The organism is Dethiosulfatibacter aminovorans DSM 17477, assembly GCF_900142005.1.
In the GTDB taxonomy this organism is placed as follows: Bacteria; Bacillota; Clostridia; order Tissierellales; family Dethiosulfatibacteraceae; genus Dethiosulfatibacter; species Dethiosulfatibacter aminovorans.
Genome location: NZ_FQZL01000013.1, coordinates 57,672 through 105,699 on the forward strand (window position 1 = coordinate 57,672; position 48,028 = coordinate 105,699).

Annotated in this window: 47 protein-coding genes and 2 riboswitches (1 of these 49 running past the window's edge); of the genes, 30 read left to right on the forward strand and 17 right to left on the reverse strand. The window is 41.3% G+C overall.

The annotated features are described in order from the left end of the window. The 9 genes from BUB05_RS09830 to BUB05_RS09870 form a co-directional block, all read left to right on the forward strand. Positions 1-154 carry the end of an electron transfer flavoprotein subunit alpha/FixB family protein gene (locus tag BUB05_RS09830; RefSeq protein ID WP_073049437.1) on the forward strand. It extends 857 nt beyond the left edge of the window, so the window shows 154 of its 1,011 coding nt (coding positions 858-1,011); its start codon lies off the left edge, out of view; the stop codon is at positions 152-154. A 220-nt stretch (positions 155-374) separates the two neighbouring features. Then, positions 375-1,424 (forward strand): DUF697 domain-containing protein, encoded by a 1,050-nt coding sequence (locus BUB05_RS09835; RefSeq protein ID WP_073049438.1) that lies wholly within the window; start codon positions 375-377, stop codon positions 1,422-1,424. 118 nt (positions 1,425-1,542) lie between these two features. Then, entirely contained in the window at positions 1,543-2,553 is a 1,011-nt protein-coding gene (gene galE, locus BUB05_RS09840) for a UDP-glucose 4-epimerase GalE (protein WP_073049439.1), read from the forward strand. Continuing rightward, the gene (locus tag BUB05_RS09845) at positions 2,550-3,392 is read left to right on the forward strand and encodes a putative ABC transporter permease (RefSeq protein WP_073049440.1); all 843 of its coding nucleotides are present in this window, start codon (positions 2,550-2,552) and stop codon (positions 3,390-3,392) included. The genes galE and BUB05_RS09845 overlap by 4 nt, the downstream gene beginning before the upstream one ends. A gap of 41 nt (positions 3,393-3,433) precedes the next feature. Further along, the gene (locus tag BUB05_RS09850) at positions 3,434-3,883 is read left to right on the forward strand and encodes an HD domain-containing protein (RefSeq protein ID WP_073049441.1); all 450 of its coding nucleotides are present in this window, start codon (positions 3,434-3,436) and stop codon (positions 3,881-3,883) included. Positions 3,884-3,896: 13 nt separating this feature from the next. Beyond that, positions 3,897-5,660: a sigma 54-interacting transcriptional regulator gene (locus BUB05_RS09855; RefSeq protein ID WP_073049442.1), complete on the forward strand. Its 1,764-nt coding sequence runs from the start codon at positions 3,897-3,899 to the stop codon at positions 5,658-5,660. 401 nt (positions 5,661-6,061) lie between these two features. Continuing rightward, on the forward strand, positions 6,062-7,390 hold the full coding sequence (locus BUB05_RS09860) for a hypothetical protein (protein ID WP_245819845.1): 1,329 nt from the start codon (positions 6,062-6,064) through the stop codon (positions 7,388-7,390). 24 nt (positions 7,391-7,414) lie between these two features. Next, positions 7,415-7,921, forward strand: a complete 507-nt coding sequence (locus BUB05_RS09865; RefSeq protein WP_073049443.1) for an L-2-amino-thiazoline-4-carboxylic acid hydrolase — start codon at positions 7,415-7,417, stop codon at positions 7,919-7,921. A gap of 157 nt (positions 7,922-8,078) precedes the next feature. After that, on the forward strand, positions 8,079-9,344 hold the full coding sequence (locus BUB05_RS09870; RefSeq protein WP_073049444.1) for an L-cysteine desulfidase family protein: 1,266 nt from the start codon (positions 8,079-8,081) through the stop codon (positions 9,342-9,344). A gap of 49 nt (positions 9,345-9,393) precedes the next feature. Here BUB05_RS09870 and BUB05_RS09875 read toward each other — a convergent pair whose 3' ends face one another. Together BUB05_RS09875 and BUB05_RS09880 are read right to left on the reverse strand one after the other, a co-directional pair. Further along, the gene (locus BUB05_RS09875) at positions 9,394-10,584 is read right to left on the reverse strand and encodes an MFS transporter (RefSeq protein WP_073049445.1); all 1,191 of its coding nucleotides are present in this window, start codon (positions 10,582-10,584) and stop codon (positions 9,394-9,396) included. A 406-nt stretch (positions 10,585-10,990) separates the two neighbouring features. Then, positions 10,991-12,352: a sigma-54 interaction domain-containing protein gene (locus BUB05_RS09880; RefSeq protein ID WP_073049446.1), complete on the reverse strand. Its 1,362-nt coding sequence runs from the start codon at positions 12,350-12,352 to the stop codon at positions 10,991-10,993. A gap of 491 nt (positions 12,353-12,843) precedes the next feature. On the opposite strand from BUB05_RS09880, the gene BUB05_RS09885 reads away from it, so the two are divergent. From BUB05_RS09885 to BUB05_RS09910, 6 genes are all read left to right on the forward strand, one after another. Next, the gene (locus BUB05_RS09885; RefSeq protein ID WP_342747097.1) at positions 12,844-13,767 is read left to right on the forward strand and encodes a beta-keto acid cleavage family enzyme; all 924 of its coding nucleotides are present in this window, start codon (positions 12,844-12,846) and stop codon (positions 13,765-13,767) included. A 12-nt stretch (positions 13,768-13,779) separates the two neighbouring features. Beyond that, complete coding sequence (locus BUB05_RS09890; RefSeq protein ID WP_073049447.1) at positions 13,780-14,802, forward strand: ketopantoate reductase family protein; 1,023 nt, start codon at positions 13,780-13,782, stop codon at positions 14,800-14,802. Between the two features lie 13 nt (positions 14,803-14,815). After that, the gene (locus BUB05_RS09895) at positions 14,816-16,024 is read left to right on the forward strand and encodes a CaiB/BaiF CoA transferase family protein (protein ID WP_073049448.1); all 1,209 of its coding nucleotides are present in this window, start codon (positions 14,816-14,818) and stop codon (positions 16,022-16,024) included. After that, positions 16,021-17,208: a CaiB/BaiF CoA transferase family protein gene (locus tag BUB05_RS09900; RefSeq protein ID WP_073049449.1), complete on the forward strand. Its 1,188-nt coding sequence runs from the start codon at positions 16,021-16,023 to the stop codon at positions 17,206-17,208. Before BUB05_RS09895 ends, BUB05_RS09900 begins: the two co-directional genes overlap by 4 nt. Positions 17,209-17,434: 226 nt before the next feature. Further along, positions 17,435-19,018, forward strand: coding sequence for a BCCT family transporter (locus BUB05_RS09905; protein ID WP_073049450.1), 1,584 nt, complete (start codon positions 17,435-17,437; stop codon positions 19,016-19,018). A gap of 99 nt (positions 19,019-19,117) precedes the next feature. Continuing rightward, on the forward strand, positions 19,118-19,378 hold the full coding sequence (locus BUB05_RS09910) for a hypothetical protein (protein WP_073049451.1): 261 nt from the start codon (positions 19,118-19,120) through the stop codon (positions 19,376-19,378). 174 nt (positions 19,379-19,552) lie between these two features. Here BUB05_RS09910 and BUB05_RS09915 read toward each other — a convergent pair whose 3' ends face one another. Continuing rightward, on the reverse strand, positions 19,553-19,909 hold the full coding sequence (locus BUB05_RS09915; RefSeq protein WP_073049452.1) for a PilZ domain-containing protein: 357 nt from the start codon (positions 19,907-19,909) through the stop codon (positions 19,553-19,555). An 85-nt stretch (positions 19,910-19,994) separates the two neighbouring features. Between BUB05_RS09915 and BUB05_RS09920 the strand changes: the two genes are divergently transcribed. The 5 genes from BUB05_RS09920 (at position 19,995) to BUB05_RS09940 (ending at position 25,178) form a co-directional block, all read left to right on the forward strand. Beyond that, entirely contained in the window at positions 19,995-20,948 is a 954-nt protein-coding gene (locus tag BUB05_RS09920) for an AEC family transporter (RefSeq protein WP_073049453.1), read from the forward strand. Positions 20,949-21,116: 168 nt separating this feature from the next. Next, positions 21,117-22,223, forward strand: a complete 1,107-nt coding sequence (locus tag BUB05_RS09925; protein ID WP_073049454.1) for an AI-2E family transporter — start codon at positions 21,117-21,119, stop codon at positions 22,221-22,223. 177 nt (positions 22,224-22,400) lie between these two features. Then, the gene (gene mnmL, locus BUB05_RS09930) at positions 22,401-23,318 is read left to right on the forward strand and encodes a tRNA modification radical SAM protein MnmL/YtqA (RefSeq protein WP_073049455.1); all 918 of its coding nucleotides are present in this window, start codon (positions 22,401-22,403) and stop codon (positions 23,316-23,318) included. A gap of 41 nt (positions 23,319-23,359) precedes the next feature. Continuing rightward, complete coding sequence (sigI, locus tag BUB05_RS09935) at positions 23,360-24,061, forward strand: RNA polymerase sigma-I factor (protein ID WP_073049456.1); 702 nt, start codon at positions 23,360-23,362, stop codon at positions 24,059-24,061. Positions 24,062-24,152: 91 nt separating this feature from the next. After that, positions 24,153-25,178 carry an anti-sigma-I factor RsgI family protein gene (locus BUB05_RS09940; RefSeq protein ID WP_139257983.1) on the forward strand — a complete coding sequence of 342 codons (1,026 nt, stop codon included), beginning with the start codon at positions 24,153-24,155 and terminating at the stop codon, positions 25,176-25,178. 130 nt (positions 25,179-25,308) lie between these two features. Here the strand turns inward: BUB05_RS09940 and BUB05_RS09945 are convergent, their stop codons facing one another. From BUB05_RS09945 to BUB05_RS18555, 11 genes are all read right to left on the reverse strand, one after another. Continuing rightward, positions 25,309-25,731, reverse strand: a complete 423-nt coding sequence (locus BUB05_RS09945; protein WP_073049458.1) for a PPC domain-containing DNA-binding protein — start codon at positions 25,729-25,731, stop codon at positions 25,309-25,311. Positions 25,732-25,835: 104 nt separating this feature from the next. Further along, positions 25,836-26,474 carry a protein kinase family protein gene (locus BUB05_RS09950; protein ID WP_073049459.1) on the reverse strand — a complete coding sequence of 213 codons (639 nt, stop codon included), beginning with the start codon at positions 26,472-26,474 and terminating at the stop codon, positions 25,836-25,838. 9 nt (positions 26,475-26,483) lie between these two features. Further along, positions 26,484-27,221 carry an energy-coupling factor transporter transmembrane component T family protein gene (locus BUB05_RS09955; RefSeq protein WP_073049460.1) on the reverse strand — a complete coding sequence of 246 codons (738 nt, stop codon included), beginning with the start codon at positions 27,219-27,221 and terminating at the stop codon, positions 26,484-26,486. Next, entirely contained in the window at positions 27,205-27,867 is a 663-nt protein-coding gene (locus BUB05_RS09960; protein ID WP_073049461.1) for an energy-coupling factor ABC transporter ATP-binding protein, read from the reverse strand. The genes BUB05_RS09955 and BUB05_RS09960 overlap by 17 nt, the downstream gene beginning before the upstream one ends. Continuing rightward, positions 27,864-28,556, reverse strand: coding sequence for an ABC transporter ATP-binding protein (locus BUB05_RS09965; RefSeq protein WP_073049462.1), 693 nt, complete (start codon positions 28,554-28,556; stop codon positions 27,864-27,866). Before BUB05_RS09965 ends, BUB05_RS09960 begins: the two co-directional genes overlap by 4 nt. A gap of 5 nt (positions 28,557-28,561) precedes the next feature. After that, entirely contained in the window at positions 28,562-29,083 is a 522-nt protein-coding gene (locus BUB05_RS09970; protein WP_073049463.1) for a molybdopterin-dependent oxidoreductase, read from the reverse strand. 14 nt (positions 29,084-29,097) lie between these two features. Then, complete coding sequence (locus tag BUB05_RS09975; protein WP_073049464.1) at positions 29,098-29,646, reverse strand: ECF transporter S component; 549 nt, start codon at positions 29,644-29,646, stop codon at positions 29,098-29,100. Between the two features lie 10 nt (positions 29,647-29,656). Continuing rightward, positions 29,657-30,403, reverse strand: coding sequence for a molybdopterin-guanine dinucleotide biosynthesis protein MobB (locus BUB05_RS09980; RefSeq protein ID WP_073049465.1), 747 nt, complete (start codon positions 30,401-30,403; stop codon positions 29,657-29,659). Beyond that, positions 30,404-31,855 (reverse strand): alkaline phosphatase family protein, encoded by a 1,452-nt coding sequence (locus BUB05_RS09985; RefSeq protein ID WP_073049466.1) that lies wholly within the window; start codon positions 31,853-31,855, stop codon positions 30,404-30,406. 49 nt (positions 31,856-31,904) lie between these two features. After that, entirely contained in the window at positions 31,905-33,104 is a 1,200-nt protein-coding gene (locus BUB05_RS09990) for a molybdopterin-dependent oxidoreductase (RefSeq protein ID WP_073049467.1), read from the reverse strand. 10 nt (positions 33,105-33,114) lie between these two features. Then, a complete protein-coding gene (locus BUB05_RS18555; protein WP_139257985.1) occupies positions 33,115-33,606 on the reverse strand; it encodes an FMN-binding protein in 492 nt (163 codons plus the stop codon). 43 nt (positions 33,607-33,649) lie between these two features. Next, positions 33,650-33,764: riboswitch (molybdenum cofactor riboswitch) on the reverse strand. Between the two features lie 132 nt (positions 33,765-33,896). On the opposite strand from BUB05_RS18555, the gene BUB05_RS10000 reads away from it, so the two are divergent. Beyond that, positions 33,897-36,416 (forward strand): Lon protease family protein, encoded by a 2,520-nt coding sequence (locus BUB05_RS10000; protein ID WP_073049468.1) that lies wholly within the window; start codon positions 33,897-33,899, stop codon positions 36,414-36,416. Continuing rightward, complete coding sequence (locus BUB05_RS10005) at positions 36,413-36,610, forward strand: hypothetical protein (RefSeq protein ID WP_073049469.1); 198 nt, start codon at positions 36,413-36,415, stop codon at positions 36,608-36,610. The genes BUB05_RS10000 and BUB05_RS10005 overlap by 4 nt, the downstream gene beginning before the upstream one ends. Before the next feature lie 139 nt (positions 36,611-36,749). On the opposite strand, the gene BUB05_RS10010 is transcribed toward BUB05_RS10005, so the two are convergent. Together BUB05_RS10010 and BUB05_RS10015 are read right to left on the reverse strand one after the other, a co-directional pair. Continuing rightward, complete coding sequence (locus tag BUB05_RS10010; protein ID WP_073049470.1) at positions 36,750-37,412, reverse strand: HAD family hydrolase; 663 nt, start codon at positions 37,410-37,412, stop codon at positions 36,750-36,752. Positions 37,413-37,453: 41 nt separating this feature from the next. Next, positions 37,454-38,008 (reverse strand): uracil-DNA glycosylase, encoded by a 555-nt coding sequence (locus tag BUB05_RS10015; protein WP_073049471.1) that lies wholly within the window; start codon positions 38,006-38,008, stop codon positions 37,454-37,456. A 130-nt stretch (positions 38,009-38,138) separates the two neighbouring features. After that, positions 38,139-38,247: riboswitch (TPP riboswitch) on the forward strand. 130 nt (positions 38,248-38,377) lie between these two features. Between BUB05_RS10015 and thiW the strand changes: the two genes are divergently transcribed. The 3 genes from thiW to BUB05_RS10030 all read left to right on the forward strand — a co-directional run bounded on the left by thiW (position 38,378) and on the right by BUB05_RS10030 (position 41,693). Continuing rightward, complete coding sequence (thiW, locus tag BUB05_RS10020) at positions 38,378-38,869, forward strand: energy coupling factor transporter S component ThiW (RefSeq protein ID WP_073049472.1); 492 nt, start codon at positions 38,378-38,380, stop codon at positions 38,867-38,869. A gap of 140 nt (positions 38,870-39,009) precedes the next feature. Continuing rightward, entirely contained in the window at positions 39,010-40,314 is a 1,305-nt protein-coding gene (gene thiC, locus BUB05_RS10025; RefSeq protein WP_073049473.1) for a phosphomethylpyrimidine synthase ThiC, read from the forward strand. A gap of 98 nt (positions 40,315-40,412) precedes the next feature. Beyond that, the gene (locus tag BUB05_RS10030) at positions 40,413-41,693 is read left to right on the forward strand and encodes a nucleoside-triphosphatase (protein WP_073049474.1); all 1,281 of its coding nucleotides are present in this window, start codon (positions 40,413-40,415) and stop codon (positions 41,691-41,693) included. 78 nt (positions 41,694-41,771) lie between these two features. On the opposite strand, the gene BUB05_RS10035 is transcribed toward BUB05_RS10030, so the two are convergent. Continuing rightward, positions 41,772-42,560 (reverse strand): mechanosensitive ion channel family protein, encoded by a 789-nt coding sequence (locus tag BUB05_RS10035; protein WP_073049475.1) that lies wholly within the window; start codon positions 42,558-42,560, stop codon positions 41,772-41,774. Positions 42,561-42,752: 192 nt separating this feature from the next. On the opposite strand from BUB05_RS10035, the gene BUB05_RS10040 reads away from it, so the two are divergent. The 5 genes from BUB05_RS10040 (at position 42,753) to BUB05_RS10060 (ending at position 47,806) form a co-directional block, all read left to right on the forward strand. Further along, positions 42,753-43,352, forward strand: a complete 600-nt coding sequence (locus BUB05_RS10040; RefSeq protein WP_073049476.1) for a thymidine kinase — start codon at positions 42,753-42,755, stop codon at positions 43,350-43,352. 146 nt (positions 43,353-43,498) lie between these two features. Further along, entirely contained in the window at positions 43,499-44,371 is an 873-nt protein-coding gene (locus BUB05_RS10045; protein ID WP_073049485.1) for a DUF1385 domain-containing protein, read from the forward strand. Further along, positions 44,365-45,240, forward strand: a complete 876-nt coding sequence (gene prmC, locus BUB05_RS10050; protein ID WP_094762835.1) for a peptide chain release factor N(5)-glutamine methyltransferase — start codon at positions 44,365-44,367, stop codon at positions 45,238-45,240. The genes BUB05_RS10045 and prmC overlap by 7 nt, the downstream gene beginning before the upstream one ends. A 53-nt stretch (positions 45,241-45,293) precedes the next feature. Then, complete coding sequence (gene prfA / locus BUB05_RS10055) at positions 45,294-46,367, forward strand: peptide chain release factor 1 (protein ID WP_073049477.1); 1,074 nt, start codon at positions 45,294-45,296, stop codon at positions 46,365-46,367. 287 nt (positions 46,368-46,654) lie between these two features. Then, positions 46,655-47,806 carry a cation:proton antiporter gene (locus BUB05_RS10060; RefSeq protein WP_073049478.1) on the forward strand — a complete coding sequence of 384 codons (1,152 nt, stop codon included), beginning with the start codon at positions 46,655-46,657 and terminating at the stop codon, positions 47,804-47,806. Positions 47,807-48,028 lie beyond the last annotated feature (222 nt).

The following is a 48,028-nucleotide window of genomic DNA, read 5'->3' on the forward strand; positions in this document are numbered from 1 at the left end:
GCATTTGGCAGGAATGCAGGACAGCGAGTACGTAATCGCAATAAACAAGGATGCAGATGCACCAATACACGGAGTAGCTGACCTCAGTCTTATCGGAGACTTGAACAAGCTTGTTCCAGAGTTCACGGCACAGCTTAAGGCAATGAACCAGTAGCAACAAACGGGGAACGATTTATTGTTGTGTGGAATTAGACAGTCGCATAATTACTAAATGATCGGACGCTATATACAAAATCAAACATTAGACTTGTAAATTTTAATAGACCCTGGTTTCAGGGTCTATTTTTTTATCTCTCTTTATTTTAGCCAATAATGGATATATAATAAACATATACAAAGAAAGTAATAAGTTTATCATATAAAGGACGGATATTATGGAAAAAACAATAAAAAGGACGGCTGCGTGGGTGGGAACGGGTTTCATTGTTCTCCTGGCGGTAATAATCATTAACCAGCTTCACAGCGTTTTCGTAGTAACTTCAGCAGTGAACATAAATCTGGGGAGGATAGTCACAGGAATTCTGGCTATATTTTTCTTTGGTATATTTGCAATGCCCCTCATTGGATTCATGAAGCTTAGGAAACCTCTGGAAATACCCGACAGGGAAGATGAGGCAGCCTATGGAAAGTATCTGGCAGCAATCAAGAAAAGGCTCGTGAAAAATCCATTGCTTAAGGCTGTCTCTCATGAATTTGACGGTGAAAGGGAAATAAGTGAGCAGATTTTGTCTGCATATTCCGTACTTGACCGGGAAGCGGAAAAAATCATAAAGGAAACGGCATCGACGGTTTTTCTGACAACGGCGGTATCGCAAAATGGAGTACTGGACGGTCTGTTCGTCATGACCAGCCTGTCAAGAATGGTGTGGAAGGTAAGCCATATCTACAACCAGAGGCCTAATATAAAGGATATATTCCAGCTGTATATAAACGTAGCGGTTACGGTGCTCATGGCCAGGGAGATAGAAGACCTTGCAATACTTGACGAACAGCTGCAGCCCGTAGTGAACTCCCTCATAGGAGGAACCATAGGCACCCTTGTACCTGGGGCGGCAGCGGTTTCAAACCTCATAGTAAGTTCAGTAATTGAAGGGTCTGCAAATGCACTTCTTGCACTGAGGGTAGGAGTAATAGCAAAGAAATACATGACAAGGCTTGAGGAAGGGGACAAGAGGCTCATAAGAAGGTCTGCAACCATTGAGGCATGCAAGCTTCTTGGAACTGTAGTTCAGGTGAATTCAGTAAACATAGTGAAGTCCTTTGTCAAGGCGTCAAAGAGGGCGACAATAGACAGGACCATTGACGGTATAAAGACAGGGGCGGACAAGACAATAGACGGCATAAAGACCGGAGCCGGCAGGACAGGCAGCTTCGTAAAGGATATATTCAAGAAAGAAAGCAAGAAGGAACACGAGGAAGAATAAAACCGGTTGGCCTTGCGGCGGATATATCTTTGATGTAAAATATTTTAGGTACATCAACATTTGCAGCACAATTAGAATCAAGGAAGCGAGATAAAATAACAGATGACAGGAGAACATAATGGGAATACTGATAACAGGTGGAGCAGGATATATAGGCAGCCATACGGTGGTTGAGCTTCTTAACGGAGGATACGAGGTAGTGGTTGTTGACAATTTCAGCAACAGCAAGCCGGAGGTACTTAACAGGATCAGGGAAATAACGGGAAAGGACTTCAAGTTTTACGAGGTGGACATACTGGATGAAAAGTCAATGGATTCCATATTTGAAGAAAACCGTATTGAAGCTGTCATTCATTTTGCAGGATACAAGGCGGTAGGTGAATCTGTGGAACTGCCTCTTAAATATTACTACAACAATCTGACGGGAACACTTACACTTTGCGAGGTCATGAAGAAGCATGGAGTCAAGAAAATAGTATTCAGTTCATCGGCTACGGTCTACGGTTTGAACGAGTCTCCCTTGGTCGAAGGAATGACTCTTGGAACCACTAATCCATACGGAACCACAAAGATGATGATAGAGATGATACTGAGGGACCTCTACATTTCGGACAATTCGTGGAGCATATCACTTCTCAGGTATTTCAATCCCATAGGAGCTCATGAAAGCGGAAGGATAGGAGAGGATCCCAACGGCATTCCCAACAACCTGATGCCATACATAACCCAGGTTGCCGTAGGGAAAAGGAAGCAGCTCAGCGTATTCGGAAACGACTACAACACAAAGGATGGTACGGGAGTCAGGGACTATATACACGTTGTGGATCTTGCCATGGGTCATATAAAGGCTCTTGAGAGGGTCCTTGAAACAGAGGAGATAAATGAGTTTAACCTGGGAACGGGAACGGGATACACCGTACTGGAGGTTGTTGAAAATTTTGAAAAAGCTACGGGAATAAAGATCCCCTTCGAGATAACCGAGAGAAGACCTGGAGACATAGACATATGCTATGCAGATGTTACAAAGGCCAAAGAAATACTGGGATGGAAGGCTGTCAAATCCATGGAGGACATGTGCAGGGATTCGTGGAAGTGGCAGAGTGAAAACCCGAAAGGATATGAACAATGACAGGAATTTTTTATCTCTTCCTTGTATTTTCAGTGCTTGGATGGTGCATAGAAGTAATATATTCATTTGTTAAGAAGGGCCATTTTGTTAACAGAGGATTCCTTCACAGTCCTCTTTGTCCCATATACGGCATCAGTGTGGTCCTGATTTATCTGATAATCAGACCCTTTGTTACAGTATCGTTAAGCTCTTTTGAAGCAAGGGACGCATTCATAGTGTTTATGCTTATTTTTATTGTGACTTCTGTGATGGAATATCTGACAGGATACTTGCTGGAGAAACTTTTCCATACAAGATGGTGGGACTATTCCGACAGGAAGTTCAATATAAAGGGATATGTTTGCATGAGTTTCAGTCTCATATGGGGTCTTGGTGGGACTGCAGTTGTATTCATGTTGAAGCATTTCCTTGGCACCATAGATGTCGACACTGTGGTCAATGAGACTACGATCAATGTAGCCTATGGACTCATTGCTCTGCTGATTACGGATATATCATTTACAGTAAGGTCCATGGTGGATTTCAGGACCATTATACTGGAGATAGAAAAGACATCTCCTGTAGTTGGTGAAATAAAGACTATAATCGATACCCTGAAACCGAAATTCGGAAACTATATGAGAGTCCATGAATTCAAGAACAGACTGGAAGAGAAAATGCAGCTCAATCCTGTTTATGGATTGAAGAACACCCTTGCTACAAAGGTCAGGAGATACCAGAACAGCCTTAACAGTCTTACCAGAAGCAGGCTTTACAAGGCATTTCCGGACATGAAAATAAATATCAGGAATTTTGAGGAAAGATTCAAAAACTATATGCAAAACAAGAAAGAGTCGTAGACTCGCTAAATATGTAAAAGAAAGTTGCCTAAAGGAGATGTGTGCAATTGCTTCATGACAGGGTGTATGAGAAAATTGTTGAAGACATTGTGAGGGACAGACATTTCAGGATGATGAAAAAGGTATACCACCACAGGGACAGTGTGTATGAACACAGCCTCAGGGTTTCATATCTTTCATATAAGCTTGCAAAAAAACTGAACCTTGACTATATCTCCGCCGCCAGGGGAGGACTCCTTCACGACTTTTTCCTCTACGACTGGAGAAAGGAAGGAAAGCTCAGGAGGAAGAAGTTTTTCGAGAAGCACGGTTTCACCCATGCTGCAATATCCCTTAGAAATGCAGAAAAGCATTTCAAGCTGAATGACAAGGAAAGGGATATAATCTTGAAGCATATGTTTCCCTTGAACATAGCTCCACCCAGGACGGCAGAAAGCTGGCTCGTGATGCTTGTTGACAAGTATGTGGCTGCCAGGGATTATCTTGTTTAGAAAGGAGATTTGATTGGTTAAGTTATTGGATATAAAAGACTTGGTGCAAAAAATTGCTGAAGCCATATCCAGTGTGTTGGATATGGATGTTATAATTTCAGATTGTGAATACAATAAAATTGCAGATACAAAAAAGCACTATGATCTGGAGGTTACAACCATAAAAGACACCTATGTCCTGGGCAAGGTTATAAGGACGGGGAAAGCTGTTGTTGTTGAAGGCAAGGAATATGAAGAACAATGTATCAAGTGTGAAGGTAAGGATAAATGCAATCTTCAGGCTATGATTTGCATACCCATTCAATTCAGGAAAAAGACTTTGGGAGCCATAGCCCTTATCGCCATTACCGAAGAAACAAGAGATGACCTATTGAAAAACAGGAAGAATCTAATTGAATACATGAATAGAATGGCTGAATTGATAATCGGAAAGGTTATGGAACAGGAGGCATCCAATAACTTGGAAATAGTAAAGAACCAGATGGTCCATATTATGAATTCCATAGATGAAGGAATCATAACTCTGGATGAAACTGGGGAAATATTATATGTCAATTCTGTAATCTATAACTTCTTTTCATATGACGAGGATTATTTCAAGGGTAAAATGATAAGAGAAATCCTTCTTGAACCATATATTGAAAAACTGGTGGATGAAAACACATCATTCAGCAACATTGAAACTTCCATAAAACTCGGCAGAAGAGAGTTTCATGCTCTCTTGTCGGGCAAGCCCATGAAGATAGGCGGAAAAAGCTCAGGAGCCATACTAACATTTAGAAACATGAGTGACGTATACAATGTCGTCAACAAGGTTTCCCTCAATGACCTTTCCATATCATTTGACAGCATAATCGGCAATAGCAGCGAGGTTGAACGTGTAAAGGAGACTGCAAAACGAGTAGCCAACAGCAACTCAACAGTACTGATTTTAGGCGAAAGCGGTACTGGAAAGGAATTGTTTGCAAGGGCTATTCACTACAACAGCAACAGGAAGGACAATCCCTTCATTACACTGAATTGTGCAGCAATACCTGAATCACTCCTTGAAAGTGAACTTTTCGGCTATGAAGAAGGATCATTTACAGGTGCTGTAAAAGGAGGAAAGATGGGTAAGTTTCAGCTTGCCCAGGGAGGAACGGTATTTCTTGATGAGATAGGGGATATGCCTCTACACCTTCAAACAAAGCTCCTTAGAGTGCTTCAGGAGAAAACAGTCGAGAAAATCGGAAGCAGTAAAAGTATTCCTCTTGATGTAAGGGTAATAGCGGCTACCAATAAGAAATTGGACAATATGGTTGAAGACAGGGAATTCAGAGGAGATTTGTACTACAGGCTTAGCGTAATTCCAATCAATATTCCTCCATTGAGGAACAGACTTGGGGACGTAAAAATTCTATTGGATTATTTCCTTGCCCAGTATAACAAGAGACTTGGCAAGAACATCAAGGGATTCGAGAGAGATGTTGAAGACCAGCTCCTAATGTATGAATGGCCTGGGAATGTCAGAGAACTTGAAAATATTGTAGAGTATGCTGTTAATATGGAAAAATCAAAATATATCAAGATGGAAAACATACCACAGAGAATCAAAAAGAACATGAATGAAAAAGAAGCTATAATAATCACCACCATCGATAGTCTGGAGAAAAAAGCAATATATGACGCCTTGAGAGTGTATGGAAACAACTATGAGGGTAAAATAAATGCAGCGGAAGCTTTGGGAATAGGAACTGCAACGCTGTACAGGAAAATGAAAAAGTACGAAATCAAATAGACAACACGGTTCAATAAATGTAATTGGAGATAAATGCCGAAAATATCTTTCTGATTACATTTTTTTTACAATTATTAATAAATATCATTTTGATATTCTTATGGATGGCTAAAAATACTTGAATTTTGAAGTGCTATTGCAAATTTATCAAAATGATAGGTGAACACAGCGACATTTCTATCAAAATGATAGGGATATGGATATTGAAAAAATTCCAATTTTCTCTAAGTGATTGATATTTGTTGAAATTTCAAGGGTTTCATGGGAACTACAAAATATAAATCAAACTTGGCACGCGATTTGCAATTATATTATTGCAGATGGAAAAGAATCTCGCTTGAAGGAGGTGAAGAAATAGGCGAGATCAGAGTGTTGGGTGGAATTTATAGGAGGTAGTTTAATTGGAACAGAATTTAGAGAAGAAAACAAAAGGAGCAATAATGACAAAGAAAGATTCATCGTTATATTTAGTCATTATAGTTGTAATAGCTTCATTATTGGGTTATTTTACAATCTATAAGAATATAATGGGAGAATACAGTCTCAATGCTTCGGAAGCATTCATGCTGATGCTTGCAGCCCTTGCCATTGGAGAAGTTGTTTCCATAAGGACTAAAGCGGCAATTCCTTCGATTTTCATTACTGCGGGAATCTTCATAATAGGATTTTGGACAATTTTTCCGAAGGACATACTGGAGATAAGCGGTATAGGCAAATCCATGCCGGGACTGTTTGTTATGATTATGGTCACCCATCTTGGAACAATGTTGGACAAGGATGAATTAGTAGCTCAATGGAAAACCGTTGTGGTTACCTTGGCTGGCATGGCTGGTGTCTGCCTTATGGTAATGACAGTGGGAAGATTGCTTGTTGGAACAGAAGTGGCTGCTACGGCGACTCCTCCGCTGACAGGAGGCCTGGTGTCTGCAATTATCATGCAGGGAGCAGTGGAAGGAAATGAATACCTTGTCGTAATAGCAATGGCAATGTATGTTTTGCAGGGATTTGTTGGATTCCCCCTTATTAATCTATGCCTTAAGATTGAGGGCAAGAATGTACTGACAAGATACAGAACCGGAGAGATTTCCCTGGAAGATATAAACGGCGGGAAAAAGGACAAGAAAGAGACTAAATCGAGTCTCAGGATATTTCCTGAAACATCAGGTCAATACAAGACGGATTATATAATACTGTTGAAAACACTTGTACTTGTAGTTATATCAGGATATCTGCAGAATCTGACAAATGGGGTTGTTTCCAAATATGTATTTGCACTATTGGTAGGTGTTCTTGCTGCCGAAACAGGATTCATAGAAAGAAAACCTTTGGAAACATCCAGAAGCTTTGGTTTGTTTATAACTATAATCATGATGTTCGTATTTGCAGGATTAAGCAGTGTAACAATCGAAGTTTTAAAATCAATAATCATCAACTTCATCATATTAATCGTACTGGCTACAATAGGTATAGCCCTGCTTTCAATACCTATTGGTAAAAAAATCGGATTGAGCAAATCAATGGCCTTTGCCATAGGTTTGGGTTCCATTGCAGGAGGATTTCCGGCAAGTTATGTTTTAAGCAATGAAGCTGCAAAACTTTTGTCGGATAATGATAATGAATATGAGTTGCTGCTAGAGCATTTCCTTCCAAAGACCTTGGTATCGGGATTTGTAAGCGCAACTTCAGGATCGGTAATAATAGCTGGACTTTTTGTAAGTCTGTTTTTCTAAAAAATAAAATCAGGAGGACACATTATGTGTAAAGTAAATCAACCAAAAAATACTGACAATGCGGAAGTAAACAAAATTAGGAATGCAATAATTCACAGAGGCATGTGGATGGGACTCATACTCAAGGAAGCAAAGGACAAAGGACTGGACTGGGAGACTTTGGGAAGAGAAGCTGTAAGAAAGACGGGATTCATCCACGGAGATGGAATCAAGGATAGAATGGATGTACAGGGCAGTTTGGTATCTTTTGGAAATACATTCTTTACAGAAGACATAAGAAATATTTTTGAAATAGAGGTTAAGGAAATTACTGAAAATGTCTTAAAACTTGAATACGGACATTGTCCGCTGGTAACGGCATGGCAGTCTTTGGGGTTTGAAGGAGAATTCCTTGAAACTTTATGCGACATAGCGATGTGCGGAGACAGAGGAATTGAAAGCAGATTCGATGAATTTGAATTCGAGTTGGGAAAAACCATAGCAGAAGGTCATGATGTATGTGAAGTGAGTTTCTATAGAAAGAAAGACTAAAAATAGAAGTAATCACCAGCAAACAGTCGATTGTAAAAGCCCAATATTTATCCCCACCCCTAAAAAATATTGGTTTTTTTGGCAGCATAGGAAAGTTGAAAATGCAAAATTCCTTTAAGCTTTGGAATTATGCGGGTAAGGAAGGAAAGAGGCTTTAATGGAAAGAGAAATATATAATAAATATATAAACCTGTTGAGGAAGGAATTGATACCGGCCCTTGGTTGCACAGAACCTATAGCAATTGCCTATTGCAGCGCCGTTGCAGTCAAGAAACTGGGATGTTTTCCTGATAGGATAATTGTTGGATGTAGCGGAAATGTAATAAAAAATGCAAAAAGTGTTACTGTACCGAATTCCAATGGTCAAAAAGGCATTGCTGTAGCAGCTATTCTCGGTGCAGTGGCTGGTGAAGCGGACAGAAAACTGGAAGTGTTGGCTAGTGTTGATAAAAAGCATATTGATGAACTGAACAGGTTGAAGAGCAGTGATTTCTGCAAAATTGAAATATTAAATTGCAAAGCTGATTTAAAGATTTCTGTAAAAGCATGTCATGGCGATGAATATTCTCTGATAGAGATTCAAGACGGACATACAAACATTGTTCATATTGAAAAGAATGAATGCATTGAATATAGCTGCAGAAACAGCTGTGAGACAATAGCGGTTGCTATGGATGAATTCCTCAGTGTCAGGGGAATACTTGAATTTGCAGAAAGTGTTGAAATAAGTGATGTGTCGGAAATGATAGACAGGCAAATAAAATGCAATATGGATATTTCAAATGAAGGACTTAGAAACAAATATGGTACCAGTGTTGGAAAAACCTTGATTGAAACTTGTGGAGAAGGTGTAGCTATTAGAGCAAAGGCAAGAGCGGCTGCAGCAGCTGATGCGCGGATGAGTGGATGTAACATGCCTGTTGTAGTGAACTCTGGAAGTGGGAACCAGGGATTGACAGTCTCATTGCCGGTCATCGAATATGCAAATGAATTGAATGTTTCCAAGGAAAAGCTTTATAGGGCTCTTGTTGTAAGCAATCTTGTTTCAATTCATATAAAATCAAAAATCGGAAAGCTTTCTGCATATTGTGGAGCGGTAAGTGCTGCATGTGGAAGTGGTGCTGCCATTACATATTTGCATGGAGGAAGTTTTACAAACATATGTAACACAATAATAAATACGCTGGGAAATACTTCAGGCATTGTTTGCGACGGAGCCAAAGCTTCTTGTGCAGCTAAAGTTTCATCTTCTGTAGATGCTGCATTGATTGGTCATTCAATGTCCATGAAAGGCAGAGTTTTCGATTCCGGTGATGGAATCATCAAGAATGATATTGAAGAAACCATAAGAAGTGTCGGCAAATTGGCCCAGGACGGAATGAAGGAAACGGATGTTGAAATTCTAAAGATAATGCTTAGTTAAACGATATGTAAAGAAGAAAAGATGGCGCGAGCCATCTTTTCTTTTGATGCTATTTATTATTTGTTTTTTTGAACATCAGCATTACAAATACTCCGAGTATGACGGTAGCTATACTTGCGGTAATCCTGAATGATATGGCAAGTCCAAAGCTGTCCCCTATCCTTCCGAATATGGGGAAAAACGAAATCATGAAGAAGCTGAATGCCATCGAATCGAAGGACAGTATGGTGGCCCTCTGCTGTGACGGTATGAGGCTGTTTAGATAGTTGTTGACCATTATGTATATGATGCTTTCTGTAGCGCTCAAGAATATGAACATGAGCCACATGATGTCCTCTATTGTCATTCCCCAGAAGCAGATTGCAGACAGTATGGACAGAAATACAAGGATGTTCTTCAATGAATATCTTTTTTCTATTTTGTATGCCTTTGATGCCGTAATTGCAGATGCAAGGGAACCTGCCGCCAAAATCAATCCTATCTGAAACTCGGTGTTACCTATAGCCTTCTGATAGTTCTGAAGATAGAAAAACTCAGTGGTGAACATGGTGCTGAAAAGATTCATGAAAATGATCACAAAGGCTATGACGGGATTTTCCCTTACTATGCGAAGACTGTTTTTTAGCTGTTTCAGGAATGTAAGGTATGCCGTCTTTTCCCTGTCGGCAAGTCCTATCCTCGGTTCGGAAAAGGAAAAACTCTGAATAAGAGTTATGACGCCAATGAACAGTGATATCTTGTACACCAGGCTGTAGTCCAATGTGGCAATGTATCCTCCTGCCAGGAGGGATCCCATGGATGCAAGCTGAAAGAATATTTCAAATCTCCCCTTATATTTGGTGTATTCGCCTTCCTTGTCAAGCTCCTTCAGGCTGTCGTATATAAGAGCATCTCCCGCTCCTGATTCAAGGTTATAGCTGAGGGCTGAGAATATGAAGCTCAAGGCGAAGAGATAGACGCTGTTTGCCATCAGCATTATGAAGGTGCTCACTACTGCCAGCAGCCTTCCCATGTATCTTGACACCCTTCTCCCGAAAACATCGGCAACCATTCCTGTAGGTATTTCCATGAGGAATGATGTTATGTGGAAAATAGATTCCATGATTCCTATTTGAAAAAGGTTCAGCCCCTTGTACGCAAGGTAAAGCATCCACACCCCATGGGTGAGATGGAAATTCGATAGCAGTATATATAAAAAGTTTTTGTTCAGATTTTTTTCAAGTTTTTTGTAGTAATTCATGATTTCCTCCGTTGTGAAATGAATTTTTGACAGTAGTAGTTTCCTATAAATATAATTCTCAGTACATCGAGTTCTTCGAATTATCATTAATGTCATATACAAATAAGAAAAGCTCGGAAAGCAGAGCCTTCCGAGCTTGATATCAATTATTGAATCAGAAAACTATACTTGTTTTAACATATTAAAAATAGACGCACCTATCCTGTTTACAGAATCTGAGCCATGTACGATTCCGGCCGCAGCTACGGGTTGTCTATTCAAATATTGTGAAACAACAAGTGTTTTACTCATAGCATTCCTCTCATGAATTTATAGGTTTATGATAACAGATAATGTTTGGCAAGTCAAAAAATAATGAAAAAAGGTTTAGAGTCGAATTCGACTCTAAACCTTTTTGAATGTCCGGTTAATTCTTCACATACTTGCGTATAAGCTTGCTTGCCCTGGTTTGACTCAATTGAAGGTGTTCTGCCACCTTTCTTGATGTCTTGTACTTTTCATATGCCTTCCTTATGAGATAGCCTTCGTAGGCACTTGTCTTTTCATCGAATGAGAAGTCTTCATCATCTTCGTCATGCTGTTCAGCCTGCCCTTCAATGCTGAACATTGATATGGGAAGCTGGTTAAGACCTATGACTACAGTATCTGAAGTAAGTACAAGCCTTTCGATGACATGTCGCAGCTCCCTTATGTTGCCTCTCCACTCGTGTCGCAAAAGCACTTCAAGTGCCCTGTCGGATATCTGTCTGTTGGTATTGTACTTGTCTGAAAATTCAGACAGGAAATGTGATACAAGATGTGGAATGTCTTCCGTACGCTTTCTAAGGGGAGGTATGTACAGCTCCACTACATTTAGCCTGTAATACAGGTCCTCGCGGAAATGCCCCAGTTCAACAAGACTCTTCAATGACTTGTTTGTAGCGGCTATAATCCTCACATCAACTTTTACGGGAGTGGTTTCTCCTACGGGAATGAACTCTTTTTCCTGAACCATGTGAAGGATCTTTGCCTGTGCCGAAAGGGGGAGTTCCGATATTTCATCAAGTAGGAGGGTGCCGCCATCGGCCATTGACACCAGACCTTTCTTGCCGGAGTGGCTTGCTCCTGTGAAGGCCCCCTTGGCGTAACCGAAGAGTTCCGACTCTATGAGCTCGCTTGGAAGGCTGGCACAGTTTACCGGGATGAATGGCTTGTCCTTTCTCGGACTTGAAAGATGCATATGATTGGCAAGGTGGGTTTTTCCAACTCCTGTTTCTCCTGTTATTATACAGGTGGCATCAACCTTGCTTATTTTCGTAGCCAGTGAATATATCTTTTTCATTGCCTTGCTCTTGAAGATATACTTGTTGGATTGCGTGGATCCTATGGAGAATTCGGAATCGATTTGGTCATTGTACAGATCTATTTCCTTAACATCGTCCCTTACGTTCATTATCACATATTCTATGTTGTTGTCCTTGTCGAATATTGGAATTGCAATGGTCAGGACTTCCATGCCGTTTGCGAGGGTCTGTCTTGCCCCATAGGCCTTCTTGTCCTCGTACATGGGGGTGAGGAAGCTTGGACCCCACCATTCCTCCCTGGAAAAATCAAGAGAGGTTTTGCCGATCATCTCGTCCTGAGTTGCTCCATAGTGGCGTGCACAGGCTTTGTTGACATAGAGCAGCTTGTAGTTGTTGTCCGTAATGTATATTTCATCATACATATTGTCTATAAGATTGAAGAATGTCGGAAAATCGAAACCGTATATTTTCTTGTCCTCGCCCATCGAATCACCTCTAATGAATTATTATTCCAATACTATTGCCAAGTTTAATAACACAATATTACCTTAAATATATGATGAATGCAAATTGAATTTCCGGGTGAAGATATTAGTGAATAATGACGCTTGTGTATTTAATTATTTTTTGTCATTTTCTTGACAAGCGAGTTGAAAACGATTTTTGTATTTGCAGTTTTGAGTTGGAATCACCTCAAAATTATGGAGTTCAAGATAATGTTTTTTAGGTAATGATGATAGTGTGGAATTTGACTATCAGGGGAAGTTTGATGTCAATAATCTATAAAAGCTTTGATATCGCTGAATTGAAAGCTTTGATATTCCTCTTTGGCATTGCAGTTTTGGTTGATCTGAATGTCATGTTTTATGAAATGATTAGAAATTGGCACGCTAATTGCATTTATGATTGACATGGAATTCAATTGAAAAATTTAATGATTGTATAGAATTCACAGATATATCAGGAGGACGATTAAATGGAAATGAAGAAGAAGGTGGCGCTTACATGCGCCCTTACAGGATCGGGAGATTCACATCTAAAGCATCCCAATGTACCGAAATCTCCGAAGGAAATAGCGGCAGCAGCAGTTGAAGCTACCAAGGCAGGAGCTTCAGTTGTACACATGCATGTCAGGGACCCAAAGACTGGAGATCCTTGCAGGGAACTGGAACTATATCAGGAGACTGTAAGGCTCATAAGAGATGCCGATGTTGATGTCTGTATAAACATAACAACAGGAATGGGTGGAGACTGGACACCGGACAAGGAGAACCCGTTGATGCCTGGACCGGGATCAGACATGATAACACCTGCAGAGAGAATGGAGCACATCCTAAGATGCAGACCTGAAATCTGTACACTTGACTGCGGAAGCATCAACTGGGGACAGAACCTACTATACATAGCAACCTACGAGCAGCTCAGGGAATCGGCAAAACTGATCCAGGGAACAGGCGTAACTCCTGAAATTGAAGCATTCGACCTTGGATTCATGTGGCAGGCAAGCGATCTCTTGAAGGAGGGACTTCTTCCAAAGAACACAATGTTCCAGCTTTGTGTAGGCATACCTTACGGTGTCAAGTCTACAACATTGGCGGTAGCGGCAATGAGAGACCTGGTTCCAGAAGGACACCACTGGGCAGGATTTGGAATAGGCAGAGAGGAGTTTCCAATGCTTGCTCTCATGTATCTTATGGGTGGAAATGTAAGGGTTGGACTTGAGGACAACATTTACATTTCAAAGGGTGAATTTGCAACCAATGGGCAGCTTGTTGAAAAAGGAAAGTCAATAGTTGAAAGTCTGGGAGGAAGCATCATGACTCCTCAGGAAGCAAGGGATGCATTTGGCCTGATCAAGCAAAAACCACAATTTAAAGAAGTTTCAATCAATAGACAATAAGGCGGTTTAATAATGAGAATAGCATTAGTTGGAGCAGGAGCAATGGGGACAATAATCGGCTCCCTGTTGACAGAAAAAGGATATGATGTCGAACTTGTGGATAGCTACAGGGAACATGTGGAGGCGCTTAACAAAAACGGTGCGAAAATTATCGGAGGAATTGAAAAGACAATTCCCGTCAAGGCGGTTTTGCCGGAAGAGGTAAGCGGCCTTTACGATCTGGTCATATCAATAACGAAGCACGGTGGTTTGATTGAGTCTCTTGAAAACATAAAGCCCTGCACCCATGAGAATACAGTAATACTCACACTTCAGAATGGAATGCCTGAGGAAAAATCAAAGAAGGTGTTCCCAGAAGAAAACCTCATGGGGGGAGGAATGGAGTTTTCAGGTACCTTCATTGGTCCTGGAGTGACAAAACTTGCCTCCGATGCAGATACCCTTGGAGTTTCTTTCGGAAGCTATCTGGGACCTGTTACGGACAAGGTATTGGAAGTGAAGGAAGTGCTGGGAAAAATCGGCCATGTTGAAATCACTGAAAACCTTAAGGGTGTAAGGTGGACAAAGCTTTCCGACAATTCCACCTTCAGCGGTTTTCAGACAGCTCTGGGTTGTTCTGTGGGTGAAATACTTGATGATGACATGGCGATGGACTGTATAGCACACATAGGAATGGAGTGTGCAAGGGTGGTGGAAGCTCAGGGAGTTACACCTGTAGAGCTTTTCGGATTGTTGCCAAGTCCTGAGAGGGTATGCTTCACCAATGAATATGAAAAGGAGAAGGTAAAGGCATATTGGAAAGAGGTTTATTCACCGTACAGGGGACAGATTGCCAGCATGCTTCAGGATATCAGAAACGGCAAGAAGTGTGAAATAAACAACATAAATGGAGAAACAGTAAGGATGGCGGATGAAGCAGGAGTGGAGGTCCCCTTCAACAGGAAAATCGTGGAGGTTGTAACGAAGCTCCAGGACAAGGAAATGGACCTTTCAAATGCATGGAGCAACCTTGAAGAATTCAGGAGACTAATTTAGTTTAGGAGTAATCATGAAGCCATTAAGAGGAATAAAAGTCATAGACTTTACCCAGGCCCATGCAGGAAGTCTGGCAACAATGATTCTTGCAGACTATGGGGCCGAGGTGATTAAAATTGAAAGAGCCGGTGTAGGAGACCTTGCAAGATACTGGGAGCCTATGGTCGGCGAGGACAGTGGGTACTATGCCTTCCTTAACAGGAATAAGAAGAGCATTGCACTGAATGCCTTTGAAAAGGAAGGAAAAGAAATAATATACAGACTGATAAAGGATGCCGATGTTGTTTGTGAAAACTTCAAGCTGGGAAGCATGGAAAGGATGGGATTAGACTATGAAACCCTGAAAGCAGTCAATCCCGAAATAATATATGCCTCTCTCAACGGATTTGGACAGACAGGTGTAATGAAGGACAAGATCGGTCTTGACATACATCTTCAGGCAATGAGCGGCATTATGGACAGGACAGGTTTTCCTGACGGGCCTCCCACAAGGGTGGGAGCGGCCTTCGGGGACCATCTCAGCGGCATGTATATGGCTGCCGCTGTCAACCTTGCCATAATTAACAAGATGAAGACAGGCAAGGGTCAGAAGGTTGACATTGCTATTCTTGACAGTCTGTTTTCAGTTCTTGAGGAAGCTCAGGCAACCTGTGAGTTCAAGGGAAGCTGTGGAAGCAGATCAGGAAATGCATATCCGTCAATGGCGCCCTACGATACATTGAAAACCAGGGACGGTTATGTGACTGTGGCAGTTTCCACTGAAAAGCAATGGAGGTCCTTTTGTGAAGTTCTTGAACTGCAAAACCTTTTGAACGATGAGAGATATCATACCAATGAATCAAGGGATAAGAACTATTACGAGTATCTTAAGCCGGATCTTGAGAATGCGTTTTCTTCAATGTCGAAATTTGAAATCGAAGATAAACTGAACGGAACTGGAGTTTCGGCAAGCGCTGTAAGAACTGTGGGAGAAGCCATGGAAAATGAGCAGATAGCAGAGAGGAAAGTCATCAGGGAAGTTGAGGACAAGAAGCTTGGGAAAATCAGATATCCGGGACCTGTAATAAAGCTGTCAAGAACTCCTGGAAGCATTGAAACGGCAGCACCTCTTAGGGGTGAAGATACCGGATACTATTTGCGCAAGATTGGATACTCCGATGACGATATATCGAGCCTTTCACAGACTGGCATCATTGAGACAACAGAGGAGGTGAAGTTGTGAGCATTTTGAATGGAGTAAAGGTAATAGATTTCACCCAGGCTTATCCCGGTCCATTCTGCACACTTCAGCTAGCGGATTTTGGTGCCGAGGTAATAAAGATTGAAAGAAGGGGAATAGGAGACATAAGCAGATATTGGGAACCCATGGTTGAGGATGAAAGCGGCTATTATGCCGCAATAAACAGAAACAAATACAGTCTTGAAGTGGACTTCAAATCTGAAAAGGGTTATAAAACCATAATGAAGCTCATAGAGGAAGCTGATATCCTCGTGGAGTCTTCAAAGCCCGGGACGATGGAGAAACTGGGATTTGGCTATGAGGATGTAATAAAGGTCAATCCTGAAATAATTTATGCATCGGTTTCCGGGTACGGTCAGACTGGTCCAATGAAATCATATCCTGCCTTTGACAATGTCATTCAGGCAATGAGCGGGATTATGGATATGACTGGATTCCCGGACCTGCCACCTGTAAAGGCGGGACCGGCCATAGCAGATTCCATGGCAGGGCTGAACACCACAATAGGAATACTCATGGCATATATAGACAAGCTTAACACTGAAAAGGGGCAGCGGATAGACGTTTCAATGCTTGATTCCATGGTGTCCATACTTGAAAGTCCAATACTTTTCAACTCCATGTTGGGGAAGAAGGTTACCAGATGCGGAAACAACGATGCTGCAACTCTGGTGCCCTACGACGTATATGAATGCAGGGACGGATACTTTTCAGTAGGTCTTGCAGGTGAGAAGGGCTGGTACAAGTTCTGCGAAGTTATGGGTAGGACTGAACTAATAGATGACCCAAGATTTGCAACAAATGCCCTGAGATGTAAAAACTTCCTGGAAATAGATTCCATAATCAGGGGATTCATGATAGATAAGACCAAGGATGAACTTTCTGAAGCCTTTTCTGCAGACAAGATACCCAGTGCACCTGTCATGTCTGTTGAAGAGATAATGAACCACCAGCAGATAAAAGATAGGGAAATGCTTGTAGAGATTGATGACAAGACTGTGGGAAGGTACAGGGCTGTTGGAAACCCAATGAAGCTTGAAAGTACACCTGCTGAAATCAGAAGGGGCGCATCAGGGCTAGGGGAGGACAATGATTATATTCTAAGAGAACATGGCTTTACGGACAAGGAAATAGATGAACTTAGGAAGTCGGGAGTGATTTCTTAGTTTTATCAATTAATAAATGAATCGAATCAACTTATTATTCAATATAAAGACTAGGTGGTGAAAATATGGTAAAATATAGTTGTTGCTATCATGATTCTACATAAGACAATAAGTATTGGCAGAATGGTTATCAGGAATATTATATGTAATTATGTTTGATCTCTTATTTGGGATACATAGGTTAAATTGATTTTTAAATAAAAAATGATAGTGATGGAGGATTTATATGTCACAAAAAAATGAAAACAACAAGCCTTTAAATGCAGCTGTTGACAAGCAGTTGTTCTGGGGAGCAGCGTCCCTAATAGCAATACTTATAGTTGTAATGGTTGTCTTTGAAGAATCAATGGGCGGTGTATTGCAGAATATCTTCAACTTCATGACAGACCAGCTGGGATGGGTATACATATGGGGTGCATTGATTGTAACAGCAGTTATTGCCTGGCTTTCATTTGGAAAGTACAAGGATGTCAAGTTCGGCGGACCTGACGCGATAAAGGAATTCAATACATTCAGCTGGCTTGCAATGTTCTTCTGTTCAGGAATAGGAACTTCGCTCTTGGCATGGGCATCAAAGGAATGGTACTACTACTATGTTTCACCGCCGCTGGGAGTTGAAGCACTGACGACAGAGGCTGCCGAGGTTGCATCTGCTTATCCCTTGTTTCACTGGGGTATCATCGGATGGGCAATATACTGCATCATGGCTTTCCCTATAGGATATGCATACTGGAACAGAGGTGCCGATTCAATGAGATTCTCTACGGCATGTTCAGGAGTTATCGGCGAGAAGAATGCAAAGGGACTTCTTGGTAAATTCATAGACTTCCTATTGATCTTCGGACTTCTGGGAGCAAATGCAACTTCACTTGGTTCAGGAACACCAATGCTAGCGGAATCAGTAAGCAGACTGCTTAATGTTCCACATACCTTTACAGTAGATATATGGGTCGTTGTAATCTGGACTGCATTGTTTACAACTTCAGTTACACTTGGTCTCAAGAAGGGCATCAAGATGCTTAGTGATATAAACATCATTCTTGTTCTTGCGCTTTGCAGTTTTGTGTTCATTGTAGGACCTACTTTCTTCATGATAAACAACTTCACAAACAGCATGGGATACATGACAACAAACTTCTTCAGAATGGCATTTTATACGGATGCAATCGGCGGAAGCATGTTCCCACAGTGGTGGACAGTATTCTACTGGGCATGGTACTTTGCATATGCACCATACATGGGAATATTCATAGCAAGGGTTTCAAGGGGAAGAACCTTCAGAGAAGTAGGACTTGGAGTTCTCATAGGCGGATCCCTGGGATGTGCACTGTTCTTTGCAATACTTGGCAACAACGCACTCTTCAATGAACTGTCAGGAACATATGCCTTCATAGAGACAGCCAAGACTCAGGGAGACTTTGCTGCAGTGGTAGGTTCCCTAATGGTGCTTCCAGGAAAGCAGATTATATTGCTGATATTCGTATTCATAGGATTTGTGTATTCGGCAACTACAATCGACTCTTCTGCATACTGTATGGCTACTGTTGCATCCAAGGACCTTAAGAAGGGTGAGGAGCCAACATGGTGGAACAGGATGTTCTGGGCCCTGATGCTGGGTACAGTAGCCCTTGTAGTAATGAACATAGGCGGATTGGTGCCTATCAAGACGGCATCCCTTGTTGTTGCATTCCCCATACTTTTCTTCGTAGGAGTAGCGGTTGTATCCTTCAAGAGATGGCTGGATGAAGACAAGCCTCACCTGCAAGTGATATCTGAAGACTACGTGAAAGTTGATAAGATGGGCAAATAGATTAATATGACATTAACGATGAGTTGCAGGCTGAAAGGGCTGCAACCTTCGTCTATAATTTTATAGACAGACTGAAAATACTTGATAAGGAATGATTTTGTGAAAATAGATAATATAGTCGAAGATTCTGCTGATGAACCTTTGGAGAATTTTGAGATTGATATAGATATTAGAATAAACAGGATGATGTCCCTGAAGGAGGCCAAGCAATTGGTGGAAAGGGAGCTGATAACCAAAGTCATGGACAAGGTTGGAAGCACCTATAAGGCGGCAAAAATCCTTGAAGTGAGCCAGGCTACAATTTCAAGGAAATCAAAAAGATACAAGGATGAGATTTTCAGTACAGCTGAAAACAATTGACAGTCGGTTTCCAATTCGATACTATATAACAAAAAAGTGCGTACTTGTTATGAATGCACCTATCACTTATAATATGGTTATCAAAGAAATTGAAATACTTTTAGCTAAATTTAACTCGAAAAAAGACTGTCTGTAGGGAGGCAGTCTTTTTTGTGGTTTGTGAAAGTCAATATGTCACAACTCAAGATATTCTGCAACAATTTTCTGGTGGTCTCCATCGTTGTATGCGACTATATTCTTTAGATATATAAAGGAATCGATATCCATCGAATTGAATTTCACAGCTATGCCTTCATCGTCAAGTCTTTGTATTTCCCCTTCGATTTCGATGTAGGAATTGGTTGATACTCCCGACATAAGGAGCTTGAGCCTGATTGGATCTCTTTCCTGAAGCATTTCCAGACTGGAAGTTTTGATGAATGCGCTTTTCAAGCTGAGGTCTGTAACCTGTCCCTTGTACTCGTATGATGAATTTTTAATTTCGGCGTCTGTACAGAAAAGAACTCTGGAAAGCTTTCTTTTTTCAAACATTTTATCACCTTCAATCAAAAACTGCTGTCTTCTTATATATGCTTTTGCTATAATAAGGATATCATGATTAGAGGAAGGAAATCAAATGGAATATTTTATTTTAAGCACAAATGTATTGTTTCCTGTATTGGTGATGATAGTAATAGGATATATTTTGAAAAAAACGGGACTGGCTGATGAAGATTTCGTATCCAAAAGCTCCACCCTGGTATTCAAGGTGGCACTTCCGGCTGCAATGTTTTACAATACGGTAAATTCAAAGACGGAATTCAATTTCGATATGGATACCTGGGAATTTCTAATAGTTACCTGCGGATGCCTTTTGGCTACATTCTTTGCTGCGTTTTACATTGCAAAGAAATCCAAGTGGGACAGCAAGACAAAAGGAGCCTTTGTACAGGGAGCCTATAGAAGCAACTATGTAATAATAGGCTATGTAATAATCGAGAACCTTTTCGGAGATATTGCAATGCTGAAGATGAGTCTTCTGGCAGTGTTTGTAATACCACTATACAACATACTTGCTGTGGTTATACTTACGATTTACAACCCAAACAACAAGGAAATCAATATTGGAGGAATTATAGGGAATATTGCAAGAAACCCGTTGATTATTGGAATAATGACAGGTTTCATATTCAAGACCATGAATATTCCCATCCCTGTTTTTGCTAACAACACCCTTTCCTTGTTGAAGGGCATTGCCACTCCTCTTGCTCTAATAAACATTGGGTCCATGTTTTCTGTCAACATAGATATTGGATACAGGAAACCCATGTTGACGGCTGTAGCAATAAAGACAATACTGAAACCCCTGCTCTTTACGGCTTTGGCAGTCGCTCTAGGCTTCAGGGACCATACCCTGGGTGTTATGTTCATTGTTTTTGCAACACCTACGGCAGCAAGCTCATTCATAATGGCAAAGGCAATGAACAGCAACGAAACTCTGGCGTCAAACATAGTAGTAATAAGTACAACCATTTCTTTCATAACGATTTTCACAGGAATTTCAGTGCTCAAATACCTGGGACTATTTTAGTTTTACAAACATGGTGCACAAATATATAATGTATCTGTACACTTTTTTATTACATGACGTTCAAGATAATTCCGGCATCTGGGAATTAACATTCATTTGAACGTCAGATAATTCGAAGGATTCGATGTCCTGAGAATTTTAGTTAAATTCAACCTGAGAGGTACCGTGATGGACAAGAGATCCAACAGATTTTTTCTGTATTATATACCAATGTTCATAGTCTTTGTGATTATATTCAAATTCATATACCAGGACAATGGCGTGAGCAGGATAATAAACATATTCGTTCCAATACTTGCAGGGGTCTTTCTGTCCCTTGTTCTTAATCCCCTTATGAATTTTTTAAGGAGGATATTCAGGCTCAAGCTGCTGGCAATAATACTTACCTATGTAATATTCATAAGCGTATTGACCATATTCACTCTAATAATAATTCCTCAGATCGGAAGGTCATTGACAAATTTTATCCATGACATACCAAATATAATTGCAGGAATAGAAAATATCTTCAGGGATCCTCCTGAATTTCTTGATTTCATTGAAACAAAAGATGCCTATGCATTTTATCAGAACAACATACCGAGAGTGGTTGAAAGGCTTACGAATCTCAGTTCCACAATGGTCAGCATGACAATAATAAGCGTAATAAATATTACGTCGGCCTTCATCAAATTTATTATGGCATTGATTATTTCAGCCTATATACTCTGGGACAAGTCGCATTTCGAAAAACTTTACCATAAGGTTCTTTACAGTTTTTTGGAAAAGGGAACATCCTCTACTATAATCAAGCTTGGCAAAGAGCTCAACGACAATGTTGTCAATTTCATTTCAGGCAAGCTTCTTGATTCCTTCATCATAGCAATAATAACATATCTGGGTACGAGATTCATTATACATGCTCAGTATCCACTGATTCTTGCACTGATTATTGGAATAACAAATATGATTCCATACTTTGGGCCATTGATTGGAGGAGTGCCTGCAGTAATAATTACCCTTCTTGTTGATCCAGTCAAAGGTCTTTGGATGATACTTTTTGTAATAATCATACAGCAGTTTGACGGATTGGTGCTGGGGCCGAAAATACTTGGGATCCAGCTTGACCTTAAACCTATCTGGATAATTATCGCGATAATCGTAGGTGGCGGACTTTTTGGAGTATGGGGAATGTTTTTTGCTACACCTGTTGCTGCGCTCTTGAAGACAATTATGTATACATATATGGAATTCAAACTCCGTGGAACCGACCTTGATTTCCTTCATGATGATTAAAAAATGAGTGTGGACAGATATCGACAATGGTGTGGAAATGTTGACAAGTGTGTGCACAAGTATCAAAAATAGGGGTCTTTTTGTGGATAAATGGGAAAAATGTTGGAAAATTAAGGAAAAAACATTTGAAAAACTGTGGATAACCTGATTAGAAATTGTTGAAAGGCTGTTAAGAAAATGTACGGAGAAATGAGATATCGAACTTTGAATTATGAACTGAAAAAAACGTTCGGAGAGAAGGTTGTGAAACTTTCAATTGACGGAGGATTTACCTGTCCAAACAGGGACGGTACCATAGACAGCAGGGGATGCATATTCTGCTCGGAAATGGGGTCGGGAGAATTTGCCGGCAGTAGGGAACTCAGCATAATCAGGCAGATAGAGGAGCAGAAGGCGTTGCTTGGGAAAAAATGGAAGTCAGGCAAGTATATAGCCTATTTTGGCTCCTTTACAAATACATATGCTCCTGTAGAGGAGCTGAGGAGAAAATATTATGAAGCCCTTGGATGCGAAGGTGTGATAGGTCTTGCCGTTGCAACGAGGGCCGATTGCATATCTGACGAAATCATGGACCTTTTCAGGGAAATCAATGAAAAATATTTTCTTTGGGTGGAAATTGGACTACAAAGCATACATGAAGATTCTGCAAAATATATCAGACGGGGATATGACTTGAATGTTTTCAATAAAACATTTAATAATCTTCATGAATTGGGTATAAAGACGGTAGTGCATATAATACTTGGGATACCGGGTGAGGACAGGGCAGACATGATGAGGACCGTGGATTATGTTTCTCGGCTGAAACCCTGGGGAGTCAAGCTTCATATGCTTCACGTAATTAAAAACACGGATCTTGAAAAGGCATATCTGGAAGAAGGGTTTCCACTTTTTGAAAAGGAAGAATATGTAAAGACAATATGCGATTCGCTGGAAAGGCTACATGGTGACATAGTAATACACCGGATAACAGGTGACGGTAAAAAAAGCGACCTTGTTGGTCCCCGTTGGAGTCTTGACAAGCTTAGGGTCATATCGGAAATAAACATGGAAATGAAACGGCGTGATTCATTTCAGGGTTGCAGAGTGAAGTGAACTACGAAATTGCTTCGCTAAATAATAAGGATGGTATTGGTATGGATAGAAACATCATGCAAAATGACATAGAACTGGTGAAGAATGATGACCTGAGCATCAATGACTTCATAGTCAAATACAAGCCGTTTATTTATTCGGCAATAAGCAAGTATGATGGGACTTATATCAGCGACCAGTCGGAACTGACTTCCGTTGGAATGCTTGCCTTCAAGGAGGCTGTCGATAATTATGATTTTGACAAGGGCAGCTTTTACGGTTATTCCAATCTTGTAATCAAGTCAAGGCTCATAGATCATTTCAGGAAGGAAGCAAGGCACTATGAACGTGAAATGGTAATATTGGACGAATCCTATGACAGTGACAACAATATTGATACCCTTGAAAGGAAGAGGGCGATTGAGGAGTTCAACAACCAGGAAAAGGCAAGCTACCTAAGGGAGGAAATAACAAGATTTGTTTCAGAACTTACGGACTATGGAATAAAGATGAGCGATTTGGAAAAGCTTTCTCCAAAGAAAAAAGAATTGAGGATGAAATATATAGCCGCATCTGAAATGATTGCATCTGATGAAGGTCTTTTGAATCGCTTTTATGAGATGAAAAGACTTCCGGTATCAATAATAATGGAGAGGCACGGATTGAACAGAAAACAGGTTGACAGGGCAAGAAAATACCTTGTTGCATTGATACTGATCAAGTGCGGAGACTATGAATATTTGGCTGAATATATCAAAATCTGATGATTGCAATGGTTTTACCCCTTTTTTGGAAGGGGTTTTTTCGTATCTATTTATTGACAAGGGGAAAGACATTATACAAGGAGTGGATATTATGAAAGGCGTTTTGATTGACAAGGGTAAGAAACATGGGACATTTCTTACCGGTAACGGTGAATTTGTCAAAGGCAAACACAAGAATAGAGACATTGGAGAAGAATTTGTGATTGAAAAAAGTATGATTGATATGAAGAAGGCAGCGCTGGTTATGGTGCTTGTGATTGCACTTGTTGGAGGGTATATTCCTTACAATTCCATGACTAGTGCTTATGGATATGTTGAAATAGACATTAATCCATCAGTTGAGCTGGGTTACAACGAAAATATGAAAGTAATAAAAATAAATGCTTTGAATGATGAAGGTGAAGATATAATTGCAAACATAGATTTGAAGCTCAAGGGAATGCAGGTGGATGATGCAGTGGAAGCAATAATAGCATATGCAGAATCGCAGGAGTATTCCACTGATGATGTAGTACTGACTTACACCCACTCCGATGAAGATGATATAGACGAAGCAGTAGAAGGAATTCTTTGTGGCATTGATGATGGTGATGGTACTGTAACCTGTGTAGAAGTTGAAAAAGAAAAATATAAGGAATTCAGGAAGCAGAGTGAGGAAGAGGGAGAAAACATTCCTCCTGCAGTTTATGTACTCAAAGAAAAAATTGCTGACCTTCAAATTGAACTTGACGATGATGAAAAAATTGAAGAATTAACTGAAGGCTACGACCTTGAAAATTGCAAGGTTAGCGATCTGGCTCATATAAAAAATGCTATAAAGAAGGAAATTCAGGAAGAGAAAAAGGCAGAAAAAGAAAACAACCAAAACCAAAATTCCGTAGGCGTTGAGAATCAGGAACAGGAGCAGGAAGAAAACGGTAAAGGAAAGGAAAATGCTCCTGGCCAGATAAAGGAAAAGAATGATGACGATGGAGATGATGGAAGCATTGAATCTTCGGATGACGACAGTGGTGATGAATCCGAAGGTGAAAATGAAGATTCATCCGAGGGCAATGGCCCGGGGAACAGCCAGGGAAACAACGGTAATAAAGGAAGCAACAAGGGGACCGGAAACTGAGAATGAAACAATAGAATGAGATTGAATCAGATATTAAACAGCTGCAGGCAAGCCTGCAGCTGTTGTTGTTCAAACTTATGAAAATAAAACTGCATAATCTCTTGAAATATTGGGGTTGTGTGGTTTGAAATCAAAGGAATTTCATAAGGTTCAGGCCCACTTCCTCATCGAAATAGCGGTCGATTTTGCCGTCGATTATATTTATAGTCAATTCGGCGGTGGCGCTTACCACGGCTTTTGTCATGTGACCTCCGAAGGTGTATTGCTTGTTGTCGGCTATTGCCATGTGAAGATGAAGGTAGGGTTTGTGTTCCATTGTTGATATGTTGCCGCAAAGGGACACTATCTCGAAATCACCTCTGAATTCTCTCTTTGAATAAATCTTGTCCAGGGTGTTGAACAAGCCCAGTTCAACCTGTTTGACGGCTCCTATGCCGCTAACCGTTCCAAGTGAAATATTTTCCTTTTCTATAACTTCCTTTAGAACTTCGATAATATCTTCATCCTTTTCAGCTCTGATAATGAGGGTGTTGTTGAATCTTTTATAAATCATAATCAATCTCCTCCTGAAGTATATATGCTTATTATAACACATAATCAAGGGATTAATAATGATTATTAACTCATCACGGGTCAGAGAAGCTACTGGTTACAGGTTTACGTTATATTGAAACGTCTGTTGTCTATTTCGGTTATGGCGTCCTTTATGGATTTTTTTAAGATCTCTTCTGAATAATATTCTTCAGACACTATAAAATCCATGAATCCATCCACGACAGATTTCTTGAACTCACTATACTTTTCATCATAATTGAGATACATTCCAATAAGTTTTCCCGTATCGGTCAGAAGGCTTCCTTTTTCGAAGGACTCGAAATCTACGCCGTATAGTGTTGCTTCGCTGCTGTATGAAACGATGAAATTCCTGAAATTCATATCGTTGAAGGACAGTTTTTCAGTCTTGATTCCTTCAATGGAATGGAAGGAATCAAGCCAGGAGAATATGGATTTGAGAACGGCAAGGGCGCATTCCGGGTCTTTTTTCTTCTCAGCTGTCTCAACGGCGTCAAGGGCTGTGATACCTTCAATGTATTCCATCAATAATGTGCAGTTTTCATCATCCCATTCAAGAATTTTCGGGATTTTGAGAGATGAACTTTCGATTATGAAATGGTTTGATTTTTCACGAAGATAGTTATCACAGGTTCTGAATTCCTTCAGAATTAATATCCTGTTTTCAGCCTCCGCCAGATATACATTGTTTTTTTTTGACTTGAATTCTTTTATAATCTTCAAATTTATCTCCTATAACACAGATATGTTCACAAGTATGAGGGCAAGGGAAAGCATTGCAGTTGCTGCCAGAATCATATAGTCGGACCTGTTGAACTTCAGTTGAATTATGCTGGTCCTTCTGTCATAGGCCCTGAATCCCCTGCATTCCACGGAGAGGGAAAGCTTCTTCGCCTTGTTCAGGGTTCCTGCTATTACAGGAGTGAATACGTAGGATATGATTTCAAAACGTCTCTTCAGGGGAAGGTTCCTTATGTCTATTCCTTTTAGCTGTATTGCCGTGAAAGTGTCCTTTGTCTCCTCCATCAGAAGTGGCAGAAACCTTATTCCTACTGATGTCATGAATGCCATGTCGTAGGGCAGCTTCATCTGCACAAGACCCTGCACGAGCATCCTCATGCTGCATGTTGAAATTATGGTTCCCGATATGAGTATTACAAGAAGTCTCATTAGAAAACCAAATCCGCGTTTCAATCCCTCGTCGGTTATTAACGTAAAGTTTTTCGTTCCTATCACTACATTTCCCGATTTCACAAAAATACTTTGAAGGATGACTATCATGACTATTACCGACATCATTTTCCTCAGTCTTTTGACTGAAGACATAAGGCTTGCCTTGAAAATGAAGGCGGCCAACAGTCCAAGGAAAAAGACTGTCAGCTGCATCCAGGGATTGCTGAAAAACAATCCAAGTGTTGATATACACATTACAATGAAAAGCTTTGTTCTTGGATCAGCATCTCTTATCATATTTAACACATCCTCCCTCAAGCTTGATTATCCTGTCAGAGTGCCTGTCGATGAAGCTTTTGTCATGACTGATCATGAGAATGCCAACCTTGCTTTTGATCCTGTCCAGATATCTGCTGAGGTCTTCCTTTCTCTTTATGTCAAGTCCTGTAGTAGGCTCGTCAAGAATGAGGAATTCAGGGTCATTAAGTAAAACAGCTGCAATGGCAAGCCTTTGCTTCTCTCCCTGACTTAGAAAATATGAAGTTGAGTCCCGGATTGATTTCAGGTCAAAGATATCCAGCATTTCATCTGTTCGTTCCCTTATTTCATCCTCGCCGCAGTTCTTGAATTTCATGCCGAATGCAAGCTCCTCGAAAACGGTAGGTGCAAAAATCTGCTTGTCGGGATTCTGGAAGAGGTAGCCTATCTTTCGCCCTATCTGAGGAAGAGACATGGACCGAATGTCTTTCCCTTCGATGGATACCTGACCTGATTGAAAGGGTAGTATTCCAGTCATGACCTTTCCAAGAGTTGTCTTTCCACTTCCGTTCGGTCCTGTAAGTGATGTGAAGCCCTTGTCTGTAAAAACGAGGCTTATGTCTTTAAGGATATGGATGTCCCTTATGCTGCAGTTCATGTTACTGATTGTGATGAAATCCGTCATTTGAGTTCTCCGTCGAATTCAGACAGCCTTCCCAAGTCCAGCAGGTATATGGTATCTGCCGTTTCAAGATTGCTGAAATCATGTTCTATCATTATTACTGTCTTTCCCTTTTCCTTGAGCTTCTTAAGGGTATCCTTGATGAGGAGTCTTCCCCTTTCATCTATCTGGGACATGCATTCGTCAAGGATTACAATATCTACATCGGGAGTCAGCACTGAAGCTATTGATATGAGCTGCTTTTCCCCTCCCGACATGTGGTTGGGATTCTTGTCTCTGAGACGTCCTATGTCAAGGAGGCCGCATACCTTATCTATACTGTCGAATATTTCCATCCTTTCAAAGCACAGGTTTTCCGGGGCAAAGGCCATCTCGTCCTCAGCGCAGGAAAAAAGTATCTGGCAGTCGGGGTCCTGAAATACGGTTCCTATTGTCGTTACAAGTTCATGGAGTTCCTTTTGTTCGATGTTCTCGTTTTTGATTATTACATCGCCTTCAATGACTCCGTCTATTCTCTTTGGAATGATTCCATTGATAATATTGATGAGGGTTGACTTGCCCGAACCGCTCAGCCCAACAATTCCTACAACCTCACCTTTTCTGATTCCCAGATTCACATGGTCAAGAATAAGAGGTGAGTCCTGCCTGTATCTGAAGGACAGGTTTCTTGTTTCAATTATATAGTTGTTCATGGCAGTTATTGTATATCCGCCGAAATTGCGTATTTGCACCAGAACTGGCTGAACTGGTCCTTGCTGATTATCATCTGGTAGGGACCTTTGCCTCCCTCTTCCCTTGTGCCTATGAGCTCTCCTTCCTTCTTGTATGCAAGGTATACATTGTCGTCTGCCATGAACTTGTCCATTGGCACTGCTACAGTATATCCATCCACTGCAGAAACAATGACTGCCTCCCTTCCTTCAAGTGATATTCCAGCGTGTTCAAAGATGCTTTTCATCAGGACCCCGGTATACTGGAAGTCTTCAGGGTCAGTGGTGCTTGTGTCAAGGGTTGCGGTGAAGTCCGTTTCTCCAATGGCCTGTATTTCAGTCATATTGTAGGAAGCTATTTCCTCGCCGTTGTCCATCAATATGAACACTGCGTTGTCGTTGAGTTCTTTCTTGGCTGCTGCATTGTCCCTGTTCATCATTATTGCAATTGCAGATATCAGTACAAGTATCAAGATTACAGAAACCAGTATTTTCGTATTTTTGTTCATCTTTTTACCTCCGTTTAAGCTATCATTTTATGAACTCTTTTGTATATGCTGTATGCCAGCAGTCCTCCCAGTCCTCCAGACAATGCTCCCGTTGAAAGGCTAAGGACCAGTGGAAGCATGGGAAGCCTGAAAAAGACAAGGTTGGACATATATGTTCCGCTTAGATTCGCTAACACTCCTGCCAGGAAAAAGTCTGCAGGTTCAACATATTTTTTCCTTAGAACCAGGAATGCCAAGTCGACCATGAGTCCGGGAAGACCATAGGTGACGAGGCTTACCACTCCGTGGGTGCCGAAGGAGCCTGTCAGCATCACTATGAGTCCCTGTGTAAGAGCTATGAGTGTTGCTGCGCCCCTTTTTCCCACCAGTGAGGCTCCAAGCACTATCCACATCATGTAGATGCCTCCGGCAACTGCTCCCCCTGGTATGAAAAGAGGACCTGTTATGAGATGAGTAATTGGAACCACTATGGGTTTTGAAGCAAGGCCAAGGGCTGCGGTGAGTCCTATGACCATGAGTTCGAAAACCGTGAATCCGTCAAGGAAGCTTTTCTTTCTTTTCATATTGTCCTCGTCAGTCTATTTTTATTTCAATGCTTGAATTTTCACTGTACCCTTCAAGGGTGCTTACTACGCCGGTGCAGGCATTTCTCAGTATTTCCTCAACGAAGGGGACCATTCCAATTTCTTTTCCGTTGATGAAGAGCTTCACAGAGCTTGTCTTCTGGATGCAGTCGTTCCTTGTTGCTTCTCCTGCCAGGATCTTGTCTGTCAATCCTCTGCAACCGTAGCCGCACTGGTTGCAGCATTTTTCATTCACATCGGGCAGAAGGTCGAAGACCTTTTCAACAACGAGATCCGCCAGTCGTGCAGGCTCTTCCAGTACATTGATTACAGGTACTCCCCTGTATTCATCACCAAGAATTTCGGCAACCCTTCCGGATACTGCAAAAATTCCCTGTTCCCATCTTTTTTCCAGATCTTCGACACTGCTTGCTGCAATTATTTTTGGAAGGTTGTAGTCCGTTACACCTTCACACACCACGTATTCATTGCTGTAGTGCTTCAATATGTCGGGAAGGCTCAGCTTGACCGGGTACATGACATCCGTTTCGTCATGTCCCCTGGCAGTGACGGGAGATGCCCCTGCATTCCTGTGTCTGTCCGTGTTTGATCCGGGAGTGTCTATGTTGAACTCCTCGAAGTGTATTTCCTTGATGCTTCCAACACTGTATCTTCTTTTTGCCAATTCCGCTATCATTGTTTCCGCTATTGTAGTTTTGCCAGACTGTGTATATCCGTATATGGAAAAAACCTTCATTTAAAATCCTCCTTCTGCTAAAATATATGGAATCACCATGTCCTCGTACCTGAATTCGCCGTGGCATCCTCCGTCATCCGTGGAGTGCATTCCATGGTCTGCTGTAATTATGACCTTTCCGCTCCAGTTTTCAACAAGTTTCTTCACATATCCGTCCACTTCTGAAATTTTATCCATTGTTTCCTCAGAAATGTCTCCATTGTCATGGCCTGAATCGTCAACTCCGTGGAAATGAACAAAGGCATAGTCTGAACCGTATATGTTTTCCAAAGCAGATTCAAAGACTTCGTCATCTGTAAAGCCGTTTCCGTTTACATCGGTGTTGAGGATAGGGTTCCCGTGGGTGGTGATGATATTTGCATTCCCTTCGATTATCGCTGATGTCTTTCCTAGAGCAGATACATAATCGAAAATGGTATCCACCTTTACCTCCCTGTAGTCCCTGTTGAGTATTCCGTTGACTGCTGGAGGCTGTCCTGTTATCATGGCTGCATAACCGCTGTTTGTGACGGGTTTGAATATTGTGAGAGCAGTCTCCATATGTCCCAGACCTGCAATGTAGGGAATATATCCATTCTCCTTGGCATATTCGTACTGGCTGGAACTGAAGCCGTCAATGAAAATATGGAGTACATCTTCATCCTTGTCAAGATAATGCTTGGTATCGTAGTATGAATCCATTACGGAGCCTGCGGGAGGATTGATTACCACTCCAACTATGTCGAAGATTGTTTTCCTGTTTTCAGGTTCTGTGTAGTTGATGATGTTACCCTGAAGCTGAAGATAGCCCTTATCTGCTGTGAAATAGTATTCGCCGCTTCTGGACATCACTATTGAGCTTCTGAATTCCTCGCCTGCAGCTTCTTCAACGGGCAGCAAGTATTTTTCCTTGTATGCCTTCATGGAAAACTCATCGTTCTTAACGGATTCGCCGTCGAAGAAATTGTAGAGCTGAAGATTCATGAGATGCATGTTTCCAGGTGTGAAGGAAGCAAGGTTTTCCTTCGCCGATATTATGTTCACGCTTTCAGACAGGTCGTAGTCGTTTTTTATGAGTACTATCTCTACAATGTCCTTAAGGTTTACCGTAGGAGGGAAATCTGGTGCATATATATTCCATCCCTTGTTGTCGTAAACATTGACCTTGCCGTAGCTGGTGTCGATTTTCACCTTCATCCCGTCACCGGCAACAATCAGCACTGAAAAATCTGATTCCTTGTATCCGTAGAGATTGAAGATTTCATTAAGTTTTATGCTTCTGTATTCATTGTCATCCTTTTCCAGAGTCTGCCAGTCAAGTTCCGATTCTTCACTGTACTGGAGAATATACTCGTAATCTACATCCCCTGTTACAATAAGACTTGAGTCGGATGCTTCCATTTCGGTGGAGCATGCAGTAAAAAGGAAAAGGATAATAAGAACAGCAGAAACGAGTTTTCCCTTACTGGTCATATTATCCTCCGTACTTTCCGCTTTACAGCTTCTTAAGCGGTTATTTCAGCTATTTGTCCATTTCAACAACTTCTATTGACAGGATGTCCTTTATTTTTGCTTTCTTGTCCATTCCTTCAAATGAAATTCCATATCCGCCGTTGGTTCTTGCATATATTCCACCTTTGAGGAATGTCTCCCGGTCTATGGTCTTGGAGTATCCGTCGGCAGCTGTCAGTGTATAGCTCATTCCTTTTGCCAGTCCAGTAAGCTCTTCTATCTTTGCAAGAGGCACGCACTGGTCTTCGAGTATTGTTACAAGGTCATTTCCATATTTTACAAATGACTGGCTTTCGCTTACAAAAACTGTACCTGTATTCTCTACCTTGAGAAGGTTCTTCACATGCATTCCCTTTGGAAGGTCGGGTGAAAGGAACATAGGCGCATTCTCTCCCGTATGCTTTATGTATCCTGTGAGGAATATGTCCATGGTTTCAGTCTTTGAGAAGTCGTCAACTGCTTCCATGAATATGTCTGACACAGGCATGTCGCTTTCAAGTCCTGTTCTTCCAAATTCCGATAGAAGGTCCATTGTCTTCACTGCCTGGTCCGCAGATTCGTAGTAGGCGTATTCTTCAGACTCAAGAGTGGATATTGCAGCTTCCATGAAGATAATCGATGAATTCCCATGAGCCATTGCGTCATTTTCTCCTGAATCACTGTCCGCTTTACCTGATTCTTCACCCTTCATCAGCTCCATTCCTGCAACATTTCCAACCCAGTACATTGACCTTTCGTCAGGCACTGCAACCCTTAGCGGTTGGAACTTGTCGTCAAGGGGCTCTCCGTCAACTTCCCAGAAAAGCATTACATCTTTTGCAACCAGTATTTCATTTGGTATTACTATTGAATATCCGTCACCTGCATAGAATCTTATTCCTTCGAATTCATCCTGCCTTAGATTGTACTGCTTAAGTATCTTGTTTATCTTCACACCCTTGATTTCAACCTCAACAACCTCACCGCTTGATGAAATATTTGTTGTTGCAAGAGTCTGGGCTTCCATTGCCTTGATTTCTTCGGCACTAATCATTTCCGTTCCACCTTCAATGCCCTGTATTTCAATTGAGCTTTCAACTGCTTCGGTTCCTTCTGCTTCTTCGTTGGCGTCCTCTGCTGGAGGATTTGTGTCCCCTGTGTTCTGTGTACATGCAGTAAATGCAAGTATCAATACAAACACGATGCTTAATAGTTTCAGTTTTTTTGACATGATTCTCTCCTTAGTTTTTATAGTTCTCCATTGCCAGATTTACAGCTTTCACAGCTGACAGACTTGTTATAGTCGCCCCGGTTATAGCAACTATATCGTAATCGTTTTCCTTGTGCATCTTTACAATTTCCGTCGGATGGTTCAGAGACAGGTTTTCAAATCTTTCCAGGAACCAACCTTCCCTTATGTAGCCGCCGTAATCATCTGTCTCATGCTCCTCGATGAGCCGTACCTTTTTAATCCTCTCGCTGCCGCAGTCTATTTCAACCATATAGTGGACAAAATCCTTGTATCCCATGGATTTTATGAAATAGCACTCGAGCAGACTGCTTCCGTTGCGAACCTCGTAGACATACCCCACAAAGCAGTCATTTGAATTCAAGCTCTCGTCATAAGCTGATTTTTTGATTTTTGCTTCGGGGTATATGGATGCAAGATATTCATTCCTCTGTACAGGATTAAATGATAGTAAGACCAGAGATGCTGCGATCAGTAATGCCAATGCTATTGTTTGTTTTTTTTCATAAAAAAATCTATTCCACCCGGAATAGACAAAATCATCTCCTTTCCAACCGGGAGGCCAGCCCGTTTCCAGACAAACCCTTCGTCTGAGTTCCGTAGTAAACCTTAGGAATAATCAGATCGGAGTAAATACAAGATAATTTTATCAAAAAATAATTCTAAATTCAATATAAATTTGGTGTGTAAAAGGTTATTAAGTTTGTAAATATATAATGAATATGTGTTATAATAAAAGGTAACTAGAGGAAGCTGATATTAGGAGGGCAGGATATGAAAGTGAATGAACTTAAATATGATCAATTGAGAAATGAATGTTGTGACGAATGCAAGAAATTTAAATCCACGGCGGATTTGGAACCACTTGAGGGAATCATCGGACAGGAAAGAGCAGTTGAAGCTATAGATTTTGGCCTTGACATAAAAAGAAAGGGCTACAATATTTATATTTCAGGCATAAGTGGAACCGGCAGAAACTCCTATATAAACCTTATTACGGAAAAGAAGGCCCGTAAAGAAAATACTGCAGGTGACTGGGTATACGTTTACAATTTCAAGAAGCCTGAAAATCCAATAGCGCTCAGGCTTGACAGCGGACAGGGGAAAATCTTCAAGAAGGCCATAGAAAATACAATCATATTTATAAAGAAGGAAATAGAAAATACTTTTACATCCAAGGAATATGAAAGATCCAAGAACATGCTTTTCAAGCAGCTCAATGAGACATCCGAAGAGCTGCTTGCAGAGCTCAATACCCTTGCCAGGAAGTACGGATTCATATATTCAAACACAGACAGGGGACTTGTAAGCGTACCCTTGAAGGATGACGGCACTCCAATGACTGAAGAGGATTTCAAGGACATATCAAAGGAACGCTATGCCGAGATACAGAAGAAATCGGGAGAACTTAACCTTGCAAGCATCGACATGTTCAAGAAAATCAAGGACATAGACGAAAGCTTCCGTGACAAGCTCAAGAAGCTTGACGGCGAGTTTGCCACAAAGGTTGTAAACCTCCATACGGACAGATTGAAATACAGGTTTGACGGCAACAAGAAGGTGGAGGGTTATCTAATAGACTTGAAGAACGATATCATAGACAAAGTGGACATGTTCAAGACTGACAACAAGCAGCAGCAGTCAAATCCATTCCTTGCAATGCAGCACAAGGGGAATGAAACCTTCTTTGAAAGGTATCAGGTGAACCTGTTCATAGACAATTCGGACAAGGAGCATGCACCAATAGTTTTTGAAACAAATCCTACATACTCAAACCTTTTGGGTAATATAGAATTTATTAATGAAATGGGTGTCTTGAAAACATCCTTCCAAAAAATTGTTCCGGGATCCATTCATGCTGCAAACGGAGGGTATCTTATTATTCAGGTCAAGGATCTTATGGAAAATGTTTTTGCATACAAGGGTCTCATGAGGGCCTTGCTCAACGACGAAGCAAATATTGAAACGATCCAGACAACCATGGGATATCCTGTTACTACGGGACTCAAGCCTGAGCCGATCAAGCTTGACATCAAGGTCATACTGGTAGGGGATCCAAGGTCATACGGCATATTGTATACATATGACGAGCATTTTGCAAAGCTGTTCAAGATAAGGGCGGATTTTGACGTTGAAATGGTAAGGACTTCGGCAAATGTGGAAAAAATGGCCAAATTCATAGCTTCCCATTGTGAAAAGGAAGGTCTCAGACACTTTGAAAGGGATGCGGTCTGCAAAGTCGTAGAATACAGTTCAAAGATTGCAGACAATCAGGAGAAGCTTTCATCAAGATTCAACAAGGTCGTAGAAATAATATACGAGGCTGATTCATGGGCCAGTCTTGAGAACAGCGAATTGGTATACAAGGAACATGTGGAAAAGGCAATACAGCAGAAAATATACAGGAACAACATGTACGAGGAAAAGGTACTGGAACTATTCGATGAAGGTACATATATCCTTGATGTGGAAGGGAAGAAGGTTGGAGAAATAAACGGGCTTGCAGTTGTGGGAGCAGGGGAATATTCCTTTGGTAAGCCGTCGAAGATTACAGTATCTACCTACAGGGGCAAATCCGGACTCATAAACATAGAAAGGGAAGCAAGGACAAGCGGAAAGATCCATGACAAGGGAGTCATGATAATAAACGGATTCATGGGATATAAGTATGCCCAGACTAGGCCTCTGGCGCTTTCTGCCAGCATAGTATTTGAGCAGTTGTATTCGGGAATTGACGGAGACAGTGCATCCAGTACCGAGCTTTATGCAATAATGTCAAGCCTTTCCAACAAGCCTATCAAGCAGGGAATAGCGGTTACGGGATCGGTCAACCAGAGAGGACAGATCCAGCCCATAGGTGGAGTGAACCAGAAGATTGAAGGGTACTTCAATGTTTGCAAGATGAAAGGTATCACAGGGGAACAGGGTGTAATCATACCTTATCAGAATGTGAAAAACCTAATGCTGAACGATGCAGTTGTGGAAGCGGTCAGGGATGGAAAGTTTCATATATATCCTGTTAAATCCGTTGATGAAGGGATAGAAATACTCACCGGAGTACCTGCGGGATGTTTGGATGAAGACGGGTGCTACGAGGAAAATACAATCCACTACCTTGTCGACCAAAAACTTCAGCAGTATCTTAAGCCTTTGAATGATGAGAAGAAAGATGAGGAAGAAGACCAACCCATTGAAAAGTCCAAGGAAGACGAAGAAGTTGAAGAGGATGTAAAACCGAAGAAAAGGGGAAGACCCAGAAAAACAAAGGAAGAGAAAGAAGATGGTTCCAAATGAAAAAGGAATTCACCTGCAAGGGATGTAAAAACAAGTGCAAGGTGAAGTTTGAAGCTAAAGACGGCGTCCTTGTCTCAATCAAGGGAAACAAGTGCAAAAAGGGCGAGAAAAACGCCCTGAAGATAATCGGGAAAAAGAAGAAGAAAAATAAAGGCCGCAAGGCCAAGAAGAAGGATAAAACTGGAAAGAAGTAGAAACCTGTAAATTTGAAAAAATAGAACTTTTCAATTAGCATAAAAACAAAAATATGGATATCAGCTCCCGGTTCCCTATTGGGAAGGTCGAGACTTCGCTGATATCCATATTTTTTAGTGGTTATATAGACAAGTTTGACTATATTATCCTCCAGCCTTCTTCTTCAGCCATTTTTCTCAACTGGTCGTCGGGAGCAACGGCAACGGGATTTCCCGTCAGCTTGAGGATGAATTCGTCGTAGTAGCTGTCTGCAAAGGCCCTGCTGTTTTTATAGTCCACTTCAACATTTTCGTATTCTTTCATGACTGCATTTTTCTTTTCAACGCCATTTATCAGTTTAAAGCCTTTTTTGAAATCAATTCGGTCATTTTTGAAAGGCAGCTTTGTTCCTATCACCTTTGAAAATCCAAGATTCTTTATTGCTGAATTGAGCAGGGGCTGGAAGCTTCCGGATACAAGTACAAGCTCGTATCCTTCTTTTTTTGCCTTTTCTATTTCGTCAAGGACATCCCTGTTGAAATAATTTTCTATTCCTTCACAGGCTTTTTCAAAGAATTCGTTGATTTCATCTTTAGACATGTCCTTGAAAAGTTTGAGAAAATCTGCGGCAGCCTTGTCTCGGAATTTTTTCTTTGAAAGTATTCCGATTTTGTTCAAAAAATAATCCTTCATTATGATACCCTTGACCATTGACGCCGATTGTCTTGGATATGAAAGGATCGTCCATTTGTCAAAAAGATATGGTATGGTGAGTTCCATAAAAAGGGTTCCATCAAAGTCGAATATTGCTAATTTTTTCATATGATAATCCTTCTTTCAGTTATTGTTTGGTGCAGTCAAATTTATTTTTTTAGTGCGTCAAGATGTTCTCTGATTGACTTAAGGTCTGCCCATGAGTCCTTCTTTGCAGAGGGATTCCGTAAAAGATATGCGGGATGGAGGGTTGGAATGAAGTCTATGTTTCCCTTTCGTGTCCAGTTTCCCCTTTCCCTTGTTATTGAAAGGTTGGGACGGATGAGGTTCCTTGCGGAAACGGCTCCGAGACATACGATTATTTTCGGCTGTATGAGCTTGACCTGATATCTGAGATAGTCAAGACATATTCTGCTTTCATCTTCCAGGGGGTTCCTGTTGTTTGGCGGTCGGCACTTCACTATGTTTGTGATGTAGATTTCATTCCTTGAAAGTTCTACAGCCAGAAGCATCTTGTCTAGAAGCTGTCCGGCCTTTCCTACGAAGGGCACACCCTGGATATCCTCGTTGTATCCCGGGCCTTCGCCAACAAGCATTATATCCGCATTTTCATTTCCTTGTCCGAACACTGCATTGTTCCTTGTCCTGCCTAGATTGCATTTTTGGCATTTCCTGCAGTATGTTTCGAGTTCCTTTAAATCCATATGAACACCTCGTTGCAACAGATTTCGTTTAATAAAATTTGTTTTGTACAATGATGATTATATCAGATTGTCGTTGGAATTGTAAATTCTTCTTGAATTTCATAAAAATGTATGTTAGGGTATAGAAAAATAATAATTTATGGGGAGCTGATTATGTCGGCTGAGATAGGAAACTCGATTTACTGACCCTTGAACCTGATCCGGGTAATGCCGGCGTAGGAATATTGATGACATATTTGCCTGCAGATATGTTTTTTTATTACCTTAAAACAATGAAAAATTTGACTTGTCCAAGTCAAAAATATTAAATCAGATTCTTGTCATATAGATATCAAGCCTCCCATGGATTTGAAATGGGAGGTTTTTTTGATGAAGAAAATGGTTTTGGCTGCTATGCTTGCTGCAATAGGAGTTTTGACATCGCATCTTGTATACATACCGGTAGGAGTGGCTAAGTGTTTTCCCATGCAGCACGCGGTGAATGTGATTGCAGCGGTATTTTTGGGACCTTGGTATGCAGTGGGAACTGCATTTGTCATTTCCCTTTTGAGGAACATGATGGGTGTGGGGTCGATTCTTGCCTTTCCAGGCAGCATGATAGGCGCTTTCATAGCGGGAGTGGCTTTCATGAAGGTGAGAAAAATAGAAGCTGCCGTCATTGGAGAAATGATAGGAACAGGAATTATAGGAGGCATGGCTGCAGTGCCAATTGCAAATGTGTTTTTAGGAACTTCAAAGGCAGCTTTTGCACTGGTGATTCCCTTCGTCGTAAGCTCAATGGGTGGAGCCGTCATATCCTACGTCCTGCTTAAGACAAGCGCAATGGACAGGCTTAAGGACAGGTACGAGGCGCGAAGCTAGGAATATAAAACCATGTATTGCCTGGGAAATATTATGCGGGCAGAATTATTGCATAGGCTTATATAAATGATGAACAACAGTAGTAAGTGTAGATTTATTTGATTTATTAAATATAAAAATTAATGAAAAGAGGAAAAGATATGAATTATACAACTCAGATGGATGCAGCAAGGAAAAACATAATCACGGAAGAGATGAAGATAGTTGCAATGAAGGAAAACATGGACGTGGAGAAACTCAGGGAGTTGATAGCATATGGAAAGGCTGTAATTCCCTGCAACAAGAACCACAAGAACATCAATCCAGAAGGAGTGGGAGAGGGACTGAGAACAAAAATCAACGTTAACCTTGGAATATCAAAGGATGCCTACGACCTTGAAAGGGAAATGGAAAAGGTGAAAACGGCTGTGGAAATGAAGGCTGAAGCCATTATGGACCTTTCGAACTATGGAAAGACAGAGGAGTTCAGGAAGGCTCTCGTTGAGTATTCTCCTGCAATGATAGGTACTGTGCCCATCTATGATGCCATAGGATTCTACGAGAAGGAGCTCAAGGACATAAAGGCACAGGAATTTCTTGACATTGTGAGAAAGCACGGGGAAGACGGAGTGGACTTTGTTACTATCCATGCCGGAATGAACAGGGCTACAGCGGAAGTCTTTGTTAACAATCCAAGACTCATGAACATCGTATCAAGGGGAGGATCCCTTTTATTTGCATGGATGAGGCTAAACAACCAGGAAAATCCATTCTTCGAATATTACGACGAACTTCTTGACATATGTGCAGAGTTTGACATTACACTGAGTCTTGGAGACGCCTGCAGGCCTGGAGCCATAGCAGACAGTACGGATGCAAGCCAGATACACGAGCTTATGGTACTTGGAGAGCTTACAAAGAAGGCTTGGGAAAAGAACGTACAGGTTATAATAGAAGGGCCGGGGCACATGGCAATAGATGAAATAGAGGCAAATGTTAAGCTTCAGAAAAAGCTTTGCCATGGCGCGCCATTCTATGTTCTTGGACCTCTGGTTACAGACATAGCGCCGGGATATGACCATATTACAGGAGCAATAGGTGGAGCAATTGCTGCAAATGCCGGAGCGGATTTCCTTTGCTACGTAACTCCTGCAGAGCACTTGAGGCTTCCAACCCTTGAAGACATGAAGGAAGGAATCGTTGCATCAAAGATTGCAGCCCATGCAGGAGACATAGGAAAGAAGCTTCCGGGAGCAAGGCGTGTGGACAACGAGATGAGCGATGCCAGACGAAAGCTTGACTGGACAAGGATGTTCGAACTGGCGATAGATCCCGAGAGGCCTGTTGAATACAGAAAGGACACAAATCCAGAGGATGAAACAACATGTACAATGTGTGGAAAAATGTGTGCCGTAAGGACTCTCAACAAGGTACTGGACGGAGAAAATGTAAACATACTTAGATGATTTTTGGGTAATGCTTCCACAATTAACGCATCGTAGATGCTTTCTTGAAGAATATATGGTATGATTTTTTTATACTAATGGTGCAGGAGCGGTAGATCATGAACAATTTGTTTATATCCGGAGATATAGGAGTAGGAAAATCATACCTTTTGAAGTCGGTGCTGGAAGAGGTGTCGGCTTCCATGGGAGGATTCATCACTGAGAAGCATTATGTGGAGAAAGGCCACAACATTGTAATGAAATCACTTAACGACCTGTCATCTGTTGAGACTGTGGCCTATGCAAAGGAGACCAATGATATCTTCAAGGCAAGGGTCAATGTGGAAGGCTTCGATGTTTTCGGAAGTCGGCAGATAGAATATTCCATAAGGAACAGGACCATCACTGTCATGGACGAGCTTGGAGTGATGGAAAGGAATTCGGAAGCATTCAAGGACAGCATCTGGAGTGCTCTCGACAGCGAGTGCATAGTTGTCGGTATAATCAAGAACAGGAAAAACGACTTTCTTAGAAGGATAAAGGACAGGGAAGATACAAAGGTTCTCTTCCTGACAGGAGACAATGGCAACTGTATCCAGGAGGAGGCAAGGAAATGGCTCAGGGACAAGGGAATACCCTTCAAGAGAAGCTCCGCCCATGTCTGGAAGCAGAAGAAGATCGAAATGTATGAAAGAGCCCTGGAATATGAGGGACACGACTATCCTGGGACATTTTTGAAAAGGATTATTGAAAATACGGAGGACCTTGACGAAAAGACGTGGTTCGAAATAGGAAGCGGCTCGGGAGCCTTTTCATTGGAACTTGCTGGAAAAAGCAGGGGAATACAATGCGTCGACTCTTCCTACAACATGCTTCTGAAGCTGTCTTGTAAGTTCATTGACAGGGGTATGAAGAATTTCAAGGCTTCAATTATGCCCTTCGAGGATTTTGAAGACAGTAGCTGTGATTACGCTCTCAGCTCCTTCAGCGGAAGCGCCCTTAACAAAATTGAAAACATGGAAAGGTTCCTCAGCATTGCAAGGGAGAAAGCCTTCATAATCTGTCCTCCCCTGGAGGGACACCATAATTTCAGGGGAGACGTCCTTGAAAAGAGCCTTGGAAGAAAGGTGAAGTCCTTCGGAAAGGGATCCGGGGAAATCATGGAATATCTTGACGCCAGGAAGATCAGCTATGAATACGAGGAAGTGGAATACAATTTCCCCCAAGTGTTCAACACTATAGAGGAAGCCTTTGAGTTTTTCAGAAGGCAGCACAATATAAAGGAAAATGAAAAAGCTGCATTGAATGAATTCGTCAGGGACAGTCTGAGGGACGAAGGAAGGATCTATGTCTTTGACAACTTCAGGAAGGCAGGATTCTTTGTCATAGACTGCAGGTGATAGTAATAACCCCCGAAGGATTTTGGCTTTCGAAAAGCCGCAATCCCTTCGGGGGTTTTCGTTATCTGTAAACAAGTATTACTTCTTCATCTCCACCGTTACATGTGGATAAGGTATCGAGATGTTTTCCTCGTCAAGCTTCATTTTGAAGTTTTCCATAAGGTCGAAATATACATCCCAGTAGTTGTCCGTATAGGTCCATACCCTTACCTTGAAGTTTATGGAGCTGTCAGCCAATTCGCCCATTCTTACGAAGGTAGGCTTGTCTGCCAGTATCATTTCGTTTGCATCTATCACTTCCTGAAGAGCCTTCTTCACATGGTTGATGTCTGCATCGTAGCTTACGCCTACGGTAAGGTCCACTCTTCTTTCGGAATATCCGGTGTAGTTTGTAATTGATCCCCCTGTTATTGCACTGTTTGGTACCAGGATTTTCTTGTTGTCAAGTGATTTAAGGGTCGACATGAAGATTCCGATCTCCTCGACAACACCGCTGTGTCCACCAGCCTCCACAAAGTCTCCAACATTGAAGGGCCTGAATGCAACGATCATAACGCCGCTTGCAAAGTTCGACAGGTTGCCCTGAAGTGCAAATCCTATTGCCAGAGTAGCGGCACCAAGGATTGCTACCAGAGAAGTAGAATCAACACCGAACGTCTTGATGATTGCGATTGCAAGGATAAACATCAATGCGAATTTCAGTATTGAAAGTGCAAATCCTTCAAGCATCGGATCAACCGATCTTTTTTCAAGAACCTTCTTGACATGGCTTACAACAAGATTGATTATTACCCTTCCTACGAAGAATATTATTGCCGCCTTCACAATCATGAATATAATTGCCAAAACGCTTTCGCCTATGTACATATTACCACCTCTTTCATTATTTGGGGTTAAGTGCCAAAACCGGTTTTGATACTTATGCCCTAATTATATTATAATGAATACACACTCAAAAAGCAAAGCATTAACAAACTCCGGAATGTTAAGTAACTGTAATTGAGATTGCGTTTTTTCATGAAGGTGATATACTGTTAACAGAAATTGTGGAGGAATAACATGTCAAAATTATATTTCAGATACGGTGCCATGAATTGCGGCAAATCGACAAATCTAATGCAGGTGGCTTTCAACTACGAAGAAAGAGGCATGGAGACAATAATCATAAAGCCGGGAATAGATACCAAGGGAGACGACAAGGTTGTATCAAGGCTAGGAATTGAAAGAAAGGTCGATATAGTTGTCCGTGAGGACATGAACCTTGTGGATGAAGTTTTAGGATATATGTTAAACTGTGGAGAACTTCACTGTATCCTTGCAGACGAGGTACAGTTTTTGAAGAAGGAGCAGATAGACCAGCTTTTTGAGATAGCTGTCAAGATGAACATTCCTGTCATATGCTACGGTCTGAGGACTGATTTTCTTATGAATGGCTTCGAGGGAAGTGAAAGGCTTCTGCTCATAGCGCACAGCATAGAGGAACTGAAGACAATATGCGCCTGCGGCAGAAAGGCAATATTAAACGGCAGAAAGATAAACGGAGAGTTCGTGTTTGAAGGCAGCCAGGTTGCCATAGACCAGGAGAACAATGTTGAATATGAGTCCCTTTGCGGACAATGTTTCTTCAGGGAGAAAGAAAAGTATTTGAACAACAAATAAAGATAATATAAAGGTTATAGTAATAAAATAGTTAAATATCCATTTATATGATATAATGGGTGGAAATTTATTTGAAATGGATGGTATAAGAATTGTCTGAATGTAAAAAAACATCAATAGGAGGACAGGCTCTCATAGAAGGAATAATGATGAGAGGTCCCCATAAGATAGCTACGGCAGTGAGAAAGCCGGATGGTGAAATAACCGTCAAAACTCAGGATATAAATCCAATATTTAAAAGCAAATTCCTCAAGCTGCCTCTAGTCAGGGGAAGTGTGGCCCTTGTAGAGGCAATGATCATAGGAATAAAGGAGCTTATGTATTCTGCTGAATTCTATGAAGACGAACTGGAAGAGGATGCCTTCGACAGGTTCTTGAGAAAGATGTTCAAGGGGAATGCGGACCAGGCCATAATATATTTTTCTGTAGCCGTCGCACTTTTGATATCCGTGGGAGCATTTATAATACTTCCCAACCTTGTTGCGGGCCTGTTGAAGACGCTTGTTGAAAGTCCGCTGATACTTAACTTCCTCGAGGGAATATTGAGGGTTGGACTTTTTACAGTCTATGTCTACCTCATATCAAAAATGGATGACATAAAGAGAGTCTTTATGTACCACGGTGCCGAGCACAAGACAATATATGCATATGAAAACGGAGAAGAGCTTACAGTTGAAAATGCCAGAAAATATATTACCCTTCATCCAAGATGCGGTACAAGCTTTCTGGTGAATGTTTTGATAATATCCATAATAGTATTCTCCTTCTTCGGATGGCCTGGCGTTCTTATGAGAATAGTGACAAGGCTTGTCATGCTTCCTGTAATAGCAGGACTGTCATATGAAATTAACAGGTATATTGGGAAACATGAAAACAAGGGACTGGCAAAACTCCTCGCAAAGCCGGGGTTTTTGTTCCAGAAGCTTACAACGAAGGAGCCTACGGATGACATGCTGGAGGTGGCAATAGCTGCGATGAAGGAAGTAATACCTGAAAACAAGGAAGATGACAATTGGTAGAAAAAAGTATAAGACAATGTATAAAGGAAGCTGTGGAAGTTCTTGGACAAAGGGAGTATATGAACCCCCTTCTGGATGCGCAGCTTCTCCTTGCATATGCAATGGGCAGGGAAAAGCTGTACGTAATAATGAACATGAATGAAACTCTCGATGAAAAAACAGAAGAGCTCTTTTTCAGTCTTGTTGGAAAGAGAAAAAAGGGTTGTCCCCTTCAATATATAACAAATTCCCAGGAATTCATGGGGTTGGATTTCCATGTTGAGGAAGGTGTCTTGATTCCCAGGCCAGATACTGAGAATATTGTAGAGTATATAATTGACATGGCCAAAAAGGAATACAGCGCGAAAGACAATATTAGGATTCTGGACATAGGTTCAGGTTCGGGAGCAATAGGATGCAGTCTTGCGGAATATTTGGAAAATTCTTCCGTTGCAGCCATAGACATTTCAGACATTGCAGTGAAGGTAAGCGACATTAACAGGGAAAGACTTGGTCTTGAAAATTTCAATGTCATGAAAATGGATATATTCGATGATATATGGAAGGAGCTTGGAAGTTTTGATATAGTGGTGTCGAATCCTCCATACATACCTGAGGAGGATGTGAAAAGTCTCCAGGTGGAGGTGGCGGAATACGAGCCGAAGCTTGCCCTTATAGGAGGCAATTCAGGATATGACTACTATGAAAGGATAATCAGTATAACGGACAGGCTTGTCAAGCCAGGTGGAGTACTTGTAATGGAGCATGGTCATGACCAGAGTGAAAAAATTGTCAAGATGCTTGAGGAAAAAGCCGGTGTTGAAAGAGTGGATGTCATTGAGGATTTAAGCGGAATAAAGCGGGGGGCAGCAGGATATTTTAAAAATTGACCATTTGCTTATTATCTGTTATAATATCGTGTTAGAACTAATGAGGTGAAAGTATGTTAGATAAACTGGATTTTTTGGAAGAGAAATATAAGGAGCTTAGCGCACAGATAAGTGATCCTGAAATTATAGCTGATATGAAGAAGTGGCAGAAACTCGTAAAGGAGCATGCTCACATAGAGCCTATTGTTGAAAAATACAAGGCCTACAAGGAAGCGGGAGAACAGCTTGAAGAAGCAAAGGAAATGCTGAAGGACAAGCAGCTTGATGACGACTTCAGGGACATGGTGAAGGAAGAAGTAAAGGAATTGACTGAAACAATAGAAACTGCAGAGGAAGAACTTAAGTTCCTTCTGATTCCCAAGGACCCCAATGACGACAAGAATGTCATTGTGGAGATTAGAGCGGGAGTAGGCGGAGACGAGGCAGGACTTTTTGCAGGCAATCTGTTCAGGATGTATTCCATGTATGCGGAAAGCAAGAGATGGAAGATAGAAGTCATGAGTACCAGTGACCAGGGAATAGGCGGATACAAGGAGATCATATTCATGGTCAAGGGTAACGGAGCGTATTCAAGACTGAAGTATGAAAGCGGCGGCCATAGGGTTCAGAGGGTTCCCGATACTGAGTCAAGCGGACGTATACATACGTCTTCGGCTACTGTTGCAGTGTTGCCTGAGGTTGATGATGTGGATATAGATATAGATCCAAATGATGTAAGGGTTGACGTGTTCAGATCTTCCGGAAACGGAGGACAGAGTGTAAACACCACGGACTCTGCAGTAAGGCTTACACATGAGCCTTCAGGACTGGTTGTATCATGCCAGGACGAGAAGTCACAACTTAAAAACAAGGACAAGGCCTTCAAGATACTAAAGGCCAGACTATACGACAAATATCAGCAGGAGCAGCATGATGAACTTGCAGCCCAGAGAAAGAGCCAGGTGGGTTCGGGAGACAGGTCTCAAAGAGTCAGAACATACAACTATCCTCAGGGCAGGGTAAGCGACCACAGGATAAACTTGACCCTTTACAAGCTTGAAGCCTTTCTCAACGGTGACCTTGACGAAATGATCGATGCACTGACTACCTCCGACCAGGCCGAAAAGCTCCAGACTATAGAAGCGTAATAATATAAATGAATTTATAAAAATGCCGGAAATTTATCCGGTATTTTTTTGCATAATTTATTTTTTTTCTTGCAATAGAAAACGGCCGCAGGTATTGGAATGCCAATCGTTTTTTTGAAAGTTTTTCTTGAAATTTGTAATTCAAAGGAGTATTATAGGAAAATGGTGATTATTAATCAGGGCGATTATTTGTGTATATGGGGCATGAATAATATACTGCCGGATTAATAAATATTTATGAGAAAGGTGCCTTGCAGCATTCTCATATTCACAGGAGAGGAGAAGATATGGAACACGGAGGTTTGAATTTTGTTATTGATTTGGCATTGATGCTGATTTTTGCCAATCTTGGAGGAATTGCAGCGCAAAAGCTTAATCAGCCATCAGTTCTGGGACAGATATTAGCTGGCTTGTTAGCAGGACCGGCTGTTTTAAACATAGTAACACCCAATGAAATCATAAGTACATTTGCTGAGCTTGGAGTTATTCTGCTTATGTTTCTTGCAGGTATGGAAACGGATCTGTACGAATTGAAGAAATCTGCAGGAGCGTCTGCATCTATTGCTGTTGGTGGAGTTATTATGCCTATGGTAATGGGAATACTGGCAATTAAAATATTGTACCCGTCGGAAGGAATAATTTCCGGAGCATTTGTAGGTGTTATTCTGGCAGCTACAAGCATCAGTATAACGGTCCAGGTCTTGAGGGAAATAGAGAAGCTTAATGACAAGACGGGAATAGGAATACTGGGAGCTGCAGTAATCGATGATGTGTTGAGTATCATAGTACTGACGCTTGTCATAGGTGTGGCCAGTCCGGGAGAAGGTTCAGGCATACTTTTTGTGGTACTCAAAATTGTTGCGTTCTTTGTACTTACAATGGTTGCAGGAAGGATATTCACCACCTTCATGAACAAGAACTCTTCAAAAATGCTGAGGGACAGAAATGTTGGAGCCTTTGCCATTATCATCTGCTTCATACTTGCGTTCGTGGCGGAGGAATTCGGTGTCGCTGCAATCATAGGTGCGTATTTTACAGGAATTGTATTTTCTTTGACACCTTACAACCACAGGGTTGAGAAGGATGTATCAAGCATAGCCTTTACGCTCTTTACCCCGGTGTTCTTTTTAAACATAGGATTGATAATAAATCTTGACGGAGTTTGTGGAATACTGGTACCTCTTGTCGTATTGATGATAGTTGCGATGGTAAGCAAGATCATCGGTTGCGGACTTGGAGCAAAACTCATGAAGTTCTCTGCAAGGGAATCCATCCAGATAGGTGTCGGCATGATTCCTAGAGGAGAGGTTGGACTCATCGTGGCAAATGTGGCAAAGAGTGGTGGATTTATAAGCGACAATATGTTTACGGCGACAATACTTGTAGTTGTACTTACTACAATAATTACGCCACCGATGCTCAAGAAGGCATATGAATAATAATGAATATCTAAGGTTGTTTTTCGCGGTCTAAGGAAGTTGAAAGTACATAAATTGTAGAAATGCAGGATAAATGAAGTGCCCCCTGTCAAGTAGACAGTAGAAAAAACAAAAAATTTAGTACCGTCAACTAATTAGTTGGCGGTATTTTTATGCAGCATTATCCATGAGATATTGTCTATATTCCAATGGTGTCATACAGTTTAATCTCTTCTGATATCG

Bases quoted from the DNA above. Each gene is read 5' to 3' on its own strand.
- BUB05_RS10005 (WP_073049469.1), top strand. From the start codon at position 36,413: ATGAAAAAGGAATTCACCTGCAAGGGATGTAAAAACAAGTGCAAGGTG.
- thiC (WP_073049473.1), top strand. From the start codon at position 39,010: ATGAATTATACAACTCAGATGGATGCAGCAAGGAAAAACATAATCACG.
- BUB05_RS09965 (WP_073049462.1), bottom strand. From the start codon at position 28,556: ATGAACAACTATATAATTGAAACAAGAAACCTGTCCTTCAGATACAGG.
- BUB05_RS09975 (WP_073049464.1), bottom strand. From the start codon at position 29,646: ATGAAAAGAAAGAAAAGCTTCCTTGACGGATTCACGGTTTTCGAACTC.
- galE (WP_073049439.1), top strand. From the start codon at position 1,543: ATGGGAATACTGATAACAGGTGGAGCAGGATATATAGGCAGCCATACG.
- BUB05_RS10030 (WP_073049474.1), top strand. From the start codon at position 40,413: ATGAACAATTTGTTTATATCCGGAGATATAGGAGTAGGAAAATCATAC.
- BUB05_RS09865 (WP_073049443.1), top strand. From the start codon at position 7,415: ATGTGTAAAGTAAATCAACCAAAAAATACTGACAATGCGGAAGTAAAC.
- BUB05_RS09925 (WP_073049454.1), top strand. From the start codon at position 21,117: ATGGACAAGAGATCCAACAGATTTTTTCTGTATTATATACCAATGTTC.
- BUB05_RS09905 (WP_073049450.1), top strand. From the start codon at position 17,435: ATGTCACAAAAAAATGAAAACAACAAGCCTTTAAATGCAGCTGTTGAC.
- BUB05_RS10010 (WP_073049470.1), bottom strand. From the start codon at position 37,412: ATGAAAAAATTAGCAATATTCGACTTTGATGGAACCCTTTTTATGGAA.
- BUB05_RS10060 (WP_073049478.1), top strand. From the start codon at position 46,655: ATGGAACACGGAGGTTTGAATTTTGTTATTGATTTGGCATTGATGCTG.
- BUB05_RS10045 (WP_073049485.1), top strand. From the start codon at position 43,499: ATGATGAGAGGTCCCCATAAGATAGCTACGGCAGTGAGAAAGCCGGAT.
- BUB05_RS09835 (WP_073049438.1), top strand. From the start codon at position 375: ATGGAAAAAACAATAAAAAGGACGGCTGCGTGGGTGGGAACGGGTTTC.
- BUB05_RS09895 (WP_073049448.1), top strand. From the start codon at position 14,816: ATGAAGCCATTAAGAGGAATAAAAGTCATAGACTTTACCCAGGCCCAT.
- BUB05_RS09880 (WP_073049446.1), bottom strand. From the start codon at position 12,352: ATGGGCGAGGACAAGAAAATATACGGTTTCGATTTTCCGACATTCTTC.
- sigI (WP_073049456.1), top strand. From the start codon at position 23,360: ATGGATAGAAACATCATGCAAAATGACATAGAACTGGTGAAGAATGAT.
- BUB05_RS09940 (WP_139257983.1), top strand. From the start codon at position 24,153: ATGAAAGGCGTTTTGATTGACAAGGGTAAGAAACATGGGACATTTCTT.
- BUB05_RS09990 (WP_073049467.1), bottom strand. From the start codon at position 33,104: ATGTCAAAAAAACTGAAACTATTAAGCATCGTGTTTGTATTGATACTT.
- BUB05_RS10035 (WP_073049475.1), bottom strand. From the start codon at position 42,560: ATGTACATAGGCGAAAGCGTTTTGGCAATTATATTCATGATTGTGAAG.
- thiW (WP_073049472.1), top strand. From the start codon at position 38,378: ATGAAGAAAATGGTTTTGGCTGCTATGCTTGCTGCAATAGGAGTTTTG.
- BUB05_RS09945 (WP_073049458.1), bottom strand. From the start codon at position 25,731: ATGATTTATAAAAGATTCAACAACACCCTCATTATCAGAGCTGAAAAG.
- BUB05_RS09875 (WP_073049445.1), bottom strand. From the start codon at position 10,584: ATGAATTACTACAAAAAACTTGAAAAAAATCTGAACAAAAACTTTTTA.
- BUB05_RS09870 (WP_073049444.1), top strand. From the start codon at position 8,079: ATGGAAAGAGAAATATATAATAAATATATAAACCTGTTGAGGAAGGAA.
- BUB05_RS09890 (WP_073049447.1), top strand. From the start codon at position 13,780: ATGAGAATAGCATTAGTTGGAGCAGGAGCAATGGGGACAATAATCGGC.
- BUB05_RS09885 (WP_342747097.1), top strand. From the start codon at position 12,844: ATGGAAATGAAGAAGAAGGTGGCGCTTACATGCGCCCTTACAGGATCG.
- BUB05_RS09960 (WP_073049461.1), bottom strand. From the start codon at position 27,867: ATGACGGATTTCATCACAATCAGTAACATGAACTGCAGCATAAGGGAC.
- prfA (WP_073049477.1), top strand. From the start codon at position 45,294: ATGTTAGATAAACTGGATTTTTTGGAAGAGAAATATAAGGAGCTTAGC.
- BUB05_RS10015 (WP_073049471.1), bottom strand. From the start codon at position 38,008: ATGGATTTAAAGGAACTCGAAACATACTGCAGGAAATGCCAAAAATGC.
- BUB05_RS10000 (WP_073049468.1), top strand. From the start codon at position 33,897: ATGAAAGTGAATGAACTTAAATATGATCAATTGAGAAATGAATGTTGT.
- BUB05_RS09915 (WP_073049452.1), bottom strand. From the start codon at position 19,909: ATGTTTGAAAAAAGAAAGCTTTCCAGAGTTCTTTTCTGTACAGACGCC.
- mnmL (WP_073049455.1), top strand. From the start codon at position 22,401: ATGTACGGAGAAATGAGATATCGAACTTTGAATTATGAACTGAAAAAA.
- BUB05_RS09980 (WP_073049465.1), bottom strand. From the start codon at position 30,403: ATGAAGGTTTTTTCCATATACGGATATACACAGTCTGGCAAAACTACA.
- BUB05_RS09955 (WP_073049460.1), bottom strand. From the start codon at position 27,221: ATGATAAGAGATGCTGATCCAAGAACAAAGCTTTTCATTGTAATGTGT.
- BUB05_RS09920 (WP_073049453.1), top strand. From the start codon at position 19,995: ATGGAATATTTTATTTTAAGCACAAATGTATTGTTTCCTGTATTGGTG.
- BUB05_RS09845 (WP_073049440.1), top strand. From the start codon at position 2,550: ATGACAGGAATTTTTTATCTCTTCCTTGTATTTTCAGTGCTTGGATGG.
- BUB05_RS09970 (WP_073049463.1), bottom strand. From the start codon at position 29,083: ATGAACAAAAATACGAAAATACTGGTTTCTGTAATCTTGATACTTGTA.
- BUB05_RS09985 (WP_073049466.1), bottom strand. From the start codon at position 31,855: ATGACCAGTAAGGGAAAACTCGTTTCTGCTGTTCTTATTATCCTTTTC.
- BUB05_RS10040 (WP_073049476.1), top strand. From the start codon at position 42,753: ATGTCAAAATTATATTTCAGATACGGTGCCATGAATTGCGGCAAATCG.